Here is a 50,838-nt window from a genome sequence, read left to right as displayed (position 1 = left end):
AAGTCCGACGATTTTAGCATCGCATGGCCATAAGTCCATGAAGTTTTACCCTCATAGAGCGATGTTTGTGCGTCAACGTGTCGCACCAAAAATATTCTCGATCTCACGGGAGGCCAGCAGATCCTTTACATTCTGTGTCAGGCCGCTCGGTATGCCGCCCCATTTACGGAATCTTTTCCAGATTTCCACGCTGAAACTTCCGGTCTGGCCTTTCAAAAGGAGATGGAATTCGTCGATATAGAACCAGGTCGTCTTATGTTTGGAGCGGTTGGCGGTGACACGGTTCCACACGGCATCCTGCATAATGAGAAGCCCGATCTCTTTCAGGGCCTTGCCCAGAGATTTGAGCTGGAAGCAGAGTACCCGATGGTTGTTCATGTCAATGTTGGAACGGTGATTGAACACATTCAGGGAGCCATTGACGTAGATTTCCAGCGCCGTAGCGATATTCTGCGCCTCCGGTTCAGACTGCTTCAAAAGCAGCCCATACAGGTCACCCAGGATCGGCATATTCTCCGGACGGGGGTCCTGCAGGTAATCCCGGTACACAAGCCTCGTGCAGCGGTCAATGATGGTCCTCTCAATTGGGGAAAGCCCCTCCTTGCCGCCGATAATCAGGTCACACAGCGACAGGATAAAATCACTTTTCAGTGTGATGGGGTTTTCATCATCCGAATAGTCCAGGTTAATGTCCATCGGATTGATATAGTTGGTGGAAGTCGGGGAAATGTCAATGACCTGCCCCTGGGCTCCAAACTGCTGTACCAGAGGCCCGTACTCATTTTCCGGGTCTGCAATAATGATGTCATCCTCCGTCAAAAGGAACACGTTGACGATCTCACGCTTGGCAGAGAAGGACTTGCCGCTGCCGGGCGTTCCCAGGAACAGGCCGTTTGGATTCTTTAAGTTCTTGCGGTTCGCCATGATCAGGTTATTACTTAATGCGTTCAGACCATAATAAAGAGCCTCGCCCTCCTGGAACAGCTCGCAGGTCGTAAACGGCACGAAAATGGCGGTGCTGCTGGTCGTAAGCCCACGCTCAATTTCAATCTGGTTCAACCCTAAGGCAAGAGAGGACATAAGCCCCTGTTCCTGCTGGTAGTCCAGACGTTTCAGGGCACAGTTATATTTCTGCGCAATACCGGAGGCAGACAGAATATCATTAAACAGCTTTTGCCGTTTGGAAGCGATATTCTCCACCAGCACCGTCACAAGAAACATGCGCTCATTCCGGCTCTGCAAATCCTGTAAGAGATTCTTTGCTTCTTCGCCGTAGGTGGCAAGGTCGGTAGGTAATAGCGATAGGTAAGCCTTTGAAGTTATCTCCAGCTTTTCCCCCGCTTCACACCGGACATGCGACTTTCACCGCATCCGGCGTTCCATCAATCAAACAGATTTCTTAGTCTCCTTAGTCATACCATTATGAGAATTATTCGTAAGATTTGGCTTCTCCAAATCAATGGGTTTCCTTTTTGCCAATGTTCGCAGTTTGTTCAGCTTTGTGAGCTGTGAAGTATCCAATTTAAGAGCGGTGAGATAAGAACGAATAGTGTCCTCATCAACTGCGTGTATCAGTTCATGTACTGGTGCAAGCACCAATACCAGATTTTCATACTTATCTCTGCCTCCAATTCCTTTTGGCTTCTTGTGATGGCAGTGAATTTCTGATATACACTGAAATTTCTTTCCCGTTACCGCACATTTTCCCCATTGAGCGGAGAACAGTGAGATACGGTTATCCGCATACTCTGTACTGCGGCTGTATGTAGGCGCTCTCATTAGCTGTAGCAGTAAGAAAGTGTTTATCCGCAAATCGTCATGGATTTCACTTCTTCCTGCCGCTGTGTAAGCGCACACTTTTCGCCGCTGACTCATTGGATTTTTACATTGAACATAGCTTATTGGATAAATCGGTTCTTTGGATTGTACTATATATCTTAGTTGCTCCGATTTCCCATATCTTTGGATTTCCGTTTTTGTCAGGTCACGGCCTTCCTTTTTCAGCCGGTGTGTCTTTCCAGATTTCAGCCTGTTTTTGAGAACTGTATTAACAGTTCTGCCAATATCACCGCAGTCTATGCTGATGTCAGTGGCTAACTGGTAGTAATTCTGGATTCCCATAACCATGGAGTTGAACAGCCGTACTTCCCCGGCTTCTCCACGTCCTTTTCTGGGAAATTTGATATTTCCGACTTGTTTAGTCAGGCTGGCTTTAACCTTTTTGTATGCTTTATCGCACATGTGCGATTGAACGACGTACTTTTTCCCCTTTTTGCGTAGTCGGATTTTGAATCCGAGAAATTCAGAATAGCTCCGTCTGACGTCAACAACTCTCGTTTTCTCCGGTGAAACATCAAGGCGCAGGCGTTCTTTCAGCCATTGCGTGACCGCAATCAGCGTCCGGTCTGCCTGTTCCCTTGTTCTACAGAGAATCCGAAAATCGTCTGCATATCTCACGATATACATTTCTTTCAGCCGTGTATTCCGCATTGCCCGGTACGCATGGCTTTGTATCGGACAGCCTGCCGCATTTTCTCTGTAAGCGTAGTTTTCCGTTACCGGGTTGCACTGCCATTGGCTTTCTATCCAATGGTCAAGTTCATTCAGCACCACATTTGCCAATAGTGGGGAAATAATTCCGCCTTGCGGCGTTCCCTTTGTTGGGTGTTCTGTGTTGCCGTCCGGCATGAGGATTGGAGCTTTGAGAATCCTACGGATTACATAGAGCAGTTCTTTATCCCGGATATTCAGTGACCATAACTGTTTTATCAGTTTTGAATGGTCTACATTGTCAAAGAAACCTTTTATGTCAAACTCTACTACATAGTGAAGTCCTGACTTTTGCATAAGCCTGTAGATTGCCGCTATCGCATTTTCAACCGACCGATTTGGACGGAATCCATAGCTATTGTTGCTGAACCTGGCTTCGCAGATAGGTTCCATGACCTGCTTGATACATTGCTGTACCAATCTATCCCAGATACAAGGGATTCCCAGTGGCCTGGTATTCCCGTTTGGTTTTGGGATGTCTTTGCGTCTTACGCTTCTTGGGGTGTAGCCGTTTTTAGCTCCCTTGACGATTTTGCGTACCCTTGCTGTGACTTCATCAGCGGTAAGTTTACCAATATCAGAAATCTTCAGCTTGTCTGTTCCCGGCGTAATACTCCCGGTATTGGATTTGATGTTCCGATAGGCCAGCAGGATATTTTCTCTTGAAAGTATCACATCCATCAGGTTCTCGAAAATTTCTCCTGCCTGACTTCTGGCATACAGTTCATCAAAGGTACTTTGCATATCGTAGTATTCAGCATGGCGGAGATACTCCACGCATTTGGTTTTTGGTTTCTTCTCATTTGGCATCAGGCATCACTCTCCTTTACGGCGAGTGACTTCTTTTTGTCATACTCGCAATCCTAATTGCGACTAAGTGCTAAGTTGCCTGTTTGACTGACTTGAGGCCATTCCTCCGTTTTCCTCTTTTTCGCAGAAAACATCATCAGTTCGACCTCTGCTTTTCAGCAGTAGTACAGCAGCTTATATGATTCGTCTGCTTACTTCCTAATGGTAGAAGCCTACTGCCTTTCCTCGTTCCAACAATCCTATCTTTACATATACCTTTAGGTCTCCGCTTTAAGCCTGTCAGCTTGAACACGCCTGTAACGTGCTATGGTGTTTCATAACATCAATTTTTACTCCACCACACTGATTAGCGATGAACGCTACCAGCACATTTCTATGCCGTCATGGTATAGACCCTTACATTCGCGGTTTTCGTCAGTCATATTTCAAACATTCTGACCTTGGGTATTTTGTAGACCTCCGGCCTATAGGTAGCACCGTCCATCTCTGGACAGCTTTCGTGGGGCTGGTAAGTATCCAGCAATCCATACGGCTACTCTCAGCCGACTTCACCGAGCTTCTGACAGGTCAGTTTTCACTTACACCCGCCAGTCGGAGTATTAAGGGGGCGTTTCAGGGCGTTACCCCATCATTCCACCTCTTGGATTGTTAGTTCTCCTAACATCTGAAATTTTCGTTCTTTTGTTAGTGCCTGATTTTGTCCTTCAACCACGAAGGCTTTGTTCAGGAACGAGTCGCACTGATGTCCATGTCATACCCGGCACGGACCGCTTTCTTCTGTTCCTCAATGGTCATTTTCTGCAAATCGGACATCTTGCGCTTGATGTTCTTGATCGCCTGGGTCTGGTCAATGGACTGGATATGCAGGTTCACCGTCACGGCGTCGTCCAGGTCCAAAAGCTCCGCCAGCAGACGGTCCGTCAGTTCCGGCGCTAAAATCTGCAAAAAAGACACCGCCCCGGAATGGTCGGCCACCCGGAAGGTCTTTCCGTCATTCGAGAACGACAGGCCGGAGGGCGCAATATAATCCTTTGTGGAGAGCCCGGTTTTCGGCAGGTCCACCCAGGTAAAATGAAATTTTTCCTGCCCGTCCGGGTGTAGCTGGCTGTGAAGGAGCTCCAGGCGATCCAGCCCGTCTAACGGCTTTGCCTGTGCTCCCAGGGCTTTGAAATTTGCCAGCACATCAGCCTCGATCCGCTCCAGGCGCATCTTCGCAGTGCGGAGGTCGTCAGCCTCAATCCCAAAGGTGATATATTTCCGCTTTGTAAGGCCGTTGTTGCCTTTTTGGAGCTGGCTCTTTAACATATCCCCATACTCTCTGCGGATTCCGTCATATTCGTCGCCGCGGATGGGAATGTCGATACTGCGGGCAAAATCCTGCATATTGGCCCGCTGGTTGATGAAAGTAAGCTGCACATGGATCGAAGCGTCAAAATAATTGAGGAAATCACAGTAGCCCTCAAAAATCTGCGCTTTGTCATCCGCCTGTGCAAGCTGGTAGTTAATATCAAAAAACTGCACCGTCTTGGTGTAGAGCTTATCCGTCAGCCGGCAGATTCCATCCCGGTACATTTCCTTATAGGGAATACTCTGCTGGACCGTCTGCGGGGCGTCCGTTTTCAGCCCGGCAAAAAAGCCGCCCTTTTTAGGCGGCCTGGTGCGGACAGTCTTATTTCCGCTTGTCTTTGCGTCGGCCCTGGTCTTTTTTGCCTGCCTGATGTTTCTTTGCAGACGTTTTTCCTGGGCCTCCTGCTGTTTGGTTTTTGGCAATCCTCGTAACCTCCTTCTTTGACATGGATTTATACAGGTTTTCCGTCCGGTATGGCCGTTTCTTCGGCCAGAGCTTATGGCGGAGCCTGTTTTTCAGAAGTTTCTCCGCCGGCTGTCCGTCCCGCTCATACATGGCGAAAAAGAAAAAGGGCATCATAAGCCCGATCATCAACAGCACTGCCGCCGAGTTGCCGATAGCGCCGCGGGTAAGGAAATATACCGGCAGCCCCACCAGTGCGGCCAGGCTGAAACAAATGAGCTGGCGCTTCGTCAGGTTAAACGCCAGCTTGGTCTTGACTTTTGTTAAGTCTTTGGGTACGGGTACATAGGGCATGTAAATTCACCTCCATTCATGCTGTATCTTACTGATTTCGTTCCTGCATCGTGACCGTGGATTCCACTTCATTGCCCCACACATCCCAGCCGGGGGTCTGCTGTCTTGCAAAAAGCTCTACCCTGGGCTGGTCGCCCATGAGCTTCACAATCTTATCCCGTACCTCGTCCGGCTTTTTGCTGTGCTGCTCGATATGGGAGATCACAAACTGATGGATTCCCGCGCACTGGCGTTTCGGGTGCCCCCTGGTCGCCAGTAAGCATACCTCCGCATTAGAGCGGGTCCAGAATCCCATCCCATAAAACCAGGAATCCGCTTTCCGGTTCTGTTTCAGCCAGAGGAAGGCCAGCGTCTTATATTTGAATCCCCATGCTTCGATCACCCGGAAGGCTTCATTGAGCTGTGGGAAGGTGGCCCATAGAAAAAGCGCACTGTCTCTGGCCGCAAGGTCTGTAACCGGCAGTGCGCATATTTCTTCTATGCTCATGGTGGGGTAATGGTTTTCCGCCACCCCATTGCCGCGTTTCATATCGTAACGCCAGGGCGGGTCTGCGTACACGATGCCATATTTTCCAGCCTCCGGCATTATCGGGCCTGCTCATTCTTGGCGGGAGCAGATTTTGCCGGCTGCGTCTTGACCTTGCCGGCATTATCCTTCAGGGCACCGGTCAAGGAAGGTTTCTCCGCCGCTCCCTTTGTCGCTTCAAGGGTGGCCTGCAAATTTTCAATCGCCTGGCCGTACCCTTCGATCAGGGCGTCGTTAAGCTGCCTGCGGAAATCCGCCGTCACCGGCCAGCAGACATCCCTCCATTTTCCCTGCTTATCCTGGGTGGAAGGCATGTTGACATACAGGCCGTTTTCACCGGAGCAGATGCGGAAGCCGTCAATCTTGAAACAGTCCCCAATCGTCACATTGGCGTAAGCCAGCAGGTTCCCCATCGGGGCAATCGGGCGCACAGTTACATCCAGCTTCAAGCTTTCACCCGTCTGTGCCTCCGGCTGCATGGGTTCGTTGTTTGTCTTACTCATATAGAAAAGTCCTCCTTCTTGTTAAAATATAGGTTGGTTACACGCTAATGCGAGTTAAAAATACTTTTGGATAGCGAGCCTGTCTTAAACAGGGCAAAGGCCAGCAGGACCGTATAGCCTGCCGTGCCCCAGATTGCGCCGTGAATGTCGCCGGAAGAAGGGATTGACTGGACCAGCACCGCATAAATTGCAACGCAGACCAGGATCAAAAACCCCTGGAAACCTAAAGCAAACAGGGAGCGCAGGTAATTTGTCCCCATCTGCCCCCATTCACGGTTTGCCATTGTGGAAAAGGGTATGGGTGCCAGGCTGACTGTAAGTAGGGTAAGAACCCGGCGCCTTGCCATATTGCTATGGCAGGTTTCCGAGAACTCCCCTCCGAACCGGACTTACACCTCTCGATGTATCCGGCTCTCCAGATGTCAGTCTAACTTTCCTGCGTGTAACTTATCGTGACAGTCAATGCAGAGTGCCATTGTCTTGCGCTTACGCCCAATCATGGCGATTTCCCATTGTTTTCTGCCACTTAAATCTTTGAGTTTTCGTATATGGTGTATTTCAAGCGGCACATTCTCTACGCCACACCACTCACACCTGTTTGCTTGCAGTCTTTTTATAAGGCTATTACGCCCATAATTCTCAAAAATTCTTGCTACTATATCAGGATTTCCGCTTTCTACTTTAGTGTCCCGGCGGAACCCATTATTGTAAAACAATACCTTTCCGACCTTGCCGTTTTTCTTCGGATATTCCACAACAAAATCTTTTCCTTGACGGTACTTGCGGATAATTCTGCTGATTCGTGTCCGATATTTTCCAGCAAAGGTTTTGAGCATACTGTATCTCATTACATAGTAGAAGTTATTGAGTACAGACACGTTGTTTGCAAGTCGGTAATAGTTATACAATCCACGGATTTCTGCGTTGTATTGGTTTAGGATTTCCAAATCGTCCAAGTGCAACAGGCGAGTGCGCCGGACAGGTTCCCAAACCTCTTTGTTTCCATTTTGTTTGTCGTATTTAATCTTGAGGGCATCGTAGGAGAACAGTCGTTTTACCCACTTATCATGGGGAACATAAAGTAAGACTTTTCCATTGTTTACCCGTCTGGTATCCCCGGTTTTGGTCTTTTTGTTGTGTTCGCCTTTGGCGATTGTGACCTCATATCCCAAGAACTTCGCAGCGTCGTGTCCATGAGTAATCAATGTCTTTTCCTCGGACATTTCCAGATGGAGTTTGTCCCGGATAAAGCAGCCTACATCTTGTTTAATCTGTTCTGCGTCCTCTTTGCTGCCGATAACTCCGATTAAGAAATCATCGGCGTATCGGATATAGCAAAGCCGTTTATAGCTATCGTCCATCTGGTCGCTATACGGTATAGATTTCAGACTACGCCGCAGTTCCCGGATTTCTGCAATTAAGCCCTCTTTTTCTTCCATGCTCATTTTAGAGATATTTCTTTTAAGCCTTTGTTCTTTCCCTCGGCAGACATCCAATTTCTTCTTGAACGCAGGATTGATTTTACGGCGGTTTCCGCAGTTGAATTTCTCTGCATACTCTGCCATATAACTGTCCAGTTCGTTCATGTAGATGTTTGCAAGGATAGGGCTGATGATGGAGCCTTGTGGAGTGCCGGAATAAGTATTGTGATAATTCCAATCCTCCATATATCCGGCTTTCAAGAACTTCCAGAGCAGACCGATGAAATGTTCGTCTGCAATCCGCTTTCGCAAAATAGCAATCAACACATGATGGTCTACGTTGTCAAAACAGCCCTTTATATCTCCCTCAACGAACCACTTTGTCCCCGTAAAATATTTCTGCACATATTTGAGTGCCGTATGACAGCTTCTGTTTATACGGAAACCGTGGGAATAGTCGCTAAAGGTTGGCTCATAAATACTCTCTAAGATGAGCCGCACCACCTCCTGTATCAGTTTATCGTCGAATGACGGTATCCCCAGAGGACGCATTTTCCCATTGGATTTCGGGATATACGTTCTCCTTGCCGGGTTAGGCTGATAACTAAAATCCCGCATCTTTTCAATGAGGGCGTTTATCCTTGCCATTCCCATTCCGTCAATGGTTTTGCCGTCTGTTCCGGCTGTCATGTTGCCTGGTTTCGCCTGTATCCGCTGATATGCCAGCAGATAGAATTGTGGATTGTACAGGTTGCGGTATAACCGCTCGTACTTGTAACTCTTGTTACACGCCTTGGATTTTAGGCTTTCCAACACATTTTCAGGACTTCTCATAATGCCTCACGCACCTTTCCTTTTTATGAATTGGTTGACATCCTGCCTCCCTTCGCCATGTAGACGGCTTTCCCGCCCTCAGACTACTACGGAGGCTCCGTTGCCATGCCGGATATTCAGCGTCATCTTTCTTGGGTTTTTACCCCTTGAAATTTATCGCCTTGCGGCATTACGCATAGCCGGATAGTTCCGGCATTCCGGTTTAGGCAATCTCCAGTTAGACACTTTGGGAAAAGCGTATTGTGATGTCGGTAGTGGGTTTTCGTCCTTTTCCGCTTACTGCGGCTGGCTGTCATAAGTATCGTGCGGTCTGTGTTTACCTGTCACATTCCGCTATGACATACGGCGAATACAACCATCCTGCGCCGCCGGGTCGAGTATCCCGCCTCGGACTGCCCTTAAAGCAGTTTAGCCTTGCTCCTCATTCACAATGTTGCGTCTTGCCGCTCAGTCGTGGGTAGATGGTTTCCCCAACTTGCGATTTTTCCGATACGCTATTGTCCCCCTTGTGGTTTCCCTCCGGAGTAAATCGGATGACGCTAAAGTGACGCTTTTCACGTCTTTGATACTTTTCTTTACCGGCTTGCTAAAGCCGGGGTCCCAAAATGCCCGCACACCGCCTTTGGATGAAAAGCGGCGTTTCTGGACGCGCGATATATTTCAATCATACGGCCATACACAATGACAAAGATCACGATGGACAACACCCACATGCACAGGTTGATAATGTTGGTCTCCAGCCACAGGCCGATCAGCTCCCACATCCCCATTGCTTCAAGCTGCGTTTCCAGGTCGGCCAGCGCAGCGGTGACGTCCATGTTCCCGTTTATCACGCCGGCGCTCTGGCTCACCACATTCTGGGCGACGTCAAACACCGCCATGACGATAGTAAAGCAGTTGGTGAGCAGGTATGTGGCAACAAAGGTTTTGAAAATCCACTTGAAGATGTTGAACGTATCAAAATCGTGCATGTTGTTCTTTTCCAGGATCATCTGGATCAGTTCATAGACAAGGACAAAAGTCAGGATAATTCCCGCAATGGGAATGACGACGGTTTCAGAAAGATTCTGGATCATGCTGAACACGCCGCCATTCCAGCCCTGCGGCGTCTGTCCTACCTGTGAGGCCACATCCGAGACCTGGCTGTTGACGGACTCAAAGATACCGGTGTATTGTCCTGTGATCGCTTCAATTAAGCCCTCTTTAATCCAGTCTGTTATCCGTTCAAACAGACTGCCCATCGGCTATTAACCGAACAGGCCGGAGAGCAGCGGGATCAGTGTGGCACCCACCAGCGCAATGCCGCCGCCAGCCATAAGCTGTTTCATGCCCTGGGATTTGGCACCAGATAGCGATAGGTAATCCTTTGAAGTTATCGCCGGATTTTCCCCCGCTCCGCACCGTGCGTGCGGCTTTCACCGCACACGGCGCTCCATCGGAAATGAATTTCAACGGTTTTGAACACAACTTACACACTTCGTTACAGCATTAAAGAATGCTTAAGCGATAGCTGGCGTTCCCGCCAGTTTCCGCAGTTTATTGAGTTTTTCCAGTTGCTTTTTGTTCAGTTGGAGTTGTTTTAGGTACTTCTGTATCGTTTCTTCTAAGGTGGCATGGATAAGCAGGTGAACAGCTTCGGTTACGAGAACAAGGTTGCTGTACTTATCTGTCCCGCCATTTTCCAGCGGAACTTTGTGGTGACAGCGTAGGTCATAGGGCATAAGTTCTGTGCCTGTAATGGCACACCGCCCATACTGAGCCGCAAACAACGAAATTCTGTTGTCTGCAAATTCAATACTTTTGTCCAGTACAGGAGTTCGCATGAGCCATATCATCGTATCGGTGTTTACACCGAGATTTTTATGGATTTCTGCCCGTCCTTCCGGTGTGTACCGGTTGATGGTTTTCTTCTTGTGCTGGGCGTCCCGTGTCTGAACATATCCCATCGGAATAAGCGGGTGTCCGTTCAAAAACCTTAGCTGTTTACTTTTTCCGTACCGCTCCTTTATGAAGCCGCGTTCCAGTTTTCCCTTTCGGGTCAAGCCCCGCAGTCTGTTTGACATTTGCTTTTTCAGCCCTTGCACTAGGTTAGGAAAGTCCTCGCCTACACGGGTCGCCAGACGATAGTAATTATGAAGTCCGGCAACTACCGAGTTGTACTGCTGTATTGCGATGTATTGACTTTGGCTGTCAGCCGGGGTCTGTATCGCTTTAATCGCAGCTGAGATTTTCTCCTTTGCGTGCGCAATCGCTTTATCGCTCATATGTGAGCAGACCACGTACTTTTTCCCTTTACGGTAGACTTTCATCTTGAATCCCAGAAATTCCGAGTACCGCTGTTCCATGTTGATTACCTTTGACTTTTCCGGGCTGATGTCCAGTCCTAAACGGTCTTTCAGCCACCGCTTTGTTGCCTCAAACGCTTTCACTGCATCTTTGTAACTGCGGCAGAAGATTTTGAAGTCATCGGCATATCTTACGAGATACATTTCCTTGAGATTACTCCGGCGCAAAGCCCGGTAGGTATGGCTTTTGATGTCCGTACCACGTGCGTTCTGCCGGGTCTTGTATTCGTAATGGGTGGGCATATTTTCCCATTGGGAAGATACCCACCAGTCCAGTTCATTCAGCACGATATTTGACAAGAGCGGTGATAGTATGCCGCCCTGCGGCGTTCCCTTTGTCGGGTAAATTCTCTTGCCATCGGGAAGAACGATAGGCGCTCTCAACATCTGCTTGATAATGCACAGCAGCTTTTTATCCCGGATACCCAGTTCCCACATCTGCCTTATCAGCTTTCCATGATGTACGTTGTCAAAGAAACCGTGTATATCCAGGTCAACCGCATAGTGTAAATGCTGTATCTGCATGAGCCGACAGCACTGTGCGATAGCGTGTTCCGTGGAGCGGTTTGGACGAAAACCGTTGGAACGCTCGTGAAACTTTGCTTCGCATATCGGTTCCAGCACTTGCAGAATACATTGCTGTACGATACGGTCAACGATTGTGGGAATACCCAGCGGTCTTGTTTTTCCGTTAGGTTTTGGGATTTCTACCCGCCTTACCGGGCGGGGATTATACCAACTGAATTGTTTTTGGATAAGTCGGACGAACTTCTCCTCCTCCATAGAAGCCAGATGTTTAATCGTCCTCTTATCCACGCCAGGAGTACCACTTCCTTTGTTTCCTTTGATTGTCCGATATGCCAGCTTGATGTTTTCCTCACTTGCCATTAGGCCAACAAGGTTCTGAAAGGTCTTGCCTTTCAAACTGTCGGCATACAGACGGTCAAAAGTGTTTTGCAGGTCGTAATACTCCGTATAGCGGATTTTACTTTGTTTCGGTTTGTGTGTTTGCTGCTCCGAAGTCAACACAGGCACCCGCTCCTTTCGGTTTGGATTTTCTTTGTCATACTCGAAGCTGTGTTTGTTGTGTTTTCAGTATTCTTAATTCATTTCCGACTTGGGGCCGTCCCTCCACAGACTTATTATTTCTGCTTCATCGGTACCATGCCCCTACTCTCACTGGGATTAAGTGCGGTTATACCAGTTTTACCCGGCTTTCCCGCCCAACGGCCTGCAACGGCTTGTTTTATACGTTCCCAGCTTTCCACGTTCCGACAATCCTATCATTTGATACTTTTAGGTGCTTCCTCTAAGCCTGTGCCCAGTTCTAAAAGAACCTTGCCGCCTGTAACGGCACGTGGAGTTTCATAACAACCAGTCTTACTAATCCACGGACACGCCATATCAATGGCCGTATGCCTTTCGACACACTCACAACGTTTAGACCCGTACATTCGGAAGTAGTCAGTGCGGTCGGTCGCACATTCTCACCATGAGTATCTGACACCCGGCATATAGGTGACGCCGCCCACCTCTGGGCAGGTTTCGTGCGGATTGTTCCGCTTACGGCCACTCTCTGCCGACTTCACCGAGCTTTTGACCATGAAGCAGTTGCACACTTCAAAGCCAATCGGAGTATCAGTGTGGGCGTTTCCAGGCGTTTCCCTTTCATTCCACCCATCGGATTGTCAGTTCTCCTAAGATTTCAAGCTATAAAGCCCTTCGACTTAGTGCCTAACCTTTTCAGTTAGAAACGTGTCGCACGGTTGTCATTGCCATAACCTTCCAGAAGGTTGATAACGCCCCATGCGCCGAGGCCGGCACCCAGAGCAATAACCAGGATTTTCAGGGTATCAATCGCACTTGCAAAAAAAGCCATAAAGTTCCTCCTTTAATTTAAGAAATATTGTTTTTGTGTTGTGGCCATATCAGGCCGGAAACGAAAAAACGCCCCTGTGCTTCAAGAACATTTACAAAAAGCACAGGGGCGGCAGAGTTCAGGATATACCTGAAAAAATATTCAGTTGTCAGGGAGGTGCACGAATCCTCAATAAAACCTCCTTCCGGTGAAAAGAAAAAGCCCGTCAAAGCCAGAAACCTTAACAGGCAGCTACATCATCATATAGCCGGAGCCTCCAAATCCTCCGCTGTGACCTCATAATTGCGGTACAGCTCGCCGGGACGCATCGGCAGTTTTGTAGATAAAAATTTCTCAATGTCAAAAGCGTTCTTCTCATTGAAATCGGAAAGCAGCCGGTAATTTGGATGTCTGGTAATATCGTACTTCCGGGAGAGGAAAGGGCGCACGCCTCTGATCTGCAGCAGACATTTTCCTCCGTCCATCACGGCCAGCTCGTCCACCGACATTAGATCCTTCCCCAACTTCTGGAAGTTCTGGCCGTGGGATTCCTGGTTGCCTTTGGTGACGCTGGTGTTATACATATCAATGGTTTCCTTTCCGAGCAGGGAGTTCCAGCTTTTCAGCGTGGTTTCTTCCTTGCCTCCCAGGAAAAGGGAAGCGTCACAGTTGCCGATGATGGTGTCCATGTTGTCCTTATAAAGCGCCTTCAACTGGCTCTGCGCCTGCAGGACCAGACAGGCCGAAATCTCCCTGGAACGGATCGTTGCCATCAGTTTTTCCAGGTTTGGAATCTGCCCGATATTGGCGGCCTCGTCGATCAGGCACCGCACATGTACCGGCAGCCTGCCGCCGTACTTGTCATCGGCACGCTCGCACAGCAGATTGAACAACTGCGTATAGGCCATGCTGACAAGGAAATTGAAGGTCGCGTCCGTATCGCTGATAATAAAAAACAGCGCCGTTTTCCTATCTCCAACCAAGTCAAGCTCCAACTCGTCATACATAGTGATCTCCCGGACTTCCTTAATGTCGAAGGGGGCAAGTCTGGCACCGCAGGAAATAAGGATAGATTTTGCTGTCTTGCCCGCCGCAAGTTTGTATTTTTTATACTGGCGTAAGGCGAAGTGGTCCGGGTCTTTCTGTTCCAGTGCGTCAAAGAGAAGGTCAACGGCATTTTTGAAACTTTCGTCATCCTCCCGGACCTCCATAGCGTTTATCATTTCTACCAGAGTGGAAAAATTCTGCTCGTTTGTTGGGGCCTCATAATAAATATAGCCGATCAATGCCGTGTAAAGCAAAGTTTCGGCCTTGACCCAGAAATCGTCGCCGGATTTTCCTTCCCCTTTGGTGTTTGCGATCAGCACTGTCACCAGTTTCAGAATATCCTTCTCATTGTGAATGTAGGCAAAAGGGTTATAGTGCATACTTTTTGAAAAATTGATCGTATTGAATACCTTGATCTTATAAGGCTCATACACGATTTTTCCATTCTTTCCCCGGACCGGGTTGCCGTCCTTATCCAGTTTCGGTGTGCCGCGGCTTAACAGCTTTCCCACCTCAATCAAGACCGTACCTTTCGGATCGGTGACGACATAGGAGCTGTGCATCTGCATAAGATTGGGCTTGATAAAAAATCTCGTCTTTCCAGAGCCGGAACCACCGACTACCAGCACATTTTTATTGCGGGCATGGGCCGGATTCTTCGGCCTGCCGGACATCATAAGCCCCTCGGTCTGCGTCAGGATAATGTTGTTTTCCGGTTTCGGGTCCATAAAAGGGGCAATGTCTGTTTTGTTGCCCCAACGGGCCGATCCGTATTCCACATTTTTGCGGTACTTTTTGGCATCCTTTCCTTTGAGATAGACAGCCAGCCGCACAATCACCGCACCGCATAATCCCACCAGCCAGTCCAGCGCCGCACCCGGCCACATACTCTGAAAAGCCAGTGAGAAACCTTCGGAAAGCCCTAATAATTTCTGTGAGGCATCCGCTCCGGGGGCAAGGCGAACCGCCTCGCCCAGCTTCGCAAAGACCAGAAGGAACAGAAGATAGGGCAGATGGAGGATCACCTGCTTTTTCAGGGCATCGGTATCTATCTTCATCGTTCCGGCCCTCCGTGTTCCTTGTTCTTTACCCGGTCACGGCCAAGCACCTGCGCCAGCTCCTTAAATTTATGAAGCTGGGAAAGAAGCGACGGCCTGGTGCTGCGGGTAAGATCCTTCCTCGTAAATTCCTTAAAAGCCGCTGTCAGTGCGTCCGCCTGGTTTGCTTTGAAATAGACCGTCCATTTCGGGGGATCGGTCCCCAGCTCTTTTTCAATATGGTAGCGGACCTGGTGTTTCCTGGCGTACCGCTCAAAAGAGCGGATTCTGCCGGACACTTCAATGGTATTGGCTCCAGGGTCTTTATAGGTCAGCCGTTTCATGCTGTTCCTGCCGACTTTCGGGGTAGTGCGTTCCTGCTCCATTTTCCTGAGCACAGCGGCAATCGCAGAACGCAGCACCCGCCCGGACAGCTTTGCCGCCTGGATGGAGACCGAAACGGTCCGCTGTTCCAATTCTTCCTGCATGTGCATCCTCCTTCCTGATAGAATCTGTAATAACAAATAGGAAATAACTGTTTAACGAGCGTCCCCGATCACCTGCTGGCGCGGGGTATGTTCAAAGGCTTTTGCCGCCTGGTTCACCTGGATTTTCGCATGTTTCAAAAGCGTCTTGATGATGGTCGCCGGGTGATCCTGTTCCTCCAGGTGGTCCACCATATTCTTACAGCCCTCCGGGAGATATTCAGCCATATCTTTACAGACATCGGCCAAGTCACCCATGAAGCCCCAGCAGCTATCCGTAAGCTCGCCGTTTTTGTAAAGCTCAAAGCCGTAACACTCGCCCCGCAGGTAGGAATCATAAGCGGCCACTTCGCTGCGCATCAGATCCTCCGCCTTTTTCCGAATGGTGCCGGTCATTTTTTCGCCGCCGAACTCTTTTAGGACATTCTCTTTGGAAACATAAATCCAACCGACTTGCCCGCTGTCCCAGGGATCATTGAAACTTGTGGTCTGCATGGCAAGGCCGCTGTGATCCATGAGATAAAGGGGCAGCGTAATGTATTTTTCGGAGATCACCTTCAGCATGGCGTCATCAACCGCCCGTTCCTCCGTCTTTGGCCCGTGCCGGAACCGGCTGCTCACAATGTTCACCATATGTTCATAGCGTTTCAGACCCGCTTCATCATGCCCCACGGTATCTAAATACATCTCCCGCAGGAAATCATCTTTATCCATGTAATTGTGACTGTCACCCAGTGCGTAGCGGGAGTGGAAGCAGACCATCGTTCCAAAATGCTCGTCTACCTCACGGGGAGAAATTAAAATATCGTCCGGCTGCACCATCAGGGCATAGGGGCCTTCTACTGCCATCAGCATAAGCTATCAGCTCCTTTCCGGCTCTCTGGGCCTTTTATCCGATATTTTCGGCTCTGTCTGTGCCGCCTGTTTTCTTGCATTGTCAAGCTGCTCCCGCACCGAAACATCCCGTTTCGCTTCCGGCGCGCCTGCGCCGAAGAAGCCCGGCAGCTCCTTGAAGCCGATGCTGTCCACGTAATATGCGGCGTCTGCACCATTCTCATGCAGGACCACCACATCGGAAACGGAAAGGGAGTGGCCCCTGAAATCTTCCGGGTGGTCGATATTAAAACGCCTGTAAATATCCTCCAGTGTTTCGCCCGGTTCCCGCTGCATTGCATAGACCATCTGGTAATGATCCCGGTCCACGGAAAGCCCTTTGCTTTCCAGCCAGTCAAGAGACATAAAACGGAGATTGTCTGTATTGTCCGATAAGCCAAGCTGGTAAATGGAATAAGCGCTGATCCCGTACTCTTTCTCATAGGAAGAAATACGCGCTAAAAGCGGCGCTGTTTCTCCCTCCATGTGTTCCTCGCGCTCAAATGCCGCCAGCCTCATTCGGATTTTTCCGGTATCTCCTGAAAGCAGCTCGTCCGCCATGCGCTCTTTCTCTGCATGGGAATCCGGGTACAGGTCTGCATAGGCCCCGCTGTTCTGCCTGAAAAATTCATCCAAGTCAAAGGCCAAATCCGTGGTATCGTCAAGTCTTATGTCATCCCTGCCCGGTTCCTCCATGACAGAAGCCGGCTGCTGCTTTTCTTCCGGTGGGAGGGGCTGCTTCACCGCAACGATCTCACCCGCCAGACGGAAGAACTTCTCCGGGTATTTGAATCGCTCCGTGTATTTCTCCATCAGGTCAGCGGGAAGGTCTGTAAAATCTTCTTCGCCCAAACCGACGATCAAAAAATTGCCGGGAACAATATCGTACAAATGGCCCTCATCATCATAAAGTGCCCGGTTTAAGGGCAGACCTATGAGCTTGCCTTCATCATTGCAGATCAGTCCAACCAGATCATCAAAGGGATAAGTTGCCTGAATATCTCCGCCAACGGCAGTCTGCAAGGATTCCAGCCCGCCCTCAATTTCAGTCTCATAGGGCGATTTGCCCGGCTCTACCATTAACACCTTCATAGCTGCATATCCTCCTTCTTTTTATTTGCCGCACCGGGAGCAGCAGGTGTTTTCTCCTGCGTTTTGGCCGCAGACAGCTTTCCCAGCACGGAAGGTTTCTCCGGCTTTTCAGGTATAGAAATACCGCCCTCCGAAACTTCGGTGGCGGTGCGGTCTGGTTTTGCCGGTTCCTGACCCTCCACCGTGTACCCCGGCAGGAGTGCTCCATACACGGTAAAATGGTGCTCATACTGTTTTGGTATCTGCGGGGAAATTTCCGTGAATAAATGGGAGTAGGCTTTTTTCCGGCCTTCCAGATACTTTTCAGCGGCGGCCTTGTCCGTGTAGCGTTTCTGATTCTGCCCGGCAATCTTTTCGCCATAACCCTGCTTTGGGGAGTTCACATAGACATCCCAGGTCACATACCAGGCAACCGGTACGCTCTGTTTGGTTTCCCGGTCATATTTGGTATCTTCCCAAATACCACAACTCATGCGGTAGACACGGTTGCTGATTTCTTCGTCATTCCGCCAGTTGTCGGTTTTGCGCCATTCATTTGCGGTATGCTCCACCTCCGGGGTTCGCAGGTAAGAAAGCGCCCGGTTGATCATCTGCGTGGCGGCTGCCTGCTTTTCCCATTGCTTTGCCGCCGCGACCACAATCTCATAGGCTTTCTGTTCACCGTCGATACTTCCCTGGCGCATGGCCTCCAGATTTTCGGCGCCCATTGTAATCAGGGAGGAAATATCCACATCTTCACAAGAAACACTGTGCTCGATTTTCAGCTCTGCACCTGGTTCCAAATGATCGCCGTACCGGTAAGCACGGTAATCTTTATTTTCTTCCAAAATCTTTCACACCTCCTTAAATCTCCGGCACACGGCTCTTTTTCGGGACCGCCTGTGCCGGGGTAGTTTTTTCTGCCGGCTTCGCCGCTGCAAGCTGCGCCATGACCGAAGGCCGCTCTGCCGTAAATATGGAAATCTGCTCATTCTCTGCTAATGGCTGCGCCGGAAGGGGCAGCGTCACATCCGAATGGGTAAGTATCTGCTCCCGTTTCAGGTCTGCCACGATCTCGTCAAATACCGCGTTGATAGCCCGCCGTTCCTCACCTTCAGGATAGGCTTTCAAAACCTCCATTTTTCCGTCTTTATCGGAAACAAAGGTAACGGCACAATCCGCATGGCCCACCAGATAATCCGATTGATAGGGCAGCTTATCCTTGATGTAACAGGCAAAGGCCCTGGCGGTCATTTCCACGTTGCTGTCCCAATAGCCGCCGTCCTTTTCACATTCCTTTCCCATGCGCACGGAATTTCGGTAAAAATCGGTCTCCACACGTCCAATCTGCGGGGCCTCCTGTGCCTGCATCCCGGACAGCATGTGCTCGAATATTTCCAGCCTTTCCCGCTCACTTTTGGGGATCACCCGCCCGGTGACAGACTTCTTAAAGGCACTGATCTGTTCCACGGAGCCGGCCTCGCCGGACAGAAACGCCTCCCTGAGAACCGCGTAAGTTTCCAGCTGTTCCTCATTGCCATGCCGTTTCAAGGAACCGAGCACCGCAGAATCCAGCCAGCTTGCCGCGTTTTTCCGGGTGCGCTCTGTCTGTGCTTCGGTGCGTTTCGCCGCCTGCTCCGGTGTCTCCGGTTTATATTTCATGGCTTCAATTAACTTCTGAAATGGCGCATAGAGGCGGGGCTGTTCTGAGAGCATCCCCTTTACGCCCATTTTCGTACCCAGGTAATCGTCCAACCCGTGCCACCATTCATGTGCCAAAGAGCCGGCCCCGTGCATCTTCGTGAGATTGATAACCTTGCGAAGCGGTTCATAGTGGGCTGCCGCATTGCCGCTGCCCCTGGCGCCGAAAGCGATAGCAAGCGTCCCCTGATAGGCAATATCTTTGTCGCTGACCTGCAGGGCTGCCGCCAAATCTTTGAGTGCTTCAAACCCCATGTTGAGGGAAGCCTGCCGGTCATTCTGGTTCATCCAGTTCCCAAACTCACCGCCGCGGAATCCGAAGGTATCAAGGTAGTGCTGCCCGGTAATCTCTGCGCCGTTCCTGTAATCCGGCCCGGTTCGCCGCACAGCGATAAGCTGTGGAGGCACAAACCGCGTCTTTCCGCTTTTGCTGCGGCCTTTTGCCAGCTCCTGCACCCATTTCAGGGCAGCCTCCCGCGTTTCAAAATTTGTCTGTAAGATGGAATAGCCCTTCGTCACATACCAGGTATCAGGTTTCCAGTCATTATTTTTGGAATAAGTATTCTTCCCGTCGTTGAAATGGATCGCATAGCCCTTCGGCACCTTCTGGTCTTTGGAAACGCCAAACTGTTCCTTCTGTGCTTTCTGTGTGAAGTTCCGCTCAAAATATCCTGCCGAGCGGACCATCAGGGTATTGGACAGCTTGTTTGTAATGGCCGGGTTCTCACGGCCCTTCTCCGTCACCTGGTAATGGGTGCCGCTGCCCCAGCCCTGCACCTGTTCCAGATACCCGTTTTCCACAAAGAAACGGTCATAGACCTGCATGGCGTCCTCCACGGTGCGGACTTCCGAAACCGCGCCCTGCAGCTCCCGTACCGTCTGGATATATTCTTTCTGCCTTGCAAGGCGTTTCTCCGGCGTATCATCCCTGCGGTAATACTGCGGGGAGGCATTTAATCCGTCCCTCGCCTTTTTGATGAAATACACCACGCCAAGGGGAATCCCATCATCAAGCATGGCCTGATAATCCGGTTTCTTCCAGATATTATCCTTTTTTACAAATTTCTCGGCTTCGCGCTCATTCATGGCGTCCAGGTCGTTCACATAGAGCCCCCGGTCCTTCCATAAGTCTTTTTTCGCGCCGCTGATCTTTTCCCCGAAATCTTCATGCTGTATGTTATCCGCCAATCAATATCACCTCCAGTCTGTCATAAAAAATCACCGCTCCGGGGAAGGGCGGCGTTCCTGTGATTTATCAAGCTGCGGGCGTATTCTCATGAGCCGGTCTGTCTCCCTGCGGACCAGCCGGTCAAGCGCGCCCAGGTCCTCCGGGGTAACGGCAAACTCCCGATAATGCTCATACCAGAGGCCCGCCCGGACAGCCGCAATAGGCGCAATCTTTTCCGCCCCTCCGGGAAGGAGGCGGTAGACCGAAGCCCCGTCAAGAAGCAACTGCTTCGCCGTTCCCAGGGGTATGCGGTACATATCTGTGTCCGGATTCTGCGCCTCCTCCATATACTCCACATTCAGACGTTCCTCCAAATCCTGGGGCATATAGGAAAATGCCTGTGCCTTCCACTGGCTGAACAGGTTGGAATAGTGGTGCTGCCATTCCGTCACCTGCTCCGGCGCATAGAGGTAGCGCCAGGTTTTCAGGGCGTCCTTTTCGCATAGTTCCATTGCCTCCCATTTTTCAATGCCTGCCTCCGCCTTCGTGCCGTCCCGGTATTCCATGTTGACTCCGTAAGGGTAGAGGGTATTCCGTTCTATGTCCTGCCGCAGCGTGTCAAGGTCCGTCATCAGGACATCCCCGTACAGCCGTCCGTCCTCCTTACGCTCTGTGTGGAACAGGAAAGCCCTGGCGCCGGGGTATTCCGTCATGGCGGCCATCCGGTAAAGCTCTCCTGTGGGATAGTAGGCAGACAGGGCATCAGCAATCCATATGTGGTTTTTTCCCATGATAGCGATAGAATCCGGCCCGGTGTTGGTTGCCAGTGAGCGCAGGTTGAATTCACTTTCCCGCAGGAAATCCCCGGCCAGGATATGGAGTTCATAGGCAAATACGCCTAAATCTGTATCACGGACTAAGTGAATCTGCGGAAGCGCATCATCTTTCATAGTGACCGGTGCCATTTATAGATTCCTCCCATCTGCCGGCGGCTGCCCTCCGGCAATCTTGCCGACGATCTCCGGCCCGGTCTCGTAAATCTGCATGAGCCGCTTTGCTGTTCCGCATGGCTGCGCTGCACCGCTGGTCCAGAGCCGGACCGTGGAAGGGGCGACGTTCATCAGAAGTGCAAAGCCTTTCTCGTTCATATCCAGCTTTTTCATCAGCGCCTTAACCATGTCGGGGCCATAGTCCGGACACCGGGCAGCTTCGGCAATCATCTGTAAAGCGGTGTTCTCTGTGTTCATCATTTCTAAAATCCTCCTGTCAAATTGAAATAGCTGCCTGTTTCTGGCGGCATTGTTGTTGATGGTCTTTCATTTTCTTCGTAACATGGAGCAGCATTTCGTTGTAGTCCTTTCCTATACGGGGCGGGTTGATCCCCACCCGGATATGTTTGAACCGCTGATCTTCATGGAGCATTGCCTTGATCCTCCTGGCATTTTTAAGGCCTCCAAGGTCATTGTCCATGTAGAGGCTGACGCGCCGGATTTCCGGGTGGCGTTTCAAAAATGCAGTCAGCGCCACATGGGAAGTGCCGCCTAAAGACAGCCGGTAGCCGTCCCATTTCCAGCCTTCCAATTCCTGCAGCGTGGCATGGGAGAGGGCATCAATGGGTGCCTCAAAGACCGCCACATGGCGGCTGCCCGGATTCCTCGGTGGATAGCAGAAGCTGTATTCCTTGTCGCTGCCGTAAACATCTTTTCTGAGATTGCCGGTAATGCTCCGCATACAGGCAAACTTCGCTTTGCCGGCTTCATCCTTTCCCACAAACACACAGACCGGCTCGCCATGATACCGTGCCTCATAGAACAGCCCTTTCCGGAAACACCGGCCAATCACATCAGAGCTGATCCCGCGCCGCTGTAAATAGGAAACAGCAGAGGTAGCACACCGTCTGGCCCAGGGGAGAGAAAAAGGTTTCTTCTCCGGTTCTTTCTGCACATGGGCTTTTTCTGTTGCACTCCGATAGGCCGGTGCCTGCTGGATTTCTCCGCCTACCAGCGTATGGACCGCATCCACCAGCCCATAGCCCCGAATCTGGATCAGATAATCCAGGGCGTTGATACTCCGGCCCCGGCTGTTCCAGTACCAGTACCTTTTCCCGGTCACATAGATCAGGCTGTCATGTTCCTTGTGCCGGTAATTGGGCCCGTCCCGTTTCAGTACCCCAGGCTCATGGAACTGCAGGTATGCGAACAGGTCCGCCTCCCGCGCCGCCTGAATCTGTTCTTTGGTTACGCCGGGCATCGTGCCGGCACAGTATTTCTTTTCATCGTGCCCCGCCTCCTTTCCGTGATGAAAAAAGACGCCCAGAGGCGCCTAACAGCCGTACAGGTCATGGTTGACCTCGGCACGGTAATAACTGTCCATTGTTGCCGGGGCATTATACAGCGCCGCCAGCAGGTATGCCTTGATATTCCCGACTTTTGTAGTGTTCTTGTCAATACAGTCAAAGACATACTCCAGGTGGTCGGAATTGATCTTCAGGAAACGGCCCTTTACCACCTCCCTGGGAAAATCATCCCCGGCGATACGGATAAAGGGGCGTTTGGATAAAACCACTTCAAGCATAAGCTCCACGGTCTCGTCTAAGCGTTCTTTCCCATACCGGGAGACCATACAGTCATACTCAATATTTTCTTTGATGATTTTGCTGTATGCGTCTATCAATCCAATCCGATCCATCCCATCCGGGCGGCCTGCCGCCTCCGGCTCTGCTGGATAGATTGATTGATGGGTTCTTGATATATCCGTTTTTGATTTTTTAGTTCTTTGTGGATTAGTATTTAATTGTGCGGGATTTTCCTGTCCTGGTTCCACCTGTTCAGGTTTTGCCTGTCCTGGATTTACCTGTCTTGGATTTTCCCGTTTAGGTGGAAACGTCTGTTTTTCAGCGTTTACAGGCTTTTCATGGATGGTATATTCAATATCTCCGAGCTGCCCGTTCTCATAGCGGAGGCGCTGCCTGGTGAGATACCCGTGCCGCTCCAGCTCCTTCAGGGCGGTAGTGATCGAATCCACACCGTCCTTACAGATATGGGCGAGTCCCTTTGTGGTATAATCCCAATCTTCCGGCAGCGACAGCATGAGGGAGAGAAGCCCCTTTGCCTTTAAGGACAGTTCCGTATTGCGCAGATGGTGGTTGCACATGATCGTGAAGTCCTTCGTTTTTTCTACCCGGAATACAGCCATTTCACAGCCTCCTTTCTCCGGTTATTTCCGTTACAAGGCGCGGTCCCTGCGGTCATAGTGGAGGTGCCCGCCTGAAACCTTCGCATGGTTTTTCAGTTTGACTTCGCCCCGTTCCTGGCTGTCTAAGAATTTCTGATAGCCGGCATCCGTCAGGAACAGGCGCATCTTATCGCCCCTGTCACCCACAGGGGAATCATAAGACAGCACATCAAAGACAATCATGTGCCTTACCTCCGGGTCAAAGCGTTCCAGCGCCATGATGTCATGCCCCTTCAATTTCTCTGCGCCGGATTGCTGTCTGGCCTCGGCAATCTTTTCCCCGATCGTCCGGGGCGGGTAGGGCAGACGGTAATTCTTCTGAATATCCCGCACGATGTCCATGCACTCGGCATCCGTCAGGACGCGTAACTTTTCCATCAGATTTTCCGCTGCCTTCCGCTGTTCGAGATTCTTTGTGTACCGGGCGGTCATGTAAAGCTCATTCAGAATTTTGGATTGATAGTCACCTTCAACCTGAAACAGCAGCCGTTTTTCCATTTCGTTTAATTCCATGTGAATCTCCTTTCTCCTGAAAATGGGTATGAAAAAGGGCGCCCACCTGTAAAAGTGAAACGCCCACGGCAATCAGCGATCCGGCAATACCGGACCGCTGGCACTATTAAATTTTGTCGTTAATGAAACAACCTCCTTTTTTCGATGATTTTCTCGTCACATTTCAACTTGGAAAAGGAATTGAATAAATGACGGCAAACGCTCAAACCCCTTGAAAATAAAGGCTTTTTCCGTTTGTCGTTATTATACCGTAACGGCACAGCCATGTCTCTTTACTGATTAACATGGGTTACACGGCACTGGCAATCGGGAAAAGGGTTGGCCATTCAGCGGAAAAAATTACTTACCGGTATGCACATCTGTTCCCGTCCGTACAGCAGGATATGGCAGATCAGTTGGATGCAGAAAATATGAATGAAGAATCAAATGATAGGGAAGGGGGACTTGTGTATGTCAGCTAAATGTCTGGATAAACAGGGGAGATGGAGAAATAAAACGGTAGCGTTTCGGGTATCACCGGAAGAAGATGAACTTCTGGAAACGGCAGTCAGATTATCCGGTCTGACCAAACAGGATTATATTATCCGAAGATTGCAGGAAAAAGAGGTTGTAGTGACAGGGAATCCGAGAGTGTATAAAGCGTTGAAGAATGAACTTGCAAAGGTTCTGAATGAGCTGAAACGTTTGAAAAAGGGTGATGATGTGCCGGAGGATTTACTGGAAGTGATCCGGCTGATCACAATCACGATGGATGGCATGAAGGAAGAATAGAAAAAGCCTTTAAGTGTCGGCAAACACCTAAAGGCAGGGATTTGGTAGAATACTCACCAAAAACTTTCTATGGGTATTCTATCAAAATCTCCGCTTCCTTTCAACGGGAAAATAAGGAGGAACGATGGAAACGAACAAAGTAGAGATAAAGAAAACAGAAATAAAAAGAATGGAGCCGGATCTGAAACTGATTAACATGGAAACGGTGGAAGTAGAGCAGATTGAATGGCTGTTTTACCCGTTTATCCCTTTTGGAAAAGTAACGATTATTCAGGGAGATCCCGGTGAAGGCAAGACCACTATGGTGCTTCAGATCATTGCAAAATTGACCAGAGGAGAAAAGATTCTGCCGGAGCAGGAACAGGCAACCGAGGAAAAGAGCGGAGCAGAAATAGCGGCTGATTCTGATGTGAAATTATCGGAAAGTTCTATTGAGCCTGTGAATGTCATTTATCAGACTGCAGAGGATGGACTGGGCGATACGATTAAGCCGAGGCTTCTGGCGGCTGGTGCTGACTGTTCCAGAGTGCTGGTCATTGATGACCAGGAGCAGCCACTTGCTATGCTGGATATCCGGCTGGAGGAAGCTATTATGCAGACAAAAGCCCGTCTGGTGGTTTTAGACCCGATACAAGGCTTTCTTGGTGCAGAGGTGGATATGCACCGGGCAAATGAAATACGTCCGTTGATGAAACGTGTAGCGGTACTTGCAGAGGAATATCGCTGTGCAATCATTCTGATCGGGCATATGAATAAAAACAGCAACGGAAAGTCTTCCTATCGTGGCTTAGGTTCTATAGATTTTCAGGCGGCAGCCAGAAGTGTGCTGATTGTTGGGAGAATTAAGGATGAACCGGAAATCCGTGTGGTATGCCACGTGAAAAGTTCCCTTGCACCAGAAGGGAAGTCCATAGCATTCCGTCTGGATAAGGAGACGGGTTTTGAATGGATTGGGGAATATGACATCAGCGCAGATGACCTGCTCAGTGGTGACAGCAGAGGGCAAAAAAGCCGGAAAGCGAAAGAGTTCTTGCTGGAGATATTGGCTAACGGTGGTATGGCTCAGAAAAAGATTGAAGAAGAAGCTGAAAGGCGTGGGATTAAGAAGAAAACACTGCGAAATGCAAAACTGGAACTGGAGATTGATTCTGTTAAACGTGGAAATCAATGGTTCTGGATGTTGCCAGAATAAAAGGAAGATGGCAAGATGACCATTTCTTAAGAACAGGGCATCTTGCCACCTTGAAAGGAGACTATATGGAAATTAAGAATGTACAGATACCGTTTAACTTGTTTCGACAGCTTGTTTCCTATCATTTGATGGAAGATCAAAGCTGTTCGGAGGAAATCTGCAAAGGGCTTATGGAAAAGGTGGATCGTATGGCGAAACGGCAAGTATATACACAGTCGAAAACTGCCTCTACAGAGGAAGAACGGGAAAAATCTCGGCAGGAATATCTGGATAGACGAGGCATATCGGACAGTTTCCGATGGTAACAGTTCTTGTTGACTACCCTATGACAGGAGCGTGTCACGCACCTGTAGATAGCAAACAAGAAACAGACTGTAAGGTGCAGACGGAATGTTCTTGCACTAACGATAGGTGAATGGCTGCGAAGGGAGCCCTGTTTCAGGGCATCCTTGCGATAAAGATGAATGAAGGGAGAACGTGAAAATGAGAGAAGGAAGACTTGGTTACAACAGCAGCAACGGAAGATATGGCATTTTGTCATCGGATTTATGGATCGATACCGGATTGCACTGTGGGGAATGTCTGCAGATTTTGATGGATGGCAAATGGGTAGAGACCCGGATAGAAATGGATGCTGCCCGGAACTGGTATCTGGTGGGGACACCTTACCGTGGTGATCTGGAATATATCCAGGCAAGGATATAACCGGGCACAGCCACACCGACCGAAGGGAGGAAAAGGTCTTCGCTCCGCTTCGGTCGGTGCAGAGCAGACGTTCCCCGGACGTCTTGCACCCCGGCAGGGCGCAAGGGTACTTTTGATGGACGGTACGGCTGTCGAAAGTGCTTTTGCGTTACTTTTGACAAAAGTAACAAAACCGCCGTTTCCGGCGCATATTTCTTTTTGCCGTATCCGGCATTTTTATAAGCGAGGGAGGTGAGAATAGTGGAAATGAAAAGGACGATCAGCGGTATGATTGGAAAAGGTTCTATCGCCCACAATGAGAGAAAATTTATTGCAGAAAACGTAGATGCTACCCGGACAATCCGAAACGTGGTATTGCAGTCAGAAAATGTGAAGGACGTTTACCATGAATTATTTGATGAAGCAATTGAACGGTACAACGCAAAACAAAAACGGAAAGACCGGAAGATTGAAGATTATTATGAACACATCCGAACTGGGAAACAGGAGAAAGTTTTCCACGAAGCAATCTTCCAGATTGGGAATAAGGATGATACCGGATGTTCAAGTCGGGAAGGGCAGATTGCCAGACTGGCATTGCTTGATTTTGCAAAAGACTTTCAAAAGAGAAACCCACAGTTCCGGGTATTCGGTATATATCTGCATATGGATGAGGCGACACCACATCTTCATATTGATTTTGTGCCGTATGTAACTGGAAGTAAACGTGGGCCGGATACAAGAGTATCCATGAAACAAGCATTGGCATCCAGAGGATTTGTCGGAAAGGGCAGGGAAAATACAGAATATAATCAGTGGATGGAATCGGAAAAACAAGAGCTGGCGAAGATCGCAGAAAGATATGGGATGATCTGGGAGCAAAAAGGTACACACCGGGAGCATCTGGATGTCTTAAATTTCAAAAAGGAACAGCGTGAGCAGGAAGTGGCAGCTCTGGAAGAGCAGAAAGCACAGCTGCAGAAGGAAACGGCTGCTTGCCATGAACTGGCAGATAATCTCCATGAGGAATTGTTGCAGACCGGGAATGAACTGCAGAAAAAGAAGGCAGAGCGTGCCCAGGTAGCAAAGGAAGCAGAACAGGCAAAAGCAACTGCCGATAAATATGAGAAAAGTCTGAAAAAAGCAAAAGCGATTGCAAAAGATATTCAGAAATATGCCGGTGAATTCTCGAAACCAGTTGATGAGGTACTTCCAGAAGCGGGGATGTTGGAAAGTGCCAAGAATTACCGGGATAAAAAAGCATATCCGGTAATCAGTGAACTGAAAGAGCTGTTATATGGCTTGTATCTGAAATATATTCAAGTAAAAGAGCAGTTAGATCAGGTCGTTTATAAGTATGATAGACTGAAAAATTCTAATCATGTCTTAGCAGAGCAGAAACAGGAATTGATAAGTCAAAATGCTGTTCTTCGGGCAGAAAAGGAAGATTTTCGGAGATTAAAAAGGGCAGTCGGAGAAGAACATTCCAGATATCTCATTCAGAACGAAAAAAGCAGAGAGATGGCTGAGAAAAACGGAAGAAAAGTAAATAAGCGGTCGCATGATCGGGACGCAAGATAAGGAGGATTAACGCTATGGAAAAACATATTTACGATGATAAGAATGGTCTGGGCTATACACTGTATGGGGATTATTATCTGCCAGATCTGGAGTTGATGGAGGATGAAGAAACATGTTATGGGAAATATGGAATGCTGCGGAAAACTTATCTGATGGAGCATAGAAAACCGTACTATCAGATGTTGATGCTACAAGGGAAACTTAATAAACATCTAAACAGGGTAGATCGGGAGGCACATGAGCGGATGGATATTCTGGTGGCACAGATGGCAGAAAAAAAGGGAGTTACGGAACGGTTAAAGGCAGAACAGCCGATGCTATGGGTAAGAAAGATGAATGGAATAAGGACTGCAGCAGAGAAAATGGTGCTTACAGAGATTGTATATGGGGGAAGAAGTGAGAGAGGTGTATAATATAAATGACACATGGGAAAGATTTATTTCCCTCTGTCATTAAAAAAACAAACTTATTAAACTTATTTGGGGATATTTTGGAAACCTATACGTCTAATCTATGTAAATAAAATTGCCGGCCGGCTAAAGAAGGTGGTGTTAAAGTGACCAAAGAGGAATTAGGAACGTTGGTTCTCAATTCAGAGAGACAATTGTATTCTACTGCCAAAACAATTTTATCTAACGATCAAGATTGTGCGGATGCTATTCAGGAAACGATCGTTAAGGCATTTTCAAAAATTGGAACTTTGAGAAATGACAAATATGCCAAGACATGGTTGATTCGTATATTGATCAATGAGTGTTATACTCTTTTGAGAAAGTCGAGTAAACTTGTTTCTTTGGAAGGGATGAGTGAAATGACAGAAATTGAGGCAGATCAGAAAACTGACTATAGCGACTTGTACAGAGCCGTAAATTCTTTGAAAGAAGAATTACGAATGCCAGTTATTCTGTACTACATTGAGGATTTCAACATAAAAGAGATTGCGCAGATTCTTGAGATAACCGAGGGAGCAGTTCAAAAAAGGCTTGCCAGAGCACGGGGAAAACTTAAACACAATTTACAGGAAAGTGAGGCATTGACAGTATGAGGTTAGAAGATATGAAAAAAGATATTCCTGAAACTCCGGAGTTCATCCATACGATGATTCAAAATGAAGTAAAAAAACAGCTTCAGGACACGAAGGTGGTTAATATTCAGGCAAGAAGAGTGAAAAAATGGACAGGTGCCAGAGTGGCTGCAGCAATAGCCGTATGTGTATTGTCTACATCGACTATAGCCTATGCAGGTACCAAATTATATCATATGTTTTTAGAAAAACAAGGAGCCTACAGTATCGTAACTGGAATTAAGGCGGATGGCAGCACTGGGAAAATTAATCTTCCTGAAAAAATTCATGATATAGATATCTCAGCAGGATATATTCCAGAAGGTATGGAATGGATTGATGAATTACATTTGGAATATCCTGAGCATGATCGAACCGGAGGATTCAGCTTTGCATCTGTGCTTTTAGACGAGGATGATTTGAGTAAAGTAATGCAGGATAAGAATGTTGTCGACTGTGAGGAAAGAACTTTTGGCAATTATGAAGGTGTATACCTTAAATATAATGACCTCGCAGAGGATGGATCTTTTAATCAAAGGATTTATCTTCTTTGCCCAGATGTGTATCGTGTGCTTACTGTTTATATCGGTGATGATATCACGAAAGAGGATGCCATTAAAGTGGTTGAAAACCTTGTAATCACTGAAAATGATACAATGATTGAAACAGCTGGTTTGTATACGTGGAGCGAAATGGTATCCCCTGAAGAATCATCAGGAGAAGCAGTGATGACTTCCATTGCAGATAATAAATTGCCAATGCATCAGGTTGGTGAAACATTTAATATGCTAGCATATGGTGAAGACAGCGATGGCAACTATATTGAAGATAATAATATTTCAGTTTGTGTTGATGCGGTTCACGTGGAAGATGATCTGCAGATGCTTGGTCAGAATGATGTGCCGGAAGAATGGGTGACTGCAGTCGGAGCGGATGGAAAAATAGTAAACAATACGCTGTCTTATATTAAGTCTGGTGATGGTGTTAATACCGTGGATGAGATTGTAAAAACAGAAAGCATGAAACAAAAGCTAGTCTATGTGACAGTCACTTATACCAATAAGACAGATAAAGAAATAGATCATTTGCTTTATCTTGGTACTTTAATGTTAATGAACCATGAAGATGGAAAATATCATATTTGTAATCATGTAGAACTCTCTGGTGAAGACTACGATCGTGTCATCTGGGATGGCGTTGCACATACAGCGGAAATGACATACTATAGTGTATCTGAGGATTATGGAAATGGAGGAAATTATATTTCTTCCTTAATGCCAGGCGAGAGTAAACAGGTGAATATGGCATGGATTGTGAATGAGAATGAACTGGATCATATGTATCTTAATCTTAACGGTGAAGGTGGAGCACTTCAGTTTTCAGATTCTACGTTAAAATCAGGAGTGGTAGATATTTGTCAGTAGCGAAAAGGCATTGCAGAGAAGAGGCTGTCCATAGCGGGCAGCTTCTTTTGGGTAGAAAAAGCTGTAAAAAATCACGTTGAATTTTACAGCTTTTTGTGTATAATAGAAGTAGCAGAAATAATATTAAATCAAGGAAGGAGCTGAAAGAATATGGCAAGTATTTTACCAGTATCTGATTTGAGAAATTATAACGAAGTCCTGAAGAACTGTCACAAAGGCGAGCCTGTATATCTTACCAAGAATGGTAGAGGACGTTTTGTGGTTATGGATTTTGAAGATTATGAACGTGATCGTGCGGAAAAGAAGCTTTTGATGAAGCTGCAGGAAGCTGAAGAGGCAGTGAAAGATGGCGAAGGATGGCTGGATTTGGATGAACTGAAGGCACTTGTGGGGGAATAAGATGTTAAAATTGCGGATCAATCCGATTGTTGCAAAAGATCTGAAGGCTATTCGGGATTACATTGCTGAAGACAACGAGGAATATGCTGCAAAAACCATAAAAGAAATTTACGGTAAATTTGAGAATCTTCAGATGTTTCCGGGAATGGGATCAGATCTTTCCAAACGAGTCAGCTTTCGGACAGACTATAAATATGCGATATGGGAAGATTATGTGATTATCTACAAGGTAGGGAATGAGTATGTAGAGATTTATCGTGTGATCAACCGATATCAGGATATCACTAGAATCTTTGACTGATAACAGAAATTTGATAACAAATTGATAACACCGTTCAGTACAGTCTATGGACTTAGGACAGTGGAACACATATAAAACCAAATAGAACCATAATGCCGATACAAAAATGTATAGTGACAAGGATTTATTTGCGAGTTTGAATAAAGAAAATGGAGCTCGGAAATCCAGCGTTTATGCGGGGCTCCGAGCTCTTACTATGTGGTTTGAGTACATTTTTATTGTGTGATATGATTAATGTCTTTAATGTGAGTAATTCTATAAGAGATTTCACCATAAGTATTTCTTACAAAAAGATGTGGATAAGCAGTTTGTTTTTAGTTATAATAAGGAAAGCTTATAGATAATTAGAATATGGGAGAATTGCTTATGAATTATGATGTTATTAATGAGGTTTGTGAGATGAAAAACCTTACGAAGGCTGCGAAAGCGCTTAATTATTCTCAGTCAGCAGTAAGCCAGACAATTCAAAATTATGAGAAATCCCTTGGAATAACACTGTTTGAGCGGTCGAAAACAGGAGTAGAACCGCTCCCTTTTGTTAAGCCTATCATTGAATCTATACGAATCATCGCTGAAGAAGAAAAAAGGATCAAAGAGTATGCAGAATCAATTCGAGATTTGCAGCAGGGAATGGTACGTCTGGGCTGCCTGGCACGTATTGCAACAAAGTGGTTTCCGGATATTTTTAAAGAATTTGGCGAGTGCTATCCGAATATTCGTTATGAGATGATGGCTGGATCTTTCTATGATCTTAGGAAAAACCTCAAAGATGAAACGATAGATTTTGCTATGGTATCAGAGTGTGCGGCTAAGGGCTTTGCATTTACACCAATCATAAAAGATGAGATGGTTGTTCTTTTGCCGAAAGGACATACTCTGGCAGAAAAAGAAACTATAAATATACAGGATTTGAAAGAGGAGAACATTATCATTACTTCAGAAGGCCTGGATTTTGAAATAGGCGCTATACTTAGGGAGATTGGAGTCAGGGAGAGTCATACCAGATATAGATTCAATGACGATATTGTAATTATGAAATTTGTTGAACTCGGATTTGGAGTCTGTGTATTGCCACGACTTTTTTTGGATATCACAGGAAAGCAATTTGATATTGAAATACGATCTTTTTCCAAAAAAAAATACAGAACACTGGGAGTTGCATATCCAAATAAAGAATACGTGAATCCTGCGGCAGCTAAATTTGTTGATTATTTGCTGAAATGGTTCAAACAAAAGAAAAATTCGATAGAAAATGTTATTTTGTAGAGGAAGAGAACATGGGAAAGATTATTATAACCGATGATAATGGAGAAGATCGGGAATATCTTCATCAAAGGGTACAAAAATACAATCAAAAATATTTTGAAAAGGCAGAATTTCAGGATATAAGCGTCTGCCTTAAAAGTGAGAGCGGGGAGATTCAGGCAGGCTTGGCGGGTACGGTTCGAGGCAACTGGTTTCTTGTATGGGAACTTTGGGTAAAAGAAGAACTGCGAAGAAAAAAGCTTGGAAGTGAAATTCTCAAAAAAGCAGAAGAAGAAGCAAGAAAACGAGGATGCCAATATGTCCTTTTGGATACATTTGAATTTCAGGCACCTGAGTTTTATAAAAAAAAAAGGATACCGTGAAGTTTTTGTATATATGGAACATGAGATAACAGGAACTCACTATTATCTGTCCAAAAAATTATTGAAAGGATAATCAGAGGATTGGGGGAAGCAGGCAGCTCAAAGAATATAAGGGAGTTTTGTTATTATAAGTAAGTTCCCTCTCTATGATTACTTTGTCGTAATTTAATTCAAAAAGATCTTGAAACAGCGCAGGTGCCATTTCGATGCTCCAATTATCTTGTTCAATACTTCTATATTCACCCTGCGGAAGATAAAATATATTTTCGTGTATTATAGTTTTTCCGGATGGATGGCTTATATCTGCAAAATAAAACAGTCTTTTTTCATTGCCGTTGCAGATCATAATGAGTCCGTAAGATTGGAACAGAGTCAGGCCATAGGTAGAAATGTCATGCAATATTTTTTTGAGGGCTTTCTCTACACTGACTTTATCTGGAATCTCGTTACATGGTAATAGCCATACCGGCTGTGGATGAGTAAGATTATTTGGGAAAGGGTATTCCGCTTTCTCTTTTAAATAATTAATATAACGCATCTTATCCTCCAGGATTTGAATCCGTTCCTGAGTTAATTCTTTTCCGAACTGTAAAAGTTTCTGGTAATCAATGGAAGAGTAATTATGATCAATATAATTACTAAACTGATTAAGACAAATATCCAAATCTATAAAAATCCCAATCAAATTCAACTGATTCAATTGATAAAGACTGTAGTATCGGTATCCGGTATCCTGTTCGATCCAGTATGGTTTGAGGATGCCTTTCTTCTCGTAATACCGAAGTGCTTTTGTGCTTATACCGGCAGCCTGTGCAAATTCTCCAATTGAAAATAAAGTTGATCTGTCCATCTGATATGAAAACCTCTTATTTTTATTACTGAAATCATTATAACCCACAATATGTGTTAACAGATAATCGACATTATGGGAGATGTCATAAGCAGAACTTATGGATATATGTGTTGACTTTGCCCCTAGGGAGAGCTGTATGCTTAAAAAGGCAGCAGAAATCTCTGTTGTCACTCCAGATAAATATTAAGTGAACACGGACAGAACCTTGACAAATTCCCGATATGTTTGTCAGGGTTTTGTTCTTTTTTATGATGAAAGTAAATATGAAAAGGAAGGCGGAATACTATTGACTCGTCCCCTGGGTCAAACTTTATACTTGAATCAGGTTCTCTTTCTGTTTGAGATCGGGGTAAAAACAGGAAAGAAAATTACAATTGAATAAAGTATAATCTAGGAGGTAGAGAAAATGTTATTGGCATTGCAAATTTTATTTGGTGTATTAGTTGCCGGGACAGGAATTGGACTCGTAGTTGATATTGCCAAAAACCGTATGGATGAACTGAAAGGTGCAACCGGTAAACAGTGGGGAGCTGCTTTTGCAGTAGGTATTATTGCAAACTTTCTCGATACACTGGGATGTGGTTCTTATGCACCATCTACGTTTATGTATAAGATTTTTAAACAGATAGATGATATCGATATTCCTGGTACATTGAACGTAGGAGATACATTCCCGGTTATTTTTGAGGCATTTATATTTACGGCTTCTGTAGAATGTGATCCTGTATTTCTGTGGATTATGTATGCTTGCGCAGCGGTCGGGTCCTTTGGTTTTGCAACAGTTGTAACGAAGTGGCCACGAAACAAAATCAGATACGCACTGGGAAGTGCGATGGTACTTCTTGCAATTATTATGATTTGTAGTAATCTGGGAGTAGGGCCTTTCGGAATTGTAGGTACCGCAACCGGTCTGACAGGATGGAAACTAATTGTTGCTGCTGTACTTAATATTCTGTGGGGTGCTCTGATGGATATCGGATTTGGTCTATATGCACCTTGTATGGCAACCTGTCTTTTACTTGGTGTAAATGCTACGGCTTGTTTCCCTGTATTTATGGGATCCTGCGCATGCCTGATGCCTGCATCTTCTATTGAGTTTATTAAGACGCACAGATATGATGTTCCTCATACTTTGGGTAATATGATTGGTGGATGTATTGGTGTATTTATCGCATGGAAATTAGTTACAGAACTGCCGATGTTCTGGCTGATTAACCTTGTTTGCGTGGTTCTTCTGTGGACATCATACACACTGATCAGTGCGGCAAACAGAGACAGAAAAGCAGGAATAGAATAATTAATAATGATTATATCGTACATATATGGCAGCTCATGAAAGCTGCCATATATATTTTGAAAACGTAGAAAAAGCTGTTAAATGAAAATGGAGAAGGCAAAATGTTCGTCAATGAATATGTAATGGATCGAAAACGTTATGATAAGTGGGCAACTCCTAAATTCTGGAAGCTGCCGCTATTTTATGTATATTGTTTTATTTTTGTAGTAGGGGTGTTTGGGTGGTTCTATTTTGACAGGGCAGATGTTTCTGCAAAATGGAAAACAATAGGAGCATTTCTTACATTTGTTGCTGTATATCGAGGAGTTTTTTTTCACTGGATGCGTGCCGATAAGACATTTCGGCTGATGAGAGCCAGGAACTTTGGTGGAAAAGACTGGTTGTGTAAAGTAGTGGTGGGAGGCAAAAATATTTCTCTATATATCAACGGAAAAATCAACAATAAAGTAGAATGGGAAGACATTCAGAAATATGAAGAAGCAAAGTCGTATTACAAGCTCACCACAGGTGAGAATAATGAAGGAGTTTTGCTAGATAAACAATGTTTTACACAGGGGGATGCTGAAGTGTTTAAACAGTGGATGATAGAACAGCATCCGGAAATAGAATATGGATGGATACACCCCATGTATGATAAGTAAACAAAACAATACAGCGAATATTAAATTAAAATGATGCAGGCGAGTGAGATTTCAACTCCTACATTTGATGCGGTATACAACGATGGTTGGCTTATACTTGAATGTGATCTGTCAGAGAAATGCAAAAATCCCCAAAATCAAATGAAACAAGAGTTAAAGAAAATAGGTATAAGTATAATATAAAGAGCACTTGATAATTGTTATTGAAAAATGTGTTGAGATAGATTGATGTAAAACATAATTTGGGTTTCAATTTAATAGTATGATTTGAGATGAGAAAAAACTAGAGAGGTGTGCATTGTCAAATGAATCTTTGCGTTCTCACTTTTATATGTTATACTTAACCCATGGTAACATTCTGGCAACAGTTCATCAGAAAGCCAATGGAAATTATGTAATAGAAATAAAAATTAGGCATATTGCAAGAAAAACTTTAATTAATTCCGTTAAGTTTTGGCACGACGGAGCCGAGTTTGAATAAAAAAATAGAGCTCGGAAATCCAGCATTATGAGGGGTTAAGAGTGCCAAAATGGCGTGGACGATATTTTGTACCTATATCGCTCAAATTCAGCTTTTACTGCGTAACGGGAATAATTAGCGGTTATCTGCATAAAATTTTAATGGGAAGTTCTATTGACTTTCCTCTTTGCACTTACTAGAATGTAGGTACAAAGAAAGTCTACCACTGACCGATATGTGGTATATAAATGGTCGGGTTGAAAGTTTACCGCTGACCGATATGCGGTATATAAATGGTTGGGTTGAAAGTATAGTCCTTCGCCGCAAGGCGAGGGACTTTTCTGTAATGAGGACAGGCAAATGAAGAAAACAGGCTTTTATATTATCAAGGATAAATTTTTTGAAGATATGCCAGACCCGTATCTCAAAGGTAATAAGGCTGAAAATAGACCGCATTATTACTGTTTTGAAGATACAAGTACCGGGATATACTGGATGATACCATTGTCTAGCCGCATTGGCAAATACAGACGGATTATGGAGAAAAAAGAAAAAGCCGGGAAACCTTGCGACATTCTCCATATCGTCAAACTGGACGACAGCCGGGAGGGCGCATTTTTGATATAAGATATGTTTCCGATAACAGAAGAATACATAGAACGGGAATATACAATCGCTGGAAATCATCTGATGCTGACAAGTGAGCATACTGCCAGAGAGATTGAGCAAAAAGCGAGAAAAGTTGTGGGGATGTTGAAGCGTGGTATTAAATTCACGCCAACGCAGCCGGACGTTATGGTGATATTGGAGAAGTTGAGGAAGCACAGATAGCTTTCCCTATTGGTGTAATAATTACATGGCGCTAGCGCCATGTAGATAGAGAAGTAACAGAAAATTGAGAGGGCATTGGAATTGTAGAAATTCGGGGCATGGCGATTGCTATGCCCTTTATTTCTTGTAGAAAAACCGCTGATAGTATGGTAAAATCAAGGCGCAGAGATAAAAACACAACGTAAGGGATAATATCTCTTATAGAGCCGGTAGGTAGTCCGACCGCACCACTTTGGTGTAAGTAGCCCTCCCTCCTTAGGGTCGTCCATTCTTTGTTCAGTACAATTATTTAAGGAGGAATTGTCATGGACAAAGTATCGGGCAGATTGACAGTATTTTTTGAGGAACCATTCTGGATAGGTGTGTTTGAACGCATATCGGAGGGAAAGTTATCTGTATGCAAGGTTACGTTTGGAGCGGAGCCGAAAGATTATGAGATATATGAGTTTGTTCTGAGAAACTACTATCGACTGAAATTTAGTCCGGCTGTGGTAACTGATGTAAAGGAAGCTGGTCGCAATCCGAAACGGGTACAGAGAGAAGTGCGAAAACAGGTACAGAACATCGGGATAGGCACGAAGTCGCAACAGGCTTTGAAATTACAGCAGGAGCAGTTGAAAGCTGGACGTAAAACTATGAGCCGGGAAAAACGGGAAGTAGAGAAACAGCGGAAGTTTGAGCTGAAACAGCAGAAAAGGAAAGAGAAGCATACTGAAAAGAAAAAACATAGATATTTGATAAAACAATTAAAAAACATTAGCAAACTAAAAGTGATTAAAGGTAATAAGAATCTTATGAGAATTTCTTCTTCGGAGAATAAGTATAATAAGATTTTGTTAAAGAAGATAGTAACAGACATTTTGGAGAGAGAACAAAATCTTACTGATGATGAAAATATCATCGATATAGAAGATAGTGAATGAAAAAGATTTATCATGAATAGTTTAACGAAAATTTCTAATTACATGGCGCTAGAGCCATGTAATTAGGGCAGATAAGAAAAAAATAGCGGCTTTGGATGCTGGCTCTATTTTGACTCTAAAATTTGGACAAGCACAAATACGAGAGCATTTTTTGAAGAATATGGATAATAAATCCTTTAAAAAACAGAGAAAAACAGCCAGTTCAAGTTATCTGCCGAGGAGTTTGAATAGTTGGAGCAGAGTCGCAAATCTTTATTTTTCAAGGGTTTTGCGGCTCTTTCTCTTTTTGATTGCATTATGATTGCATTTTTCTATTTAACCTCTCTGTGGTAGGTAGCTGTATGCTGATTGCTTGTTATTTTCTACCATATGATTTTACGCATTGAAGTGGTATAATCTTGTTAATGCATGATTTCGCGAAAAATACAAATTGTGTGATGAATAGACAGTTTTAAAATATCATGGGGAGGAAGAAGGGAATGGCTTTGAAAAGAATAGGGAATTCGATTTCAAATATAGCAGGAGAAATTGGAAAAACTGTGGCAAATACATCTCATAAAGTTGCTAATAATATTTCTAAAATAGATAAAGACAAAATTAATGAGACAAGAGTAAATGTGACGGATAATACTCAAAAACTGGTAGAAAAAGCATCTTCAAAAGTGAAAGAAGGAGCGAATAAATCAACAGAAATTGTAAATAAGGTCATGGATGTAAATGGAGACGGTCAAGTTGACATCGAAGATGTGATTATAATGGGATTAAAAGTACCAGGTATTTGTATCAAGCGAGACGAGTTTTTACGCAGTGAGTTTATGAAGGGTTATCCACAAGAGGTAATTAATGACGCAATAGAATTTAACCCAGCACATGCAGGTATCACCACAAAGGAAATTGAAAAATATGCCGATGAAGTAATCAAATATGAAAGAAATTGTGTTTCTGGTATTTCGGTTGCTTTGTCGATGCCCGGTGGTTTTGCAATGGCAGCAACCATTCCGGCTGATATTGTTCAGTATTATGGATATATGTTGAGAGCAACACAAAAGTTGCTGTATTTATATGGTTTTCCAGAAATTGATGTTACGGAAAAAGGAAAGAAATTTGATGCAGAGACGTTGAATATCCTTACTCTTTGCTTGGGAGTAATGTATGGTGTGGCAGGTGCAAATAATGCATTGAAAGCAGTTGCGAAAGCGCTTGGTTCTGGTGTTCAGAAACAGTTAATGAAAAAAGCACTGACGAAAGGAACAATTTATCCGATAGTTAAGAGTACAGCAAAATGGTTTGGTGTTAAAATGACAAAAGAAGTTTTTACAGGTTTCTTTAAGCATGCAATACCAGTAGTTGGAGGCGTTATCGGAGGCGGATTGACTTATATGTCATTTAAACCATGTTGTGATAAATTGAAAGTATCTTTACAGGATACTCTTTTGAGTAATCCAGATCATGAGGTAACAGCAGAGGAGAATGCTTTTGATGTTGAAGCAGAAGAAATCGTAGAATGCAGTGAGGACATTGAAGAATGTGAAAAGTTTACTTCCAGTCTGACAGCAGATTTTTAAGATAGTTGATTAATGGTTAACGCGGATCGGCTTAGGCGTTAGGTTGACCTGATTAGGTTCAATCAGCCTGAGCTGAAATGCTTTCAGGGTTTCTTTTTCAAGTGTTTCCAGTGCTGCGTTATACGGCGTTTTCCGCCAAGGATCTCCCTTGGGGGTGAAGTAATATGGTTCACGATTGTGTTCACATCCCGTTGGGTAAGGAATTCAAAACTGGTTCCGTTGGGAAAGACCATCCGCAGCATGGTATGTGCCTGTTCCAGCCCGCCTTTCTGGTCGCTCCGCATTTGGATCACAATAATAAATGCTGGAACGCTGAATTCCATTTACACCGGTTTCCAGCGCATCCGGATCACCGAATTCCGAACCCCGGTCGGTCAGGATATATTCAAACATGGAAATGAATTCATAAGTTCCTATATGTTTTTCCAGACAGTCAAATACAAGGCGTACCCCGCCTTCTGTACACCGGGGCATAAAGGAATGCAAGAAAAAGCTTTTCTTTAGTAAAAAATATGGTCAGCAGGGTTTTCTTTGACTCTCTGGAAGAATGGACGGTGTCCATTTCAACATAGGAGGAAAGCTTCAGGCTGCAAAAGTCGCTGTAAAGTCTGTTGGTAAAAACAGTCCTTGATCCAGATAGGAATACTTGGTACGGACAGACATATCTAACTCTGGATGGTTGGTCAGGATATGGTAAGGTGACTGCCCCTGTTCAATCAATGGGGAAATGCTCTTATCCTTTTTTGTGTAGCTCCTGTTTCGTCATGTTAATACCGGTTCTGGAATCCCGAAGCTTTTTACGATATTCCCTGTCTGCGAACCGGGCATTATAAAAGGTGCCTTTGTGATACCAGTCAGACAGGCGGTATGTCTTGACCTCTTTAGAGATGGTGGTCGAATCTTTGCAGAAAAATCTGGCGATATCTTTAAAGGATGTGCCTTTGTCCAATTCATTTTCGAGATAAATACGGTTTTCAAGGGTAAGATGTTTCTGGTTGCCGGGAATATATTTACTCATAGAGTTCCTCCTTCTACTGCTGTCAGAAGGAGAGATAACCATACCACTTTTCTATGAAAGAGTAAATATCAAATGTGTGGGAGTAAATTCCACCGCATGCCCAGCTGAATCCGGTGGCTTTTTATGAACTTTACCGCTATCATAACAGAAATTTTTACGCAGAACCAGGATTTTCTACCTTTCAAGGATATATCGTTCTGGCTGCGGACGGTTCAGGAATCAATATCCCCACTACCAGGGAAACTCTGGAAGAATTCGGAACTTCTAGTAGAAAAGGGACGAAACCGCAGGCTTCCATTGGTTTGGGATGTCTGTATGATGTTATGAGCCGCATGATTCTGGAAAGTGACCGCTGTAAATGTAAGTTTGATGAAATGCGCCTTGCGGAAGAACAGATAGATCGTGTTCGTGAAACAATAGGCGATTCGCAGCCATTTCTGGTTGTGATGGACAGGGGATATCCATCTACGACGGCGTTTATTCGAATGATGGATAAAGGAGTTTCATTTCTTGTACGTTTGAAATCCAGCGATTATAAAAAAGAGCAGGCCGCCTTGACCGGATCAGATGAATGGATTGAGATCCTTCTGGACAAGAGCCGTATCAAGCATTATAAAGGAACCTATACTGATTACAAGTCTTCCATGTAATGTATATTTGAAACGATTTCTATTCTGATTAAAAATAAGAGGTTATATAACGGAGGTGGAAAATGAAAGCATTGACAAGAGCGGATTATGAATTATTAACGGAAGCGCAGAGGGTCATTCAATCCAATTATGACGAGGCGGAGCAAAACCATACGGTGGGAGCGGCGGTGAGATGCAAAAGCGGGAACGTATATGCTGGAGTAAATGTATATTCATTGCATGGTGCCTGCGCCGAGCAGGTTGCCATAGGAACCGCGATCACGCAGGGAGAGCGAGAATTTGAGGCGATTGTTGCCGTCCGGGGAAAAGACGGCGGGGAGATCGTTCCGCCCTGCGGCAACTGCCGCCAGATGTTGAATGACTATATGCCGGAGTGCAGCGTGATCCTTCGGATCGATGGAGAGGAAAAGAAAGTGAAAGCAAGAGAGCTGTTGCCGTTTGCGTATGGGGTGGAATAACAAAAATTGGATTTATTTGACAATTGCGATTAATGGATTTATGATAGCGTAATACTCATAATGATAGGAAATATGGGAAAAGTCTAAGGAGGACATCGATTATGAAAAAAGTATTTCTTATCATGGGTTTTATTTTGGCGGTAATTCTTATTATAGGGCGGCGGTATTTGCTGTTTTTGCCTACAGGAATCTGCATTGGTACGATGAAAATGTCAAAAACCGGAAGGTTGTAAATGCAGAAAAAAACAGTCTGCCCTTCCAAATGGGAATATCATCAATTATGGCGAGGTGGAGAATGAGAGGCCTGCTTTGCTGCTGAGTCATGGTCAGATGGGAGTGTGGGAGGACTATACAGAATGTGATTGGAGAAAAGACTGTGGTCTGCGGGCACTCCAATGGCGCGCTGACAGCAGCTTATATTGCCGCGTACGGCGGGGAAAATATTGCGGGTGCGACTTAGGAGGAACAGGCAAACAGAAGCGCAGAATAGGAGAATATGATGTTGAATTGTGTGATTGTAGGGATTGGCGGATTTATAGGTACGGTGTGCAGATACTTAATTGGGCTTCTGCCATTTGAGATGGAAAGTGGATTCCCGGTAAAAACACTGGCGATCAATGTCATCGGGGCATTTTTGATCAGCCTGATCGCTGCGATAGCTGCGGAAAATAAATCGTTTCCTCCGCAGGTGGCGCTGATGCTCCGGGTGGGCATTTGCGGCGGATTTACTACCTTTTCCACATTTGCATATGAATCCGCAGACCTTATGAAAAACGGGCAGACGGTGGCGGCCTTTGCCTACATATGCATCAGCGTTGTCCTTGGCGTGGCGGCAGTCTTTGCGGCGCAGATGTTGGTAAGATAAATGATTGTATTTTTATGGAGGTCATCAGGCGGATGCTGGAAAAGGCTTTTAAAACGTAGGGCTGTGAACCGGGAACAACGGGAAGCAGAGAAACAGTTTGAACTGAAACAGCAGAAAAGGAAAGAGAAGCATAGGGGAAGGTAATACCTGCCCCTGACTTTTCCGTAATGAGGACGGGCGAATGAAGAAAATGGCGGCTCTGGCTGGTTCTCAAATGGCTCTAATTATTTTCTATACAATTATTCTCAGAATAATAGCGGAATGCTTTCACGATATATTCACTGCTTCCCACACCGTATTGTGTGTCTATTACTTTGCTTAGATAATCATTGGAATAGGTGTCAATTATCATCTTGCAATAGTTTTCTGTACTGCCGATTAACAGATTCGGAGCCGAGGCCAGAGTGCCGGTTATGATTTAAGTTTAAGAAATTTGTCCTCTGTCCGCATTTCTTCCGGTATCTGTGCATACCAGTTCTCCATAATTTCGGAGAAATGTTCTAAATTATGCTTCATGGCTTCCGTATATTTTTCTACGCTTCCAAACTGTTTAATGGCAAGTTTCGCTACCTCGGATTCATCATCTTTGATTTTCTGAATGAACATATCAAAATTTTCAACACTTCCCCAGTGTTTGATAACCGTCTCTGTTTGATTGGACTTAAAATCCTCTAAAGCATGAATATAATCGGATAGATCAAATTCTTTAAAACTCACACATTGTTCTCCTTTCTCTAAACGGCTAAGAAGCTGTATGAGCCTGTCTGTCCGATTACGCTTTAGGAGAAGCAGTTCTTTTTGCTTTTTGAAAGCGGCAATTCTGTCGAAGTCGGGCTTTTCAATAATTTCCCGAATATCTTTTAGTTTAAATCCTAATTCCCTGAAAAACAGAATTTGTTGCAGCTTCTGCAACGCTTCCTCATCGTATAAGCGATAGCCAGACTGTGTTAGTCCACTTGGTTTTAACAGTCCGATTTCATCATAGTATTGAAGTGTGCGTATGCTGATACCCGTTAATTCTGCGACTTGGCTAATGGTTCTCATCCTTATCAGCTCCTTTGATTTGTAGAGAAGCACGATAGAAATTGCCGGCGTATATCTATTCTGCTTCCATAAGAATAGAATACAGTATCACGTTACGTTGGAGTCAATAGTTTTTTGGATATATTTTTACCGCAATACTGCAAAATGCTGGGAGGTAATGGATGATGGATTTTTTTCGGGAAATATATACATCGTAGAAAAATCGGCAATTCAGTTATACAAAAGCAAATTAATATTTTAGAAACAAAAGTCAAACATTACAAAAACAATCCGATGCTATAGTACAGCCATGAACAACAAAATTAAGAAAAGGAGATTTTAGAGATGGCAAAATCAAAATTAGTGAAAGCAAATGAAAAAATTGCAGCAGAGGTAGTAGGCGGTTACAAGAAAATCGAAAAAGGTGTAGTTGGGAGCTATAAGAAAATCGAAAATGGGGCAGTCGGAGGATTTAACAAAATCGCAGATAAGTTTGTCGATCAGTTTCTGACGAAAGAGGGAGAATCGGTAGAAGAAGCGAAAGCCAGATTGTCAGAAGAACAGTCAGCGAAAGAGAAAAGGTAGGTACTGCGTAATGAAAAAAAGCACATTTGTAGCAATGATTTTAGGAACAATCGGAGGAATTTTATTTGCGCTTGGCATGTGTATGGCGCTGATCGTAGAGTGGGATGCGTTCAAGCCGGGCGTGATCATGGGAGCAATCGGTGCGCTTGTATTGCTGCTCATGGTAATCGTGTGGAGAAAGATGGAGCATAAGGCGCCGATTCAGGTGTCGGGCAAAACCATCGGGGCGTCTCTGATCGGAATCGTTGGCTCTTTACTGTTAGGTGTAGGTATGTGCCTTACGATGGTATGGAGCAATATGGTGATAGGAATTCTCATTGGGATTGTGGGAATCGTTGTGCTACTCTGCCTGATTCCTTTTGTCAAAGGATTAAAATAATACATGCGAAGAATATTAAAATTTATACATTCGAGATATTCACTTGCGGCTTTTTGTATTATACTTGAATTTGGACAGGTGATGAAAAATACGAAAGCGGATTGCTAAATGGCGAATGCCTGTGTTGAGGCTGCTGTGGCGCTGTTTCTTTCCGGGTATTACCTGGCGAAAGACATATTGGCGATATGCGCGGCGGCGGGAAAAGTTATCAGCAGATGCGGGAGGGATTGGGAATGATAAAAATACTTGTGGTGGAAGATGATGAAGAACTGAATCAGGTCGTATGTACGTATCTGAATGACAGCGGCTTTCAGACCAAGGGGTGCTTGAATGCAGGAAACGCTTATGATGAGATGTATAATAACCGTTACGATTTGATTATTTCTGATATTATGATGCCGGGAATTGACGGATTTGAATTTGCAGGCTCGGTCAGACGGGTGAATCCTACAATCCCGATTCTTTTTATGTCTGCGAAGGATGATCTGCCGTCTAAGCAGAAGGGATTTCAGATCGGGATCGACGACTATATGGTAAAACCGATCGAGCTTGGGGAATTACTTCTTAGAGTCCGGGCGATCCTTCGCCGGGCAAATATTGAGATGGAGCGGAAGATCACAGTGGGGAATCTTCTGTTGGATGCCGACGGGATGAGCGCCGAGATCGACGGAGAAGAGGTGAATCTTACGACCAGAGAATTTAACATCATTTATAAAATGCTGTCCTACCCGAAGAAGACATTTTCAAGGGCGCAGCTGATGGATGAATTCTGGGGCGTGGACACCGATACCAGCCTGCGGGCGGTGGATGTTTATGTGACAAAGCTCAGGGACAAGCTGTCAGCGTGCAATGGATTTAAGATCGTAACGGTAAGAGGACTGGGATATAAGGTGGTTTTAATATGAAGAAATCAGAGCAGAAAGAACCGAAGCTGAGACAGGAAAGTTTGTTTCCGCCGTCACTTTTCGGGATATATCTGGGAGTCCTGTTATTGATGGCAGGCATTCATACCGGGCTCATTGTTTTGGAAAATAGAGCCGGATGGAACGAAATCGTTCAGACGATCGTCCCGATGATTTACTGGGGACTTGTAGCGGTCGGGCTTACCCTGTTTACAAGAAAGAAAATGAAGGACACCTACGATGAACCGCTGCATCATCTGGCAAAGGCGACGGAACAGGTGGCAAACGGCGATTTTTCCGTTTATATTCCTACGACCCACACACAGGATAAGTGGGATTATCTGGATGTGATGATCGTTGATTTTAACAAGATGGTGGAGGAACTGGGAAGCATTGAGACGCTGAAGACCGATTTTGTGTCCAATGTTTCCCATGAGATGAAAACGCCGATCGCGATTATAAAGAACTATGCGGAACTGCTGAAAATGCCCGGTATTACGGAGGAACAGAGAGTTGAGTACGCAGAAAATATAGAAAAGGCATCCATGCGCTTATCCAGCCTGATCAGTAATATCCTAAAATTGAATAAGCTGGAAAACCAGAGGATTATCCCGGAGACGGAAGAGTATGATGTATGCCGTCAGCTGTGCGAATGTATTCTGCAGTTCGAGGAAGCGTGGGATGAGAAGGAACTGGAGTTGAAAACGGAGATGGAAGATACAGCGATGGTGAAGGCGGATGCAAGTCTTCTGGAGCTGGTATGGAACAATCTTCTGTCCAATGCCATCAAATTTACAGAACGGGGCGGCATGGTTACAGTAAGACAGACGTCGGATGAAAATGTGGTAACGGTGTCGGTTACGGATACGGGATGCGGCATGAATCCGAATAGTGTGAAACATATTTTTGACAAATTTTATCAGGGGGACACCTCTCACTCTAAGGAAGGCAACGGTCTGGGACTTGCCTTGGTGAAACGGGTATTGGAACTGTCAGATGGAGACATCCGGGTCTTTAGTAAGGAAGGGGAAGGAAGCACCTTTGTGGTAACCCTGCCTGTTGTGGGAGCGCCTGAAGAGGAAGATGGAGGTGAGGCATCATGATGGATCAGACCGGGAACAGAAAGAGAGAGTTTGTAGGGTATGAATACAAAGAAGTCTGTGCGGATAAGAATCAGATTTCATTTCTGATTGACGGGTACGAGAATTTCGGATGGGAGGTAGACGGGAATGTCTGCGAGAAAGCGGATGCGGGGAGAAATCCGCAGTTTCAGAATAAAAGGATCCTGCATCTGAAGCGGAACCGGAAAATTGTAAATAAGATGGAACTGACCCGCCTGCAGAGGAACTTTGAAGCGTGTGTGAACGAGATTGAAGCGTTGGAGAAAGCAAAAACCTCTAAGGCAACGATGCGTGCGCTGACGGTCGGGATTGTGGGAACCGCATTCATGGCGGGAGCCACCTTTGCAGTGACAGCGGATCCGCCTCATATCATCCTGTGTATCATACTTGCCATACCAGCCTTCATCGGATGGATCCTGCCCTATTTTATTTACAGGAAAACAGCTGCAGAGGAGACGGAAAAAATGAATCGTCTGATCGAAGAGAAATATGACGAAATCTATGCAATCTGCGAAAAAGGAAACCGATTATTATAGTGATAAAAGAAAGCTGTCTGACATTGGATATTTGCCGGACGGCTTTTTTCTTTGCCCGTGAATTAATATTACGGAAACAAAATGCAAACACTCCTGTAGCAGACCGGCTCTGGGAAGAATCTCATGGAGGCTGTGCATCCTGTGGCAGATGTGAAAGGGCAGCAGGGTAATTCGTTTAGGAAATGTTTAGGTTTTTAGATATTATTTGTTTAACGGTGAATTGTATTATGGAAGCATAAACGTATTTATCAACAGGAGATATTGCACTTATAGCAGGCTGCGGTATAATAGGAGCAGGGCTTGCACTATGATACTGGCGGCTTTGTATGATATGGGCGTACCGAAAATCGAAACGCATGGAAAGGTACCTGTGATCAGTGAGGAAGAATCTGTTGTGGATTACGGGAGGTTTTTATGGAAAAGGGAACGGTGAAAAAAAGAATATTTCTGTCAAATGCATTCATGGTTGTCGTGACGTTGCTTATTTTTTTGATGATCAATCTGTTTGTGATTAAATTTTATGCGGAATCCATTGAGGCAGAATTTCGGACGTCTGTGGAGGGCGTTACGGATGAGGAGAGGCTAGACGACCTGCTGGAGGACTGGATTGTTCACAGAAACGAGTTTATATTGCTCTTTGGAGCGGACGGAATCCTTTGCATTATCGTTCTTCTGATTGTCAGCCAGCTTTTTACAAAAAACCTGACTGACCATATCATGGAACCGCTGGACACTTTGGCGGAAGGGGCAAAACGGATCAAGAAAAATGACCTGTCACAGGATATTGCGTATACGGGTGATCTGGAATTTGAAAATGTGTGCGCCGCTTTTAATGATATGCAGGCATCCATTTTAGCGGAACAGGAAAAGAACCGAAGATATGAAAAAGCGAGGACGGATATGATAGCAGGAATTTCTCATGACCTGCGGACTCCGCTTGCCGCAATGAAAGGAACCATTAAGGGTCTGATAGATGGAGTTGCGTCTACACCGGAACAGCAGAAGAAATTTCTGCAGGCAGCATACAGGCGTACCGGAGATATGGATATGCTCTTAAACCAGCTTCTTTACCTGTCCAGAATGGAGACAGGAAATATGGGGATTTCCATGCAGAACATAGATATTGGCGCTTTTCTGGGAAATTATGTGAAGGGAAAGCGGGAAGTGATAAATTCTTTGCAGGAAGAAATTATCGCAGATACGAAAGGAATCACGGCAAAAGTATCGATTGATTCGGAACAGTTTCAGCGGATTTTGGATAATCTTGTGGAAAACAGCAGGAAATATGGGGAAACAACGCCGCTCAAAATGAAAATCATACTGGAGAAAACACCAAAAGGATTAAGCGTTTGTTTTCGGGATAATGGCGTCGGTGTGCCGGAAGAAAAATTGCCTCACATTTTTGAAGAATTTTACCGGGGAGATGAATCCAGAAACAAAAAAGAAGGAAACGGACTGGGGTTATATATTGTAAAATATTTGATGGAGGCAATGGGCGGCAGCGTCCGGGCGGAAAATGCGGATGGACTTGCTGTATACCTGGAATTAAGGGAAGTGTAACTTCCCGCTACGGTGCAATTTGCGAAGCAAATCGCAGCGGTTCTTACTTGCAGGAGAGGAGTAACTGAGCATGGCGGATAAGAAAAGAATCCTGATCGTGGAGGATGATATGGACATCAGCATGGTGGAGGAGGCATACCTTCAGTCATCGGGATTTGAAACAAGAATTGTAACAGAAGGAACAGCGGTAGCGGCAGCGCTTCAGGAGGAGCATTTTGATCTGGTGTTGCTTGATTTGATGCTTCCGGGAAAAAGTGGGTATGAAGTATGCCGTGAGATCAGGGATACCATAGACATTCCGATTCTTATGGTTACGGCAAGGACGGAGTCCGTAGATAAGATCAGGGGACTTGGGCTTGGCGCAGATGATTACATTGCAAAACCTTTTGACCCGGCGGAGCTGGTGGCGAGGGCTCATGCAAACCTGAGGCAGTATGAGCGCCTGCGAGGCAAATCCACAAAGGAAACAAGTGAAGAACCGGAGGAGATAAAAATCCGGGATCTTCGTATCTTAGTCAATAGTTGGAAGGTCTATAAAGGAAATAAGGAAATCAAATTTCCAAACCGAGAGTTTGAGATTTTGAAGTTTTTTGCCATGAATCCCAATATCGTGTTTTCCAAAGAACAGATTTTTGAGAAAATATGGGGATATGATTATGTAGGAGACAGTGCGACTGTCATGGTGCATATTAACCGTATCAGGGAAAAGATTGAAGACGACAGTAAAAATCCGCAGATCCTGGAGACAGTATGGGGCGCGGGCTACCGATTGAATAAGTAAAAATATAACAGAGTTTAGGAATTATTTAGAAAAACCCCTCTTGTTTGTTTAATGCTGGTTGTTAAGATAACCGCAGAAAACAAACAGGAGGGATTTTTTGATGTTGAAAGAAGGAATAAACGGATTTTGTATGGCACTAGCGGACAGTGTGCCGGGAGTGTCCGGAGGTACAGTAGCATTTATCATGGGATTTTATGACCGGTTTATCGGTTCCATCCATGATCTGGCATTTGGAAAAATGAGAGAGAAAAAGTCGGCACTTAGATATCTGGCAAAATTAGGTATGGGATGGGTAATCGGAATGGCAATGGCGGTAGTTGTGCTGTCAGCATTATTTGAGAGCCATATTTACGCTGTCAGTTCTTTGTTTATCGGATTTATTGCCGGGGCGATTCCGCTGATTATAAAAGAAGAAAACCCTAAAGGATACCTTGATGCCATGCGGCAGAAAAGAGGAAACCCTAAAGGATACCTTGATGCCATGCGGCAGAAAAGAGGAAACCCTAAAGGATACCTTGATGCTATGCGGCAGAAAAGAGGAAAAGAAAGTTTCCGGGAAGTCAGAAAAGGGATTCTTTTTTGCCTGATTGGAATCGTACTTGTAGTGGGAATTACATGGGCAAATGGAAGAATCGGCGGAGCGTCTATGGATTTGGGACAATTTTCTGGGGGAATGGCAGTGAAATTGTTTTTCATTGGAATGATTGCAATTTCCGCAATGTTCCTGCCGGGAATATCCGGATCGACACTGCTCCTGATTTTTGGAGCATATATTCCGGTGATTACAGCAGTGAAAGGATTTCTTTCCTTAGATTTTTCTTATCTCCCGTGTCTGATGTTTTTTGGATGCGGCGTGCTGGCAGGAGCAATGACCGTGGTAAAAGCGATTAAGGTTTGCCTTGAGAAATTCCGTCCGCAGGCAATCTGCATGATCCTGGGTATGATGATTGGTTCTTTTTATGCGATTATACAGGGACCAACCACATTGGAGATACCGAAAGCGGCAATGAATTTGGGGAGCTTTCAGATATTGCCATGTGTGATTGGTGTGGCGCTCGTGGTAGGGATGCAGATTGTAAAAGAAATCCCGCAAGGGGATACCACTATGGCCGTCCGGCCAGGGAAAGAGGAAATCCCGCAAGGGGATACCACTATGGCCGTCCGGCCAAAACAAGAGGAAAGCAATTTGGTGATATGTCAAGAGGAAAATGAAAAAGATTTTTTTGGAAAAGGGTAACCTTAATAGACCTACGGTCTAAAAGAAACG

51 protein-coding genes and 9 pseudogenes are annotated in these 50,838 nt (G+C 45.6%); 34 read left to right on the top strand and 26 right to left on the bottom strand.

Annotated features, from left to right (window positions below; translation table 11 throughout):
* Positions 1-87 precede the first annotated feature (87 nt).
* The 23 genes and pseudogenes from OCV99_RS14135 to OCV99_RS14025 all read right to left on the bottom strand — a co-directional run.
* Positions 88-1,329 (bottom strand): annotated as a pseudogene (locus OCV99_RS14135) (VirB4-like conjugal transfer ATPase, CD1110 family); the annotation flags it as partial.
* Positions 1,330-1,386: 57 nt separating this feature from the next.
* Positions 1,387-3,360, bottom strand: coding sequence for a group II intron reverse transcriptase/maturase (gene ltrA / locus OCV99_RS14130; protein WP_055221925.1), 1,974 nt, complete (start codon positions 3,358-3,360; stop codon positions 1,387-1,389).
* 741 nt (positions 3,361-4,101) lie between these two features.
* Positions 4,102-5,130 (bottom strand): annotated as a pseudogene (locus OCV99_RS14125) (VirB4-like conjugal transfer ATPase, CD1110 family); the annotation flags it as partial.
* Positions 5,030-5,464, bottom strand: a complete 435-nt coding sequence (locus OCV99_RS14120; RefSeq protein WP_006861294.1) for a PrgI family protein — start codon at positions 5,462-5,464, stop codon at positions 5,030-5,032. The gene OCV99_RS14120 and the pseudogene OCV99_RS14125, both read right to left, overlap by 101 nt.
* 28 nt (positions 5,465-5,492) lie before the next feature.
* Positions 5,493-6,050, bottom strand: coding sequence for an MT-A70 family methyltransferase (locus OCV99_RS14115; RefSeq protein WP_006861293.1), 558 nt, complete (start codon positions 6,048-6,050; stop codon positions 5,493-5,495).
* Positions 6,050-6,493 (bottom strand): SpoVG family protein, encoded by a 444-nt coding sequence (locus OCV99_RS14110; RefSeq protein WP_006861292.1) that lies wholly within the window; start codon positions 6,491-6,493, stop codon positions 6,050-6,052. Before OCV99_RS14110 ends, OCV99_RS14115 begins: the two co-directional genes overlap by 1 nt.
* A 44-nt stretch (positions 6,494-6,537) precedes the next feature.
* A pseudogene (locus tag OCV99_RS14105) lies at positions 6,538-6,813 on the bottom strand (VirB6/TrbL-like conjugal transfer protein, CD1112 family); the annotation flags it as partial.
* Between the two features lie 102 nt (positions 6,814-6,915).
* The gene (locus tag OCV99_RS14100) at positions 6,916-8,748 is read right to left on the bottom strand and encodes a reverse transcriptase/maturase family protein (protein WP_055218743.1); all 1,833 of its coding nucleotides are present in this window, start codon (positions 8,746-8,748) and stop codon (positions 6,916-6,918) included.
* A 575-nt stretch (positions 8,749-9,323) separates the two neighbouring features.
* Complete coding sequence (locus OCV99_RS14095; RefSeq protein ID WP_055218741.1) at positions 9,324-9,989, bottom strand: VirB6/TrbL-like conjugal transfer protein, CD1112 family; 666 nt, start codon at positions 9,987-9,989, stop codon at positions 9,324-9,326.
* Between the two features lie 6 nt (positions 9,990-9,995).
* Positions 9,996-10,094, bottom strand: a pseudogene (locus tag OCV99_RS14090) (Maff2 family mobile element protein); the annotation flags it as partial.
* Positions 10,095-10,247: 153 nt separating this feature from the next.
* Positions 10,248-12,122: a group II intron reverse transcriptase/maturase gene (gene ltrA / locus OCV99_RS14085; protein WP_082424490.1), complete on the bottom strand. Its 1,875-nt coding sequence runs from the start codon at positions 12,120-12,122 to the stop codon at positions 10,248-10,250.
* Between the two features lie 718 nt (positions 12,123-12,840).
* Positions 12,841-12,972, bottom strand: coding sequence for a Maff2 family mobile element protein (locus OCV99_RS14080; RefSeq protein ID WP_082424488.1), 132 nt, complete (start codon positions 12,970-12,972; stop codon positions 12,841-12,843).
* Positions 12,973-13,211: 239 nt separating this feature from the next.
* Positions 13,212-15,056 (bottom strand): VirD4-like conjugal transfer protein, CD1115 family, encoded by a 1,845-nt coding sequence (locus OCV99_RS14075; protein ID WP_055218739.1) that lies wholly within the window; start codon positions 15,054-15,056, stop codon positions 13,212-13,214.
* Positions 15,053-15,523, bottom strand: a complete 471-nt coding sequence (locus tag OCV99_RS14070) for a PcfB family protein (protein ID WP_055218737.1) — start codon at positions 15,521-15,523, stop codon at positions 15,053-15,055. The genes OCV99_RS14075 and OCV99_RS14070 overlap by 4 nt, the downstream gene beginning before the upstream one ends.
* A 51-nt stretch (positions 15,524-15,574) precedes the next feature.
* Entirely contained in the window at positions 15,575-16,375 is an 801-nt protein-coding gene (locus tag OCV99_RS14065) for a hypothetical protein (protein ID WP_055218735.1), read from the bottom strand.
* A 6-nt stretch (positions 16,376-16,381) separates the two neighbouring features.
* A complete protein-coding gene (locus tag OCV99_RS14060) occupies positions 16,382-17,485 on the bottom strand; it encodes a DUF3846 domain-containing protein (protein ID WP_055218733.1) in 1,104 nt (367 codons plus the stop codon).
* Entirely contained in the window at positions 17,482-18,312 is an 831-nt protein-coding gene (locus OCV99_RS14055) for a hypothetical protein (RefSeq protein WP_055218731.1), read from the bottom strand. The genes OCV99_RS14060 and OCV99_RS14055 overlap by 4 nt, the downstream gene beginning before the upstream one ends.
* 16 nt (positions 18,313-18,328) lie before the next feature.
* On the bottom strand, positions 18,329-20,353 hold the full coding sequence (locus OCV99_RS14050; protein WP_055218729.1) for an LPD1 domain-containing protein: 2,025 nt from the start codon (positions 20,351-20,353) through the stop codon (positions 18,329-18,331).
* A 30-nt stretch (positions 20,354-20,383) separates the two neighbouring features.
* Positions 20,384-21,298 carry a hypothetical protein gene (locus tag OCV99_RS14045; RefSeq protein ID WP_242856402.1) on the bottom strand — a complete coding sequence of 305 codons (915 nt, stop codon included), beginning with the start codon at positions 21,296-21,298 and terminating at the stop codon, positions 20,384-20,386.
* Positions 21,299-21,583 carry a helix-turn-helix domain-containing protein gene (locus OCV99_RS14040; protein WP_033141604.1) on the bottom strand — a complete coding sequence of 95 codons (285 nt, stop codon included), beginning with the start codon at positions 21,581-21,583 and terminating at the stop codon, positions 21,299-21,301.
* 16 nt (positions 21,584-21,599) lie between these two features.
* The gene (locus OCV99_RS14035; protein WP_033141605.1) at positions 21,600-22,583 is read right to left on the bottom strand and encodes a toprim domain-containing protein; all 984 of its coding nucleotides are present in this window, start codon (positions 22,581-22,583) and stop codon (positions 21,600-21,602) included.
* A gap of 72 nt (positions 22,584-22,655) precedes the next feature.
* Positions 22,656-23,528: a DUF6017 domain-containing protein gene (locus OCV99_RS14030; protein WP_033141606.1), complete on the bottom strand. Its 873-nt coding sequence runs from the start codon at positions 23,526-23,528 to the stop codon at positions 22,656-22,658.
* Positions 23,529-23,558: 30 nt separating this feature from the next.
* Positions 23,559-24,080 (bottom strand): DUF5720 family protein, encoded by a 522-nt coding sequence (locus OCV99_RS14025; RefSeq protein WP_006861269.1) that lies wholly within the window; start codon positions 24,078-24,080, stop codon positions 23,559-23,561.
* A gap of 254 nt (positions 24,081-24,334) precedes the next feature.
* Here OCV99_RS14025 and OCV99_RS14020 point away from each other — a divergent pair.
* The 13 genes and pseudogenes from OCV99_RS14020 to OCV99_RS13960 all read left to right on the top strand — a co-directional run.
* Positions 24,335-24,541 (top strand): annotated as a pseudogene (locus tag OCV99_RS14020) (site-specific integrase); the annotation flags it as partial.
* Complete coding sequence (locus tag OCV99_RS14015) at positions 24,531-24,851, top strand: plasmid mobilization protein (protein ID WP_158371391.1); 321 nt, start codon at positions 24,531-24,533, stop codon at positions 24,849-24,851. The pseudogene OCV99_RS14020 and the gene OCV99_RS14015, both read left to right, overlap by 11 nt.
* 124 nt (positions 24,852-24,975) lie before the next feature.
* Positions 24,976-26,043, top strand: a complete 1,068-nt coding sequence (locus OCV99_RS14010) for an AAA family ATPase (protein WP_158371390.1) — start codon at positions 24,976-24,978, stop codon at positions 26,041-26,043.
* 71 nt (positions 26,044-26,114) lie between these two features.
* Positions 26,115-26,348 (top strand): complexin-2, encoded by a 234-nt coding sequence (locus OCV99_RS14005; RefSeq protein WP_465245505.1) that lies wholly within the window; start codon positions 26,115-26,117, stop codon positions 26,346-26,348.
* A 178-nt stretch (positions 26,349-26,526) separates the two neighbouring features.
* Positions 26,527-26,748 (top strand): DUF5348 domain-containing protein, encoded by a 222-nt coding sequence (locus OCV99_RS14000; protein ID WP_158371386.1) that lies wholly within the window; start codon positions 26,527-26,529, stop codon positions 26,746-26,748.
* 246 nt (positions 26,749-26,994) lie between these two features.
* Positions 26,995-28,308, top strand: coding sequence for a plasmid recombination protein (locus OCV99_RS13995; RefSeq protein ID WP_262575758.1), 1,314 nt, complete (start codon positions 26,995-26,997; stop codon positions 28,306-28,308).
* A gap of 14 nt (positions 28,309-28,322) precedes the next feature.
* Positions 28,323-28,721: a TnpV protein gene (locus tag OCV99_RS13990; RefSeq protein WP_158371383.1), complete on the top strand. Its 399-nt coding sequence runs from the start codon at positions 28,323-28,325 to the stop codon at positions 28,719-28,721.
* 143 nt (positions 28,722-28,864) lie between these two features.
* Positions 28,865-29,353 (top strand): sigma-70 family RNA polymerase sigma factor, encoded by a 489-nt coding sequence (locus OCV99_RS13985; RefSeq protein ID WP_158371381.1) that lies wholly within the window; start codon positions 28,865-28,867, stop codon positions 29,351-29,353.
* Positions 29,354-29,364: 11 nt separating this feature from the next.
* Positions 29,365-30,795: a hypothetical protein gene (locus OCV99_RS13980; RefSeq protein ID WP_262575754.1), complete on the top strand. Its 1,431-nt coding sequence runs from the start codon at positions 29,365-29,367 to the stop codon at positions 30,793-30,795.
* A 150-nt stretch (positions 30,796-30,945) separates the two neighbouring features.
* Complete coding sequence (locus tag OCV99_RS13975; RefSeq protein WP_005610763.1) at positions 30,946-31,194, top strand: type II toxin-antitoxin system prevent-host-death family antitoxin; 249 nt, start codon at positions 30,946-30,948, stop codon at positions 31,192-31,194.
* Position 31,195: 1 nt separating this feature from the next.
* Positions 31,196-31,495, top strand: a complete 300-nt coding sequence (locus OCV99_RS13970; RefSeq protein ID WP_158371378.1) for a type II toxin-antitoxin system RelE/ParE family toxin — start codon at positions 31,196-31,198, stop codon at positions 31,493-31,495.
* Between the two features lie 366 nt (positions 31,496-31,861).
* Positions 31,862-32,761: a LysR family transcriptional regulator gene (locus OCV99_RS13965; protein ID WP_262575749.1), complete on the top strand. Its 900-nt coding sequence runs from the start codon at positions 31,862-31,864 to the stop codon at positions 32,759-32,761.
* Positions 32,762-32,772: 11 nt separating this feature from the next.
* A complete protein-coding gene (locus OCV99_RS13960) occupies positions 32,773-33,123 on the top strand; it encodes a GNAT family N-acetyltransferase (RefSeq protein ID WP_262575747.1) in 351 nt (116 codons plus the stop codon).
* 73 nt (positions 33,124-33,196) lie between these two features.
* Here OCV99_RS13960 and OCV99_RS13955 read toward each other — a convergent pair whose 3' ends face one another.
* On the bottom strand, positions 33,197-34,147 hold the full coding sequence (locus tag OCV99_RS13955; protein WP_158371373.1) for a MerR family DNA-binding transcriptional regulator: 951 nt from the start codon (positions 34,145-34,147) through the stop codon (positions 33,197-33,199).
* A 235-nt stretch (positions 34,148-34,382) separates the two neighbouring features.
* On the opposite strand from OCV99_RS13955, the gene OCV99_RS13950 reads away from it, so the two are divergent.
* From OCV99_RS13950 to OCV99_RS13925, 6 genes and pseudogenes are all read left to right on the top strand, one after another.
* Positions 34,383-35,273, top strand: a complete 891-nt coding sequence (locus OCV99_RS13950) for a permease (RefSeq protein WP_158371371.1) — start codon at positions 34,383-34,385, stop codon at positions 35,271-35,273.
* Positions 35,274-35,374: 101 nt separating this feature from the next.
* On the top strand, positions 35,375-35,914 hold the full coding sequence (locus OCV99_RS13945) for a YcxB family protein (RefSeq protein WP_158371370.1): 540 nt from the start codon (positions 35,375-35,377) through the stop codon (positions 35,912-35,914).
* An 820-nt stretch (positions 35,915-36,734) separates the two neighbouring features.
* Entirely contained in the window at positions 36,735-37,001 is a 267-nt protein-coding gene (cptIN, locus tag OCV99_RS13940; protein WP_262575745.1) for a type III toxin-antitoxin system CptIN family toxin, read from the top strand.
* 3 nt (positions 37,002-37,004) lie between these two features.
* Positions 37,005-37,205, top strand: a complete 201-nt coding sequence (locus OCV99_RS13935) for a hypothetical protein (RefSeq protein WP_262575743.1) — start codon at positions 37,005-37,007, stop codon at positions 37,203-37,205.
* Between the two features lie 305 nt (positions 37,206-37,510).
* Positions 37,511-37,915, top strand: a pseudogene (locus tag OCV99_RS13930) (YjdF family protein); the annotation flags it as partial.
* Positions 37,916-38,607: 692 nt separating this feature from the next.
* Positions 38,608-39,693 (top strand): hypothetical protein, encoded by a 1,086-nt coding sequence (locus tag OCV99_RS13925; RefSeq protein ID WP_262575741.1) that lies wholly within the window; start codon positions 38,608-38,610, stop codon positions 39,691-39,693.
* Positions 39,694-39,702: 9 nt separating this feature from the next.
* Here the strand turns inward: OCV99_RS13925 and OCV99_RS18395 are convergent.
* Positions 39,703-40,711: pseudogene (locus OCV99_RS18395) on the bottom strand (transposase).
* 113 nt (positions 40,712-40,824) lie between these two features.
* Between OCV99_RS18395 and OCV99_RS13910 the strand changes: the two are divergent.
* From OCV99_RS13910 to OCV99_RS18275, 5 genes and pseudogenes are all read left to right on the top strand, one after another.
* A complete protein-coding gene (locus tag OCV99_RS13910) occupies positions 40,825-41,361 on the top strand; it encodes a transposase (RefSeq protein WP_262575737.1) in 537 nt (178 codons plus the stop codon).
* Positions 41,362-41,423: 62 nt separating this feature from the next.
* A complete protein-coding gene (locus OCV99_RS13905; RefSeq protein ID WP_158371367.1) occupies positions 41,424-41,819 on the top strand; it encodes a cytidine deaminase family protein in 396 nt (131 codons plus the stop codon).
* A gap of 101 nt (positions 41,820-41,920) precedes the next feature.
* Positions 41,921-42,052 (top strand): hypothetical protein, encoded by a 132-nt coding sequence (locus tag OCV99_RS13900; RefSeq protein ID WP_262575736.1) that lies wholly within the window; start codon positions 41,921-41,923, stop codon positions 42,050-42,052.
* Between the two features lie 263 nt (positions 42,053-42,315).
* The gene (gene crcB, locus OCV99_RS13895; RefSeq protein ID WP_317248533.1) at positions 42,316-42,684 is read left to right on the top strand and encodes a fluoride efflux transporter CrcB; all 369 of its coding nucleotides are present in this window, start codon (positions 42,316-42,318) and stop codon (positions 42,682-42,684) included.
* 54 nt (positions 42,685-42,738) lie between these two features.
* Positions 42,739-42,828, top strand: a pseudogene (locus tag OCV99_RS18275) (YjdF family protein); the annotation flags it as partial.
* Between the two features lie 76 nt (positions 42,829-42,904).
* On the opposite strand, the pseudogene OCV99_RS13885 reads toward OCV99_RS18275, so the two are convergent.
* Positions 42,905-43,728: pseudogene (locus OCV99_RS13885) on the bottom strand (MerR family transcriptional regulator).
* A 324-nt stretch (positions 43,729-44,052) separates the two neighbouring features.
* On the opposite strand from OCV99_RS13885, the gene OCV99_RS13880 reads away from it, so the two are divergent.
* The 10 genes from OCV99_RS13880 to OCV99_RS13835 all read left to right on the top strand — a co-directional run bounded on the left by OCV99_RS13880 (position 44,053) and on the right by OCV99_RS13835 (position 50,808).
* Complete coding sequence (locus OCV99_RS13880; RefSeq protein ID WP_158371365.1) at positions 44,053-44,292, top strand: hypothetical protein; 240 nt, start codon at positions 44,053-44,055, stop codon at positions 44,290-44,292.
* Between the two features lie 10 nt (positions 44,293-44,302).
* Positions 44,303-44,671 (top strand): hypothetical protein, encoded by a 369-nt coding sequence (locus tag OCV99_RS13875; RefSeq protein WP_158371364.1) that lies wholly within the window; start codon positions 44,303-44,305, stop codon positions 44,669-44,671.
* Between the two features lie 108 nt (positions 44,672-44,779).
* Positions 44,780-44,908: a hypothetical protein gene (locus tag OCV99_RS13870; protein WP_262575734.1), complete on the top strand. Its 129-nt coding sequence runs from the start codon at positions 44,780-44,782 to the stop codon at positions 44,906-44,908.
* Entirely contained in the window at positions 44,905-45,576 is a 672-nt protein-coding gene (locus OCV99_RS13865) for a response regulator transcription factor (protein ID WP_158371362.1), read from the top strand. Before OCV99_RS13870 ends, OCV99_RS13865 begins: the two co-directional genes overlap by 4 nt.
* The gene (locus OCV99_RS13860; protein ID WP_158371361.1) at positions 45,573-46,676 is read left to right on the top strand and encodes a HAMP domain-containing sensor histidine kinase; all 1,104 of its coding nucleotides are present in this window, start codon (positions 45,573-45,575) and stop codon (positions 46,674-46,676) included. The genes OCV99_RS13865 and OCV99_RS13860 overlap by 4 nt, the downstream gene beginning before the upstream one ends.
* Positions 46,673-47,230 (top strand): hypothetical protein, encoded by a 558-nt coding sequence (locus OCV99_RS13855; protein WP_331490744.1) that lies wholly within the window; start codon positions 46,673-46,675, stop codon positions 47,228-47,230. The genes OCV99_RS13860 and OCV99_RS13855 overlap by 4 nt, the downstream gene beginning before the upstream one ends.
* Before the next feature lie 307 nt (positions 47,231-47,537).
* Entirely contained in the window at positions 47,538-47,663 is a 126-nt protein-coding gene (locus OCV99_RS13850; RefSeq protein WP_262575732.1) for a hypothetical protein, read from the top strand.
* Entirely contained in the window at positions 47,645-48,790 is a 1,146-nt protein-coding gene (locus OCV99_RS13845; protein ID WP_158371359.1) for a sensor histidine kinase, read from the top strand. Before OCV99_RS13850 ends, OCV99_RS13845 begins: the two co-directional genes overlap by 19 nt.
* Positions 48,791-48,860: 70 nt before the next feature.
* The gene (locus tag OCV99_RS13840) at positions 48,861-49,571 is read left to right on the top strand and encodes a response regulator transcription factor (protein WP_158371357.1); all 711 of its coding nucleotides are present in this window, start codon (positions 48,861-48,863) and stop codon (positions 49,569-49,571) included.
* 100 nt (positions 49,572-49,671) lie between these two features.
* Positions 49,672-50,808 (top strand): DUF368 domain-containing protein, encoded by a 1,137-nt coding sequence (locus OCV99_RS13835; protein ID WP_158371356.1) that lies wholly within the window; start codon positions 49,672-49,674, stop codon positions 50,806-50,808.
* Positions 50,809-50,838 lie beyond the last annotated feature (30 nt).

The sequence above is a fragment of the Dorea acetigenes genome (genome assembly GCF_025567385.1).
GTDB classification, from domain to species: domain Bacteria; phylum Bacillota; class Clostridia; order Lachnospirales; family Lachnospiraceae; genus Claveliimonas; species Claveliimonas acetigenes.
This window is presented reverse-complemented; position numbering and strand designations above follow the sequence as displayed.

Coding starts and splice junctions, on each gene's coding strand:
- OCV99_RS13995 (WP_262575758.1), top strand. CDS start 26,995: ATGAAAAGGACGATCAGCGGTATGATTGGAAAAGGTTCTATCGCCCAC.
- OCV99_RS13960 (WP_262575747.1), top strand. CDS start 32,773: ATGGGAAAGATTATTATAACCGATGATAATGGAGAAGATCGGGAATAT.
- OCV99_RS14060 (WP_055218733.1), bottom strand. CDS start 17,485: ATGAAGGTGTTAATGGTAGAGCCGGGCAAATCGCCCTATGAGACTGAA.
- OCV99_RS13875 (WP_158371364.1), top strand. CDS start 44,303: ATGAAAAAAAGCACATTTGTAGCAATGATTTTAGGAACAATCGGAGGA.
- OCV99_RS13950 (WP_158371371.1), top strand. CDS start 34,383: ATGTTATTGGCATTGCAAATTTTATTTGGTGTATTAGTTGCCGGGACA.
- OCV99_RS13870 (WP_262575734.1), top strand. CDS start 44,780: ATGGCGAATGCCTGTGTTGAGGCTGCTGTGGCGCTGTTTCTTTCCGGG.
- OCV99_RS14000 (WP_158371386.1), top strand. CDS start 26,527: ATGAGAGAAGGAAGACTTGGTTACAACAGCAGCAACGGAAGATATGGC.
- OCV99_RS13840 (WP_158371357.1), top strand. CDS start 48,861: ATGGCGGATAAGAAAAGAATCCTGATCGTGGAGGATGATATGGACATC.
- crcB (WP_317248533.1), top strand. CDS start 42,316: ATGATGTTGAATTGTGTGATTGTAGGGATTGGCGGATTTATAGGTACG.
- OCV99_RS13855 (WP_331490744.1), top strand. CDS start 46,673: ATGATGGATCAGACCGGGAACAGAAAGAGAGAGTTTGTAGGGTATGAA.
- OCV99_RS13990 (WP_158371383.1), top strand. CDS start 28,323: ATGGAAAAACATATTTACGATGATAAGAATGGTCTGGGCTATACACTG.
- OCV99_RS13965 (WP_262575749.1), top strand. CDS start 31,862: ATGAATTATGATGTTATTAATGAGGTTTGTGAGATGAAAAACCTTACG.
- OCV99_RS14120 (WP_006861294.1), bottom strand. CDS start 5,464: ATGCCCTATGTACCCGTACCCAAAGACTTAACAAAAGTCAAGACCAAG.
- OCV99_RS13880 (WP_158371365.1), top strand. CDS start 44,053: ATGGCAAAATCAAAATTAGTGAAAGCAAATGAAAAAATTGCAGCAGAG.
- OCV99_RS13980 (WP_262575754.1), top strand. CDS start 29,365: ATGAAAAAAGATATTCCTGAAACTCCGGAGTTCATCCATACGATGATT.
- OCV99_RS13865 (WP_158371362.1), top strand. CDS start 44,905: ATGATAAAAATACTTGTGGTGGAAGATGATGAAGAACTGAATCAGGTC.
- OCV99_RS14080 (WP_082424488.1), bottom strand. CDS start 12,972: ATGGCTTTTTTTGCAAGTGCGATTGATACCCTGAAAATCCTGGTTATT.
- OCV99_RS14095 (WP_055218741.1), bottom strand. CDS start 9,989: ATGGGCAGTCTGTTTGAACGGATAACAGACTGGATTAAAGAGGGCTTA.
- OCV99_RS14100 (WP_055218743.1), bottom strand. CDS start 8,748: ATGAGAAGTCCTGAAAATGTGTTGGAAAGCCTAAAATCCAAGGCGTGT.
- OCV99_RS13970 (WP_158371378.1), top strand. CDS start 31,196: ATGTTAAAATTGCGGATCAATCCGATTGTTGCAAAAGATCTGAAGGCT.
- OCV99_RS14010 (WP_158371390.1), top strand. CDS start 24,976: ATGGAAACGAACAAAGTAGAGATAAAGAAAACAGAAATAAAAAGAATG.
- OCV99_RS14025 (WP_006861269.1), bottom strand. CDS start 24,080: ATGGAATTAAACGAAATGGAAAAACGGCTGCTGTTTCAGGTTGAAGGT.
- OCV99_RS14035 (WP_033141605.1), bottom strand. CDS start 22,583: ATGCCCGGCGTAACCAAAGAACAGATTCAGGCGGCGCGGGAGGCGGAC.
- OCV99_RS13860 (WP_158371361.1), top strand. CDS start 45,573: ATGAAGAAATCAGAGCAGAAAGAACCGAAGCTGAGACAGGAAAGTTTG.
- OCV99_RS14070 (WP_055218737.1), bottom strand. CDS start 15,523: ATGCAGGAAGAATTGGAACAGCGGACCGTTTCGGTCTCCATCCAGGCG.
- OCV99_RS13945 (WP_158371370.1), top strand. CDS start 35,375: ATGTTCGTCAATGAATATGTAATGGATCGAAAACGTTATGATAAGTGG.
- OCV99_RS13900 (WP_262575736.1), top strand. CDS start 41,921: ATGAAAAAAGTATTTCTTATCATGGGTTTTATTTTGGCGGTAATTCTT.
- OCV99_RS13935 (WP_262575743.1), top strand. CDS start 37,005: ATGTTTCCGATAACAGAAGAATACATAGAACGGGAATATACAATCGCT.
- cptIN (WP_262575745.1), top strand. CDS start 36,735: ATGAAGAAAACAGGCTTTTATATTATCAAGGATAAATTTTTTGAAGAT.
- OCV99_RS14115 (WP_006861293.1), bottom strand. CDS start 6,050: ATGCCGGAGGCTGGAAAATATGGCATCGTGTACGCAGACCCGCCCTGG.
- ltrA (WP_055221925.1), bottom strand. CDS start 3,360: ATGCCAAATGAGAAGAAACCAAAAACCAAATGCGTGGAGTATCTCCGC.
- OCV99_RS14065 (WP_055218735.1), bottom strand. CDS start 16,375: ATGCTGATGGCAGTAGAAGGCCCCTATGCCCTGATGGTGCAGCCGGAC.
- OCV99_RS13925 (WP_262575741.1), top strand. CDS start 38,608: ATGGCTTTGAAAAGAATAGGGAATTCGATTTCAAATATAGCAGGAGAA.
- OCV99_RS13845 (WP_158371359.1), top strand. CDS start 47,645: ATGGAAAAGGGAACGGTGAAAAAAAGAATATTTCTGTCAAATGCATTC.
- OCV99_RS14015 (WP_158371391.1), top strand. CDS start 24,531: ATGTCAGCTAAATGTCTGGATAAACAGGGGAGATGGAGAAATAAAACG.
- OCV99_RS13905 (WP_158371367.1), top strand. CDS start 41,424: ATGAAAGCATTGACAAGAGCGGATTATGAATTATTAACGGAAGCGCAG.
- OCV99_RS14030 (WP_033141606.1), bottom strand. CDS start 23,528: ATGGCTGTATTCCGGGTAGAAAAAACGAAGGACTTCACGATCATGTGC.
- OCV99_RS13975 (WP_005610763.1), top strand. CDS start 30,946: ATGGCAAGTATTTTACCAGTATCTGATTTGAGAAATTATAACGAAGTC.
- OCV99_RS14040 (WP_033141604.1), bottom strand. CDS start 21,583: ATGATGAACACAGAGAACACCGCTTTACAGATGATTGCCGAAGCTGCC.
- OCV99_RS13835 (WP_158371356.1), top strand. CDS start 49,672: ATGTTGAAAGAAGGAATAAACGGATTTTGTATGGCACTAGCGGACAGT.
- OCV99_RS14110 (WP_006861292.1), bottom strand. CDS start 6,493: ATGAGTAAGACAAACAACGAACCCATGCAGCCGGAGGCACAGACGGGT.
- OCV99_RS13850 (WP_262575732.1), top strand. CDS start 47,538: ATGATACTGGCGGCTTTGTATGATATGGGCGTACCGAAAATCGAAACG.
- OCV99_RS14045 (WP_242856402.1), bottom strand. CDS start 21,298: ATGGCACCGGTCACTATGAAAGATGATGCGCTTCCGCAGATTCACTTA.
- OCV99_RS14075 (WP_055218739.1), bottom strand. CDS start 15,056: ATGAAGATAGATACCGATGCCCTGAAAAAGCAGGTGATCCTCCATCTG.